Source organism: Streptomyces sp. H27-H1, from assembly GCF_026627445.1.
Classification (GTDB): domain Bacteria; phylum Actinomycetota; class Actinomycetes; order Streptomycetales; family Streptomycetaceae; genus Streptomyces.
This window is the reverse complement of sequence record NZ_JAPNLJ010000034.1, coordinates 1-57,671: the sequence shown is the minus strand read 5'-3', so window position 1 is coordinate 57,671 and position 57,671 is coordinate 1. Positions and strand designations below refer to the sequence as shown.

48 protein-coding genes and 1 tRNA gene (1 of these 49 running past the window's edge) are annotated in these 57,671 nt (G+C 72.3%); 31 read left to right on the top strand and 18 right to left on the bottom strand.

The annotated features are described in order from the left end of the window. The 14 genes from OTB20_RS29730 to OTB20_RS29665 form a co-directional block, all read left to right on the top strand. Nucleotides 1–576, top strand: partial view of a hypothetical protein gene (locus OTB20_RS29730; protein ID WP_267822161.1) — the 3' portion only. It extends 228 nt beyond the left edge of the window; 576 of the gene's 804 nt are visible here — the last part of the coding sequence; the start codon falls outside the window, past its left edge; the stop codon is at nt 574–576. A gap of 160 nt (nt 577–736) precedes the next feature. Next, the gene (locus OTB20_RS29725; RefSeq protein ID WP_267822160.1) at nt 737–1,318 is read left to right on the top strand and encodes a GNAT family N-acetyltransferase; all 582 of its coding nucleotides are present in this window, start codon (nt 737–739) and stop codon (nt 1,316–1,318) included. Nucleotides 1,319–1,714: 396 nt separating this feature from the next. After that, nucleotides 1,715–2,299 (top strand): cysteine hydrolase family protein, encoded by a 585-nt coding sequence (locus OTB20_RS29720; protein ID WP_267753611.1) that lies wholly within the window; start codon nt 1,715–1,717, stop codon nt 2,297–2,299. A 59-nt stretch (nt 2,300–2,358) separates the two neighbouring features. After that, complete coding sequence (gene hypE, locus OTB20_RS29715; protein WP_267822158.1) at nt 2,359–3,384, top strand: hydrogenase expression/formation protein HypE; 1,026 nt, start codon at nt 2,359–2,361, stop codon at nt 3,382–3,384. Between the two features lie 22 nt (nt 3,385–3,406). Continuing rightward, entirely contained in the window at nt 3,407–5,782 is a 2,376-nt protein-coding gene (hypF, locus tag OTB20_RS29710) for a carbamoyltransferase HypF (protein WP_267822157.1), read from the top strand. A 4-nt stretch (nt 5,783–5,786) separates the two neighbouring features. Then, nucleotides 5,787–7,121 carry a diaminobutyrate--2-oxoglutarate transaminase family protein gene (locus OTB20_RS29705; RefSeq protein WP_267822155.1) on the top strand — a complete coding sequence of 445 codons (1,335 nt, stop codon included), beginning with the start codon at nt 5,787–5,789 and terminating at the stop codon, nt 7,119–7,121. Nucleotides 7,122–7,209: 88 nt separating this feature from the next. Then, entirely contained in the window at nt 7,210–7,929 is a 720-nt protein-coding gene (locus OTB20_RS29700; RefSeq protein ID WP_267822153.1) for a hypothetical protein, read from the top strand. After that, nucleotides 7,916–9,286, top strand: coding sequence for an MFS transporter (locus OTB20_RS29695; protein WP_267822151.1), 1,371 nt, complete (start codon nt 7,916–7,918; stop codon nt 9,284–9,286). The genes OTB20_RS29700 and OTB20_RS29695 overlap by 14 nt, the downstream gene beginning before the upstream one ends. After that, entirely contained in the window at nt 9,279–10,604 is a 1,326-nt protein-coding gene (locus tag OTB20_RS29690; RefSeq protein ID WP_267822149.1) for an amidohydrolase, read from the top strand. Before OTB20_RS29695 ends, OTB20_RS29690 begins: the two co-directional genes overlap by 8 nt. Continuing rightward, on the top strand, nt 10,601–11,869 hold the full coding sequence (locus OTB20_RS29685; RefSeq protein ID WP_267822147.1) for an ATP-grasp domain-containing protein: 1,269 nt from the start codon (nt 10,601–10,603) through the stop codon (nt 11,867–11,869). Before OTB20_RS29690 ends, OTB20_RS29685 begins: the two co-directional genes overlap by 4 nt. A gap of 135 nt (nt 11,870–12,004) precedes the next feature. Beyond that, on the top strand, nt 12,005–14,617 hold the full coding sequence (locus OTB20_RS29680) for an ATP-grasp domain-containing protein (RefSeq protein ID WP_267822145.1): 2,613 nt from the start codon (nt 12,005–12,007) through the stop codon (nt 14,615–14,617). Further along, on the top strand, nt 14,614–15,957 hold the full coding sequence (locus tag OTB20_RS29675; protein WP_267822143.1) for an MFS transporter: 1,344 nt from the start codon (nt 14,614–14,616) through the stop codon (nt 15,955–15,957). The genes OTB20_RS29680 and OTB20_RS29675 overlap by 4 nt, the downstream gene beginning before the upstream one ends. Continuing rightward, entirely contained in the window at nt 15,954–17,180 is a 1,227-nt protein-coding gene (locus tag OTB20_RS29670; RefSeq protein ID WP_267822141.1) for a PLP-dependent aminotransferase family protein, read from the top strand. The genes OTB20_RS29675 and OTB20_RS29670 overlap by 4 nt, the downstream gene beginning before the upstream one ends. Before the next feature lie 117 nt (nt 17,181–17,297). Next, on the top strand, nt 17,298–17,672 hold the full coding sequence (locus tag OTB20_RS29665) for a nuclear transport factor 2 family protein (protein WP_267753628.1): 375 nt from the start codon (nt 17,298–17,300) through the stop codon (nt 17,670–17,672). A 95-nt stretch (nt 17,673–17,767) separates the two neighbouring features. Here OTB20_RS29665 and OTB20_RS29660 read toward each other — a convergent pair whose 3' ends face one another. Beyond that, nucleotides 17,768–18,346, bottom strand: coding sequence for a DUF937 domain-containing protein (locus OTB20_RS29660; RefSeq protein ID WP_267822139.1), 579 nt, complete (start codon nt 18,344–18,346; stop codon nt 17,768–17,770). Nucleotides 18,347–18,635: 289 nt separating this feature from the next. Here OTB20_RS29660 and OTB20_RS29655 point away from each other — a divergent pair, with 289 nt between their 5' ends. Further along, the gene (locus tag OTB20_RS29655) at nt 18,636–20,882 is read left to right on the top strand and encodes an ATP-dependent RecD-like DNA helicase (protein WP_267822137.1); all 2,247 of its coding nucleotides are present in this window, start codon (nt 18,636–18,638) and stop codon (nt 20,880–20,882) included. Nucleotides 20,883–21,064: 182 nt separating this feature from the next. Beyond that, nucleotides 21,065–22,354 carry a citrate synthase gene (locus tag OTB20_RS29650; protein ID WP_267753631.1) on the top strand — a complete coding sequence of 430 codons (1,290 nt, stop codon included), beginning with the start codon at nt 21,065–21,067 and terminating at the stop codon, nt 22,352–22,354. Nucleotides 22,355–22,631: 277 nt separating this feature from the next. Here OTB20_RS29650 and OTB20_RS29645 read toward each other — a convergent pair whose 3' ends face one another. After that, nucleotides 22,632–24,926 carry a heavy metal translocating P-type ATPase gene (locus tag OTB20_RS29645; protein WP_267822136.1) on the bottom strand — a complete coding sequence of 765 codons (2,295 nt, stop codon included), beginning with the start codon at nt 24,924–24,926 and terminating at the stop codon, nt 22,632–22,634. Nucleotides 24,927–25,061: 135 nt separating this feature from the next. Then, nucleotides 25,062–25,295 carry a heavy-metal-associated domain-containing protein gene (locus OTB20_RS29640; RefSeq protein ID WP_267753633.1) on the bottom strand — a complete coding sequence of 78 codons (234 nt, stop codon included), beginning with the start codon at nt 25,293–25,295 and terminating at the stop codon, nt 25,062–25,064. A gap of 186 nt (nt 25,296–25,481) precedes the next feature. Between OTB20_RS29640 and OTB20_RS29635 the strand changes: the two genes are divergently transcribed. After that, a complete protein-coding gene (locus OTB20_RS29635) occupies nt 25,482–26,732 on the top strand; it encodes a cation:proton antiporter (protein WP_267822211.1) in 1,251 nt (416 codons plus the stop codon). Here OTB20_RS29635 and OTB20_RS29630 read toward each other — a convergent pair. Then, nucleotides 26,710–27,429 carry a TetR/AcrR family transcriptional regulator gene (locus tag OTB20_RS29630; protein WP_267822134.1) on the bottom strand — a complete coding sequence of 240 codons (720 nt, stop codon included), beginning with the start codon at nt 27,427–27,429 and terminating at the stop codon, nt 26,710–26,712. The genes OTB20_RS29635 and OTB20_RS29630 overlap by 23 nt on opposite strands. Nucleotides 27,430–27,560: 131 nt before the next feature. On the opposite strand from OTB20_RS29630, the gene OTB20_RS29625 reads away from it, so the two are divergent. Beyond that, nucleotides 27,561–29,807, top strand: a complete 2,247-nt coding sequence (locus tag OTB20_RS29625) for an MMPL family transporter (protein ID WP_267822132.1) — start codon at nt 27,561–27,563, stop codon at nt 29,805–29,807. A 44-nt stretch (nt 29,808–29,851) separates the two neighbouring features. Here OTB20_RS29625 and OTB20_RS29620 read toward each other — a convergent pair whose 3' ends face one another. The 3 genes from OTB20_RS29620 to OTB20_RS29610 all read right to left on the bottom strand — a co-directional run bounded on the left by OTB20_RS29620 (nt 29,852) and on the right by OTB20_RS29610 (nt 32,357). After that, on the bottom strand, nt 29,852–30,052 hold the full coding sequence (locus OTB20_RS29620; protein WP_267822130.1) for a helix-turn-helix transcriptional regulator: 201 nt from the start codon (nt 30,050–30,052) through the stop codon (nt 29,852–29,854). A 332-nt stretch (nt 30,053–30,384) separates the two neighbouring features. Continuing rightward, nucleotides 30,385–31,398, bottom strand: a complete 1,014-nt coding sequence (locus tag OTB20_RS29615) for a Gfo/Idh/MocA family protein (RefSeq protein WP_267822128.1) — start codon at nt 31,396–31,398, stop codon at nt 30,385–30,387. 44 nt (nt 31,399–31,442) lie between these two features. Further along, entirely contained in the window at nt 31,443–32,357 is a 915-nt protein-coding gene (locus OTB20_RS29610) for a sugar phosphate isomerase/epimerase family protein (RefSeq protein WP_267822126.1), read from the bottom strand. Nucleotides 32,358–32,422: 65 nt separating this feature from the next. Between OTB20_RS29610 and iolC the strand changes: the two genes are divergently transcribed. The 4 genes from iolC to OTB20_RS29590 are packed head-to-tail and all read left to right on the top strand — an operon-like array spanning nt 32,423 to nt 37,722. Further along, nucleotides 32,423–33,442 (top strand): 5-dehydro-2-deoxygluconokinase, encoded by a 1,020-nt coding sequence (iolC, locus tag OTB20_RS29605; RefSeq protein ID WP_267822124.1) that lies wholly within the window; start codon nt 32,423–32,425, stop codon nt 33,440–33,442. A 7-nt stretch (nt 33,443–33,449) separates the two neighbouring features. Then, a complete protein-coding gene (iolB, locus tag OTB20_RS29600; RefSeq protein WP_267822209.1) occupies nt 33,450–34,322 on the top strand; it encodes a 5-deoxy-glucuronate isomerase in 873 nt (290 codons plus the stop codon). Continuing rightward, nucleotides 34,319–36,211 carry a 3D-(3,5/4)-trihydroxycyclohexane-1,2-dione acylhydrolase (decyclizing) gene (gene iolD, locus OTB20_RS29595; protein WP_267822121.1) on the top strand — a complete coding sequence of 631 codons (1,893 nt, stop codon included), beginning with the start codon at nt 34,319–34,321 and terminating at the stop codon, nt 36,209–36,211. Before iolB ends, iolD begins: the two co-directional genes overlap by 4 nt. A gap of 11 nt (nt 36,212–36,222) precedes the next feature. Further along, nucleotides 36,223–37,722, top strand: coding sequence for a CoA-acylating methylmalonate-semialdehyde dehydrogenase (locus OTB20_RS29590; RefSeq protein ID WP_267822119.1), 1,500 nt, complete (start codon nt 36,223–36,225; stop codon nt 37,720–37,722). A 302-nt stretch (nt 37,723–38,024) separates the two neighbouring features. On the opposite strand, the gene OTB20_RS29585 is transcribed toward OTB20_RS29590, so the two are convergent. The 5 genes from OTB20_RS29585 to OTB20_RS29565 form a co-directional block, all read right to left on the bottom strand. Beyond that, nucleotides 38,025–39,239: a hypothetical protein gene (locus tag OTB20_RS29585; RefSeq protein WP_267822118.1), complete on the bottom strand. Its 1,215-nt coding sequence runs from the start codon at nt 39,237–39,239 to the stop codon at nt 38,025–38,027. Between the two features lie 73 nt (nt 39,240–39,312). After that, entirely contained in the window at nt 39,313–40,332 is a 1,020-nt protein-coding gene (locus OTB20_RS29580) for a WxL protein peptidoglycan domain-containing protein (RefSeq protein ID WP_267822116.1), read from the bottom strand. Between the two features lie 146 nt (nt 40,333–40,478). Beyond that, a complete protein-coding gene (locus OTB20_RS29575) occupies nt 40,479–41,771 on the bottom strand; it encodes a hypothetical protein (protein ID WP_267822114.1) in 1,293 nt (430 codons plus the stop codon). A gap of 376 nt (nt 41,772–42,147) precedes the next feature. Beyond that, nucleotides 42,148–43,500 carry a S8 family peptidase gene (locus OTB20_RS29570; RefSeq protein ID WP_267822113.1) on the bottom strand — a complete coding sequence of 451 codons (1,353 nt, stop codon included), beginning with the start codon at nt 43,498–43,500 and terminating at the stop codon, nt 42,148–42,150. 181 nt (nt 43,501–43,681) lie between these two features. Continuing rightward, nucleotides 43,682–44,095, bottom strand: a complete 414-nt coding sequence (locus OTB20_RS29565) for a GNAT family N-acetyltransferase (RefSeq protein WP_267822111.1) — start codon at nt 44,093–44,095, stop codon at nt 43,682–43,684. 21 nt (nt 44,096–44,116) lie between these two features. Between OTB20_RS29565 and OTB20_RS29560 the strand changes: the two genes are divergently transcribed. Further along, entirely contained in the window at nt 44,117–44,785 is a 669-nt protein-coding gene (locus OTB20_RS29560) for a nucleoside deaminase (RefSeq protein WP_267822109.1), read from the top strand. A 20-nt stretch (nt 44,786–44,805) separates the two neighbouring features. Here the strand turns inward: OTB20_RS29560 and OTB20_RS29555 are convergent, their stop codons facing one another. Beyond that, complete coding sequence (locus tag OTB20_RS29555; protein ID WP_267822107.1) at nt 44,806–45,330, bottom strand: hypothetical protein; 525 nt, start codon at nt 45,328–45,330, stop codon at nt 44,806–44,808. A gap of 177 nt (nt 45,331–45,507) precedes the next feature. Between OTB20_RS29555 and OTB20_RS29550 the strand changes: the two genes are divergently transcribed. The 3 genes from OTB20_RS29550 (at nt 45,508) to OTB20_RS29540 (ending at nt 48,578) form a co-directional block, all read left to right on the top strand. Beyond that, complete coding sequence (locus OTB20_RS29550; protein ID WP_267822105.1) at nt 45,508–47,193, top strand: histidine kinase; 1,686 nt, start codon at nt 45,508–45,510, stop codon at nt 47,191–47,193. After that, entirely contained in the window at nt 47,186–47,908 is a 723-nt protein-coding gene (locus OTB20_RS29545; protein WP_324290432.1) for a response regulator transcription factor, read from the top strand. The genes OTB20_RS29550 and OTB20_RS29545 overlap by 8 nt, the downstream gene beginning before the upstream one ends. 220 nt (nt 47,909–48,128) lie before the next feature. Next, nucleotides 48,129–48,578: a phospholipase gene (locus OTB20_RS29540; RefSeq protein WP_420716514.1), complete on the top strand. Its 450-nt coding sequence runs from the start codon at nt 48,129–48,131 to the stop codon at nt 48,576–48,578. An 82-nt stretch (nt 48,579–48,660) separates the two neighbouring features. On the opposite strand, the gene OTB20_RS42555 is transcribed toward OTB20_RS29540, so the two are convergent. The 4 genes from OTB20_RS42555 to OTB20_RS29525 form a co-directional block, all read right to left on the bottom strand. Beyond that, entirely contained in the window at nt 48,661–49,356 is a 696-nt protein-coding gene (locus tag OTB20_RS42555; RefSeq protein WP_324290431.1) for a metallophosphoesterase, read from the bottom strand. Further along, complete coding sequence (locus OTB20_RS42550; protein WP_324290430.1) at nt 49,329–49,748, bottom strand: hypothetical protein; 420 nt, start codon at nt 49,746–49,748, stop codon at nt 49,329–49,331. Before OTB20_RS42550 ends, OTB20_RS42555 begins: the two co-directional genes overlap by 28 nt. 103 nt (nt 49,749–49,851) lie before the next feature. Further along, nucleotides 49,852–50,544 carry an MMPL family transporter gene (locus tag OTB20_RS29530; protein ID WP_267822103.1) on the bottom strand — a complete coding sequence of 231 codons (693 nt, stop codon included), beginning with the start codon at nt 50,542–50,544 and terminating at the stop codon, nt 49,852–49,854. A gap of 5 nt (nt 50,545–50,549) precedes the next feature. Next, nucleotides 50,550–51,323: a hypothetical protein gene (locus tag OTB20_RS29525; protein WP_267822101.1), complete on the bottom strand. Its 774-nt coding sequence runs from the start codon at nt 51,321–51,323 to the stop codon at nt 50,550–50,552. Nucleotides 51,324–51,369: 46 nt separating this feature from the next. Here OTB20_RS29525 and OTB20_RS29520 point away from each other — a divergent pair, with 46 nt between their 5' ends. Then, nucleotides 51,370–51,633 (top strand): hypothetical protein, encoded by a 264-nt coding sequence (locus tag OTB20_RS29520; protein ID WP_267822099.1) that lies wholly within the window; start codon nt 51,370–51,372, stop codon nt 51,631–51,633. Nucleotides 51,634–51,694: 61 nt separating this feature from the next. Here OTB20_RS29520 and OTB20_RS29515 read toward each other — a convergent pair. Next, nucleotides 51,695–51,767 (bottom strand) — tRNA-Arg (locus OTB20_RS29515). A 333-nt stretch (nt 51,768–52,100) separates the two neighbouring features. On the opposite strand from OTB20_RS29515, the gene OTB20_RS29510 reads away from it, so the two are divergent. The 4 genes from OTB20_RS29510 (at nt 52,101) to OTB20_RS29495 (ending at nt 57,511) form a co-directional block, all read left to right on the top strand. Beyond that, entirely contained in the window at nt 52,101–53,723 is a 1,623-nt protein-coding gene (locus OTB20_RS29510; RefSeq protein WP_267822097.1) for a dynamin family protein, read from the top strand. Between the two features lie 4 nt (nt 53,724–53,727). Then, entirely contained in the window at nt 53,728–55,554 is a 1,827-nt protein-coding gene (locus tag OTB20_RS29505) for a GTPase (protein ID WP_267822095.1), read from the top strand. A 137-nt stretch (nt 55,555–55,691) separates the two neighbouring features. Next, on the top strand, nt 55,692–56,099 hold the full coding sequence (locus tag OTB20_RS29500; RefSeq protein ID WP_267753680.1) for a single-stranded DNA-binding protein: 408 nt from the start codon (nt 55,692–55,694) through the stop codon (nt 56,097–56,099). A 197-nt stretch (nt 56,100–56,296) separates the two neighbouring features. After that, nucleotides 56,297–57,511 carry a thioester domain-containing protein gene (locus OTB20_RS29495; protein WP_420716513.1) on the top strand — a complete coding sequence of 405 codons (1,215 nt, stop codon included), beginning with the start codon at nt 56,297–56,299 and terminating at the stop codon, nt 57,509–57,511. Nucleotides 57,512–57,671 lie beyond the last annotated feature (160 nt).

Genomic DNA, 57,671 nt, shown 5'->3' with positions numbered 1-57,671 from the left:
AACTACTGGGCCACCCGTGACCCGCAGCTCTGCAAGGAGTGGGGGCTGTACGGCGCGGAAGAGGGCCGCCACGACCGCATGTTCGCCGGCGACCTGCACAAGGTCGGCATGACGGACGAGGAGATATACGCGATCCGTCCGACCTTCGCCACCGAGCTGCTCAACGGCTACTTCTACTACACGATGGCCACCGAGGGTCCGCTGGCCGCGATGATCAGCGGGTTCTACCTGGAGTACATCGCAGGCAAGACGCAGCCCGACTGGCTGGACATCATGGAGCAGCACGTCGGGGCCGCCAACACCAAGGGCGCCCGCGCCCACCTGGCCCTCGACGACGACGACGACCACGTCGACATGGTCTGGAACCTGATCATGCGCATCATCGACAACGAGGTCGACGAGGAGCGCTTCGTCGGGCACCTCATCAAGATCAACTCACTCTTCGTGTCCTACTTCGTCGAGGTCTACGCGGCCACGGTGCTCGGCGCCGGCGCCGACCCCTCGCTGCTGACCCAGGCCGCACCGGCCGCCGCCGTACAGACCAACCTGCAGACGAGGGCCACCGCTTCGGTCTGACCGACCGGCCCACACCTGCCGGCCACATCCTGAAAGGCCGACACTCCCGCAGTCCGGCGATCCCGGGCATTGCGTTCCAGATGTGCGGCGCCGCCCCACGGGGCAGCGCGCGCGATGTCCGGGGTCCGGCTGCTCCACCGTCTACTCACCAAGGAAGACGATGCACTATTCATGGCCTCGCGAGCTGTCCGAACAGGACATGCGCGAAATGATCGAACTGATGGACGCCGTCGCGGTCAAGGAAATGACCCTCGGCTTCTACGAACCCGTGGGACTGGAGAAGGGCCTGCCCCTGATGCGGGCCTTCGAGGCCGACCTGCGCAAGGGCGCCGTCGACCTCCTCCACGTCCGCAACGACGAAGGCCGCATCGTCGGCATGGTGACGCTCGCCCGGGCCCCGCTGCCCGCCCGGCGCCACATCGTCGAGATGCGCCGCTGCGTCGTCGCCACCGACTACCGCGGGCAGTTCCTGCTCGAAGGCTGGGCCGAGGCCCTGCGCAAGGTCGGGGAGATGGGCTGCGACGTCATCACGCTCGAGGTCCGCGACGACGGCCCCTCCGCGCTCTGGCAGCGCCTGGGCTTCCGCGAGTACGGCCGGCTGCCCGACTACGCCCGCGCCGACGGCCAGCCCGTGACCGGCTTCTACATGCACGCCCGGCTCGCCGACATCACGGCCCACTTCGAGGCCACCGGCACCTGGCTGTACGAGCTCGAGACGGACCGCGTCGCGGTCGCGAGCTGACCTCCGCACCGGCAGGCCGCACGCGCACCACGCCTGAAGCGCAACAGGCCTGAAGCGCAACAGGCCTGACGCGCACCACGCCTGACACACCACTCGCGCACCCGCACCCGCGCCTGTATCCGTACCCGCGCCCGTATCCGTACCTTCCGCGCCCCTCCTGACCGCCGCGCCGCCCGACAAGGCCGCGCCGGCCCCCGCACCGAGCACGCCGTGACCGCCCCGGGCCGATCCGCCCGCGCGCTACGGCCCTTCGCGGCCGAACCGGCCGGTGCGCACCTCTGCGCAATCCGTAATCCGTGATCCGCCGTCTCCACGGCACCCACCGCCCGCCAGGGCGCACATCGACGTGCGCCGACCGGGCTCGGGAACCACACCACTTCACCGAAGGGCACAGCCATGTCCAAGATCGCCGTCCTGACCAACGACCTGCAGTACGAACTGGTCGAGAAGAACCCGGAGCGCGTCGCCGCCGTCGAGGCCGCGACCGCCCACTTCACCGGCTTCCTCGACGAGATGCGCAGCCGCGGCCACCACATCTTCCACCTGCAGCTGGTCAACGACCCGGACGACCCGAACGCCGAGCGCTACGACGGCTACCTCCCGGTCCAGCGCGGCACCCACGGCGCCGACATCATCGAGGCCTTCCTGGCCCCCGAGGACGTCGTCATGGAGAAGAGCAAGGACTCGGGCTTCTACGAGACCGACCTGCACGAGCGACTCCAGGCCCTCGGCGTCGACACCGTGCTGATCACCGGAATGCAGACGCAGATATGCGTCCAGACCACCGCCGCCGACGCCTTCTTCCGCGGCTACAACATCTGGGTCCCGTCCGACTGCGTCGTCTCGGCCCGCCTGGACGACAAGCAGCGCGCCCTGGACTGGCTGGAGGGCTACTGCGCCACGGTGAGCGACTCCACCGAGGTCATCAAGGTCCTCGACGCCGAGGGCGGCCTGCCGCGCAAGAACATCAAGACCCCGTGACCACGCCCCACCCCACAACGGCCCCATCCCGGGCCCACTCCGGAAAGGAACGAACCGGCATGACCACGAGCGTGGATCCCACCGAATTCATCGTCCTCGACCACGGAACCGGCGCGAAACTGAGCCAGGACCTGGTCCAGCTGATCGCCGCGACCCTCGGCGACGTGTACGTCGGCATCATGGAGGACAGCGCGGTCCTCAAGATCGAGGGCGACCGCATCGCGATGACCACCGACTCCTTCGTGATCGACCCGCCGTTCTTCGGCAACGGGGACATCGGGAAGATCGCGGTCTGCGGCACCGTCAACGACCTGGCCGTGGCCGGTGCCCGGCCCAAGTACCTCACCCTCGGCATGATCCTGGAGACCGGGCTCCCCATACCCAAGCTGGTCCAGGTCCTGGAGTCGATCCGCGACACCGCCCGCGAGGCCTGCGTACAGATCGTCGGCGGGGACACCAAGGTGGTCCGCAAGGGCGAGGCCGACCAGATCTACCTGAACACCGCCGGCGTCGGGGTCTTCGAGCGCGAGCCGCTCACCATGACCGACGTACGCCCCGGCGACAAGGTGATCCTCAGCGGCCCCATCGGCAACCACACGGTGCACCTGCTCTCCATCCGCGAGGGCCTCGGCTTCGAACAGCGCGTGGACAGCGACTGCGCCCCGCTCAACGGCCTGGTCGACACGGTCCTGTCGAACGTCGAGGCCGGCGCCGTCCGCTCGATGCGCGACGTCACCCGCGGCGGACTGACGGCCGTGCTCCACGAGTACGCCCACAAGCTCGGCCGCACCATCCGCGTCACCGAGGACGACCTGCCCATCCAGCACGAGACCGCGATGGCCGCGGACATGCTCGGCATCAACCCGCTGCACTGCGCCAACGAGGGCTGCCTCGCCGTCTTCGTGGCCCCGGAGGCGGAAGCCGAGGTGCTGGCCGCCCTGCACTCCCTGCCCTACGGGAAGCACGCGGTCACCATCGGCGAGATCTCCGAGGACACCGAGGCCCTGGTGCTGCTCCGCGACAAGGACGGTCGCGAGACCCAGCTCGAGGAACTGCTCGGCGCCGAACTCCCCCGGCTCTGCTGAGAAAGGGACCGAGGAAACCGCCATGAGCACCGAGCAGACCGTCACGGAGCGGCCCGACAGCACCATCGACGAGTGGCGCATCCGCGTCACCGGCGTGGTCCAGGGCGTCGGCTACCGGCCGTTCGTCTACAAGCTGGCCCGTGAACTCGGCCTCTCCGGCTGGGTTCGCAACGACCCCGAGGGCGTGCTGGTGGAGGCGTCCGGACCGGTCGCCGCCCTGGAGGAGTTCGCGGCAGGCCTCAGCGGCCGCGCCCCCGAACTCGCCCGGGTGGACGAGGTCCGGCCGACCCGCGGACTGGACCGGGGCACCGTGCCCCCGGGCCCGTTCACCATCGTGCACAGCGAGCACACCGGAGCCAGGTCCGCGCTGCTCCCGGCGGACACCCACGTATGCGGCGACTGCCAGGCGGAACTTCGCGACCCGAAGGACCGCCGGCACCGCTACCCCTTCATCAACTGCACCAACTGCGGGCCCAGGTACTCCATCATCCAGGACCTGCCCTACGACCGTCCGATGACCACCATGGCCACCTTCACCATGTGTGCGCACTGCAAGGACGAGTACGAGGACCCGATGGACCGGCGCTACCACGCGCAGCCCAACGCGTGCCCGGAGTGCGGCCCCCAGCTGCTGCTCCAGGACCGCGAGGGCAACGCGGCCGCAGGGGACGAGGCCCTCCTGCGGGCCGCCCGGGTGCTGGCCGACGGCGGGATCGCGGCCGTCAAGAGCGTCGGCGGCTTCCACCTCGTGGTGGACGCGACGAACGCGGAGGCCGTGGCCCTGCTGCGCAGCCGCAAGCGCCGCGACTCCAAGCCGTTCGCGGTGATGGTCCGCGACCTCACCACGGCGCAGCAGCTGGTGGAGCTCTCCGAAGCGGAGATCGACGTCCTTCGCTCGCCGGCCCGGCCCATCCTGCTGGCGCGCAAGCGCGCGGGTTCCCTCCCGGAGTCCGTGGCGCCGCGCAACCCCAACCTGGGGATCATGCTGCCCTCGGCACCCCACCACCACCTGCTGCTGGACGAGCCCGGCCTCGAAGCCCTCGTCGCCACCAGCGGCAACATCTCCGGCTACCCCATCGCCTACCGCAACGAAGAGGCCCTGGAGCAGCTCTTCGAGATCGCGGACGTGATCCTCTACCACGACCGCGACATCGAGATCCGCGTCGACGACTCGGTGGTCCGCCTCTCCGACCACCCCGACCTGGACGCGCCGCTGCTCCAGTTCATCCGCCGGGCCCGCGGCTACGCCCCCTACCCGGTGGACGTGGGCCGCGAGGTGGCCCCCGTGGTCGCCCTCGGCGCCGAACTGAAGACGACCGTCGCCCTCACCAACGGCTCGCAGGTCTTCCTCAGCCAGCACATCGGCGACCTCAAGAACGACGAGACCTTCGCCGCGCACCACCGCACCGCCCGGCACCTGGCGCAGCTGTACGCGCTCAAGCCGGAGGTCACGGCGCACGACATGCACCCGCAGTTCCGCTCCACCCGGGCCGCCCTGGACGACGACGGCACCGGCCCGGCGCTTCCCACCGTGGAAGTCCAGCACCACCACGCGCACATGGCCTCCTGCATGGCGGAGAACCACGTGAGCGGCACCACCCTGGGCGTCGTCTTCGACGGCTTCGGCTACGGCGAGGACGGCACCGTCTGGGGCGGGGAGTTCCTCCTCGGGGACTTCGCCGCCTACCGCCGGGTCGGCCGGATGCGCGGGCTGCCGCTGATCGGCGGGGACCAGGCCGTACGCGAACCCATCCGCACGGGGTACGCGCTCGCCCTGGACGCCTTCGACGGGGACGGGGAACGGGCCCTGGCGGGCTTCCCCGCCCTCGCCGCCCTCGACGAGCAGCGTCGCAAGGTGTTCGCGACGATGGCCACCCGCGGGATCAACTCCCCGCCCACCTCCAGCATGGGCCGGCTCTTCGACGGGGCCGCCGCCCTCGCCGGGGTCTGCGCCAAGGCCGAGTACGAGGCCCAGGGCCCGATCGAGCTGGAAGGGCTGCTGGACCGCGACAGTGCCCAGGAGCCGCAGGCCTCGTACCGCTTCGGTGCCTACGCGGCGGACGGGCTGACCGAGGTGGACCCGCGGCCCGTGATCCGGGCCATGGCCGCCGACATCGCCGCGGGACTGCCCGTGGACCGGATCAGCCGCCGGTTCCACACGGCCGTCGTCGAGATGGTGCGCGAGCGCTGCAAGGCCCTGCGGGAGGAGACCGGGGTCAACCAGGTCGCCCTTTCCGGAGGCGTGTTCCTCAACGAGTTCCTGCTGCTCAACTGTCTGACCGGGCTGACCGCCGACGGGTTCGACACCTATGTCCACCGGCTCGTCCCGACCAATGACGGAGGAATCGCCCTCGGCCAGGTCATGGTCGCCGACGCCCGCTCACACCTGAGGAAGTGACGACGTGACCACCCTCACGCCGGACGAGATGTACACCTTCGTCGAGGCGCGCGAATCGGGCGCCCGGACCTACGCCAACGCTTTCGGCCGGCTCCTCACCGAAGGCCACGGCGCGCGGATCCGCGACGGGCACGGCCGCGAGTACCTGGACTGCCTCGCAGCGGCGGGCACCCTCGCCCTGGGGCACAACCACCCCGAAGTACTGGACAAGGTGGGGGAGTACCTCGCCTCCGGTCAGGTTCAGCAGGCACTGGACCTGACCACCCCCGCCAAGTACGAGTACCTCCAGGCGCTGTACGCACGGCTGCCGGGCACCATGGCGGACACCTTCAAGACGCAGTTCTGCGGACCGGCGGGCACCGACGCCACCGAGGCCGCCATCAAACTGTTCAAGATCGCCACCGGCCGCCGGACGGTGATCTCCTTCCACGGGGCCTACCACGGGATGACGGCGGGCGCCCTCGCCCTCACCGGCAACCTGGGCGCCAAGGAGTCCGTGCCCTCCCTCATGCCGGACGTCCACCACCTCCCCTACCCCTACGACTACCGCTGCCCCTTCGGGATCGGCGGCGAGGCGGGCATCCAGGCCGGCCTGACCTACATCGAGCGGCTGCTCACCGACCCGGAGAGCGGGATCACCAGACCGGCCGCGGTCTTCGTCGAAGCGGTCCAGGGCGAAGGCGGGGTCATCCCGGCTCCGGCCGCCTGGCTGCGCGGACTGCGGGAGATCACCGCCAGGCTGGACATCCCGCTGGTCCTGGACGAGATCCAGGCGGGCTTCGGACGCACCGGCACCATGTGGGCCTTCGAGGAGTCCGGGATCGAGCCCGACGCCGTACTGGTGTCCAAGGCGGCCGGCGGCGGCTTCCCCCTGTCGCTGCTCCTTTACCACGGCAAGTACGACGCCTGGGCTCCCGGCGCCCACGCGGGCACCTTCCGCGGCAACCAGATCGCCCTGGTCGCCGGACTCGCCGCCATGCGGGTCACGGAGTCCGAGGGGCTCATCGAAAAGGCGGCCGCCAAGGGCAAGTTGATCGCCTCCCTCCTCGGCCGGCTGGCCGCCGGCCACCCCGAGATCGGCCAGGTACGCGGCCGGGGCCTGATGTGGGGCATCGAGATCGTCAACCCCGAGGGCCCGGCCGACCACCTCGGAACCCTGCCCGCCGACGGGGCCCGCGCCAAACGCGTCAAACGCGCCTGCCTGGACCACGGGCTGCTGCTGGAGAGCGGCGGCCGGCACGGCGCCGTACTCCGGCTGCTCCCGCCACTGGTGATCACCGACGAGGAGATCCACGAGATGGCGGCGGCCCTGGAGAAAGCTCTGATCGACTGCGCCTGAGCCGGATCGGCCGGTTCGGACACGGCAGAGCAGGGATTCCGGCGCGGCACGGCGCCGCGCCGGACCCACGAACGTGAGGACACGGAACATGACCACGGGAACGAACAACAGCAGCGCTCAGTGGCGGATCGACTTCGACGCGGAGGTCGTCTTCAGCAACGGAGGCGCCCTGCAGACCCAGGGGTTCCGCCTGGACATCCCCGGCGACGACATCGCCGATGGAGAACTGGGCGAACTGCTGGTCCGCCACCTCGGACTGCTGATGGTCGGCAGTACGAAGATCACCCGCCGGGATCTGCTCCAGGAACCGCACAAGGGCTCCCGGAACACCGGCTCCGCCGGCTCGGGCCGCACCACCGCGGACCTGACCGGCCCCGCGACCCGGGCCGCCTGGCCCACGGGCCCGGGCACCGCCGCTCCGGGCCTGGCCGGCCTGGTGGACCTTCCCGTGGTCCTGCTACGCCTCCTCGGAGCCGGGCAGCCGGTCGCCGACCGGCTCGCGCTGGCGCCCTTCGACCTCACCGGACACGCCGTCGTGGTGCAGAGCGGCCGCGCGGCCGGCCCGTACCTCACCGAGGACGCCGTGGACCTGCTCGCGGAGCAGGGCGCGGTCCTCGTGGCGACCGACAGCCGCCTGGGCGACGGGCCGACGGCTGCGGCACTGGCCGCCGCAGGCCTGCCCGCCCTCACGGGCCTGACCGGCCTGGAGGCACTCCCGGCGACCGGGGTCCGGCTGCACGCCGTGCCGTTCCCGGGCCCGGACAACTCACTGATCAGGGTCTACGGAGTAACAGATGACCAGCATTGAGACCGGCCGCCAGCCGAAGGCCACGGGCCCGGCAGCCGGTGCGGTGGCGGCCACCGCCGCCGCACCGGCCCGGCGCCCCCGCAGGGAACTGGCCGCCGCCACCGTCGGATCGGTCGTCGAGGCCTACGACTGGACCATCTACGGCATCCTCGCCCCCTACTTCGCCGAGGCGCTGTTCCCCGGCACCTCGCCCACCGCCAAACTCATCGCCGCCTACCTCGGCTTCGCCCTGGGCTTCCTGGTCCGGCCCCTGGGCAGCGTGCTCATCGGCCGCCTCACCGACACCCGCGGCCGGCGCTACGGACTGACCCTCACCGTCGGCCTGATCGCCGCCGGCTCCCTCTTCCTGGCCGTCGTACCGGGCTACGCCTCCATCGGCCTGGCGGCTCCGCTCCTGGTGGTCGGGGCCCGGCTGGTGCAGGGGCTGTCGGTGGGCGCGGAGAACCCGAGCGTGGCCGCGTACGTCACCGAGACCGCGCCGGCCGGGCGCCGCTACTTCTACAGCGCCGTCTCCTACGGGGGCGTGGTGCTGGGCAGCGCGCTCTCCTTCATCGTCATGAACGTCCTGCTCGGGGTGTTCGGGGAGAGCGGAGTCGAGGACGGCGCCTGGCGCTACGGCTTCGTCTTCGGCGGCCTGCTCGGCCTGACCGCCCTGTGGATCCGGCGCGGAGCGGCCGAGAGCGGCGTGTTCACGGCCGCCGCGGGCAAGGCGGGGCAGGCTCCCGAGGCGAAGGCGGCGGACAGGAAGGCTCCGAGCCCCTGGCCGGTACTGCGGGCCCATCTCGGGCGCCTCGCCGTGGTGTTCGCCATCACCTCCGGGGCCACCACCGCCTTCTACTTCGTCACCGTCGACTTCCCCTCGTACGCCGAGAGCGCCGGAGCCGCCACCAAGGAGGAGACCTCCGCCGCACTGCTCCTCGGCATGGTGGCGCTCCTCGCGGCGATGCTCGGCGGCGGCAAGGCGGCCGACCGGTTCGGCGCCCTGCCCGTCCTGCGCCTGGGCTTCGCCGGACTCGCCCTGGGCAGCGTGCCGCTGCTGCTGGCCATGAACTCCGGACGGATCCCCGTCCCCGTGGTGACCGTGGTCCTGCTCTTCCTGCTCGGACTGCCGCTGGCGGTGAGCAACGTCTTCGCGGGGCAGCTCTTCCCCCCGGCGGTGCGCGCCGTCGCCGTGGGCCTGCCCACCGCGGCCGCGATCAGCCTGTTCGGCGGCACCTTCCCGATGCTCGCGGAACTCCTGAGGTCGGCCGGCCACAACGCCTGGCTGCCGTGGTGGCCCGCACTGACCGCCGCGGCGGCGCTGGCCGCCTCATGGGGTGTGCGCGAACACCCCGAGTCCGTAACCCCTCATGCCTGAGAAGGACGTCATCGACATGACCGCACTGCTCGAAGGACTCGACTCGCTGATGCCGGCCCTGGAGGCCGACTACCGCGAACTGCACACCCACCCCGAACTCGCCTTCCAGGAGAAGCGGACGGCGGCCCTCGTCGCCGAGCGGCTGGCCGCCCAGGGCGGCTGGGAGATCACCACCGGCGTCGGCCGCACCGGTGTCGTCGCCGTCCTGCGCCAAGGCGAGGGACCGGTGGTCATGCTGCGCGCCGACATGGACGCGCTGCCCGTCAAGGAGGCCACCGGGCTGCCCTACGCGAGCACCGAGGTCGCCGTCGACGAATCGGGCACCGAGGTCCCGGTGATGCACGCCTGCGGCCACGACCTGCACGTGGCCGCGCTGATCGGGTCCTGCGCCCTGTTCGCCCGCAACCGCGAGGCCTGGCGGGGCACCGTCGTCGCCGTCTTCCAGCCGGGGGAGGAGAGCGGCTACGGAGCCCGCGAGATGGTCGAGGACGGCCTCTTCGAGCGGTTCCCGCGCCCCGACGTCATTCTCGGCTCGCACGTGGGACCCGGTCCGGCCGGGCTCATCGCGACCCTGCCGGGAACGGTCATGGGCGCCACCGACTCCATCACCGTCAAGCTCTTCGGCCGCGGCGGCCACGGCTCCAAGCCGGAGGCGGCCGTCGACCCCGTCGTGATGGCGGCCTCGCTCGTGCTCAGGCTCCAGACCGTGGTCTCCCGCGAGATCGCCGCCCAGGAACCGGTGGTGGTCACCGTCGGCAAACTGCACGCCGGCACCACCGCCGCGGTCATACCCGACACGGCCGAGCTCGGCATCAACGTGCGCACCAGCTCCGCACCGGTCCGCGAGAAGGTCCTCGCGGCCATCGAGCGCCTCGCACGCGCCGAATCGGCCGCCGCCGGCGCGACCGCCGACCCGGAGATCACCGCCGTCTACCACCTGCCGATGACCGTCAACGACACGGCGGCCGCCGAGCGGGTGGCCGAAGCCCACCGCGAGCACTTCGGGGCCGGCCCCGTCATGACGATGGGTCCGACCACCGCCAGCGAGGACTTCGGCCTGCTCGCCACCGCCGCCCAGGTGCCCTCGGTGTACTGGTTCTACGGCGGCCTCGACCCGCAGGCCTTCGGCGAGGCCTTCGCGGCCGGCAAGCTGGAGGAGCTCCCGCAGAACCACTCGTCCACCTTCGCGCCCGTCGCCGGGCCCGCGCTGTCCGTCGGCGTCCGCACGATGGCGACGGCGGCCCTGCCCTGGCTCGCCGCCGGCTCCGCCGACACTGCCGCCGCCGGCTCCGTGGCCGAGGGGGGCGAGGCGAAATGAGCACCGGCCGACCGCACCTCATCGTCCTGCACCGCTGGCGCGACACCCACGCGCACTACGCCGACTACCTCGACCACAGCGCCGCCCACGTCACCTACGTGAGCACCGAGCTCGGCCGCGCCTCGCTGCCCCCGACCGCCGCGGCGGTCAGCACGGTGGGGTTGACCGACGACCTGCCCGCCGTCCGCGCGGCCGTCACCGGGCTCGTGGCCCGCTTCGGCGCCCCGCAACGGCTGATCGCCCTCAACGAGGGGGACCTGGACACGGCCGCGCTGATCCGCGAGGAGTTCGCGATCCCCGGCCAGCACACCGCCGAGCTGGCCGTGTTCCGCGACAAGCTGACCATGTGCCGTACGGCCCGGGCAGCCGGTCTGCCGGTGCCGGACTTCGCCCCCGCGCCCGACCCGGCCGCCGTACTCGCCTTCGGTGAGGCCCACGGCTGGCCGCTGGTCGTCAAGCCGCACCGCGGCACCGCCAGCCGGGGCGTGGTCCAGATCGACTCCGCCGCCGAACTGGCCGCCCTGACCGGGCTCACCGCCGCCCTGGCCGCCGAACCGCACCTGGTCCAGAGCTACGTGGACGGGCCGATCCTGCACATCGACGGCCTGTGGGAAGGCGATTCGCTCGGCAGCTGGACCGTCTCGCGCTACGTGGGCGGCACCTGCGCCGACTTCACACAGGGCACCTGGCTCGGATCCGTCGAGGAGGACGACCCCGCGCTGCTGGAGGCCACCGAGGCCTTCGCCGCCGCGGTCGGCCCCGCCCTCGGCGGCTCCCAGCCCTGGGTCTTCCACCTGGAGGCCTTCGTCACCCCGGCGCCCGACGGCGGCCCCGCGCTGGTCTTCCTGGAGTGCGGGGCCCGGGTGGGCGGCGGGGAGATCCCCTTCACCTGGCGCGACGTCCACGGCATCGACCTGATGGCCGCCGCCGTCGACATCCAGCTCGGCCTGGCCCCGGTCCTGCCGCCGCTCAAGACCGGCGGGGTCGGCGGCTATCTGCTGCTCCCGCTTCCGGTGCCCGCCCCCTGCCGGGTCGAAGCGGCCGCCTGGGTACGGGAACCCGCGCCCGGCCGGCTCCCGTACGCCGTCAAGCACACCCCGGTCGGCAGCACGGCCCCGGAGATCAGCGGCTACGAGCACGTCGGCACCCGCTTCCGCTTCCGCGGCGCCTCCACCCGGGAGGTCGAGGCCGCCATCACCGAGTCCGCGAACTCCTTCCGGCTGACCTGCGTACCGGTCGGCGCTCCGCCCGGCCCGAAGGGCTGACCCCGGCGCGCCGTGCGGCCCACCCCGCGGCGCGCCCCTCACCCCACACCTCTCGCCCCACCCGTCCCACCCCCCGTTCTTCGGGGCGCCACGCTCCACGCGCCCCGCATCGGAAAGGAATCCACCGTGGTCCCCATGACCTCTGAACGCCGGCGCGTCATCCTCGTAGGCAGCCGCATACAGCAGTACCGGGAGTACGCCCTGGCCTCCCTCGCCGAGCACTACGAGGTGACGCTCGTCGCGCCGGAGGCCCCCACCTGGCAGGCCCGCTACGTACAGACCCACCGCATCGCCGACACCACGGACGCGGCCAAGCTGTACGCCCCGGTCGCCGACCTGCGCGGCGAGGTCGCGAACGCCGCCGTCGTCACCTGGGACGAGTGGTCCCTGGTCGCCGTGTCCTCGGTCGCCAAGAAGCTGGGCATGCGGGCCATGGACCCGGCCGCCGCCAAGATCTGCCGCGACAAGTACGCCACCCGCCAGGCCCTGGAAGCGGCCGGCATGGCCGCCGTCCGCTACATTCCGGCCACCACCGAAGAAGAGGCCGTCGCCGCCGCCGAGACCATCGGCTTCCCCGTCGTCGTCAAGCCCCGCACCCTCGGCGGCAGCTTCGGCGTGATGATGGCCCGGGACGTGGACGGCCTGCGCCGGGCCTTCCGGCTCGCCTCCACCAGCCGGCTGCGCGGCGCCGGCACCACCGCCTCGGTCCTCATCGAGGAGTTCATCGAAGGCCCCGAACTGAGCGTGGACAGCGTCGTCGTCGACGGCCTGGCCACCCCGGTCTGCGTGGCCCGCAAGCGCCTCGGCGCCCACCCGTACTTCGAAGAGGTCGGCCACCTGGTCACCGACTGGCGCCACGAACCCTGGGCGGACGCCGTCACCCAGCTCGTCCAGGACTCGCACCGCGCGGCCGGCGTCGACTACGGAGTCACCCACACCGAACTGCGCGTCTCCGCGAACGGCCCGCGCCTGATCGAGCTCAACGGGCGCCTCGGCGGCGACCTCATCCCGCACCTGAACAAGCTCGCCACCGGCGTGGACCTGCCGCTGGCCGCCGCCCGGATCGCCTTCGAGGAAACCCCCGACACCACCCCGACCCGCGCCCTCAGCGCCGAGGTCCGCTTCCTCTACCCGGCCTACGACGGCGCCGTCGACCGCGTCGTACTGCCCAGCCCCGAGGACGTCGAGGACCTGGCCGAGGCCGTCGCCCTCGTGGAGCCCGGTGACGAGCTGCTGCTCCCGCCGCGCGGCCTGACCCCCCGCTCCGCCGCGCTCGTCGCGGTCAGCGACACCCCGGCCGGCACCCGACGCGCCCTGGACCGCGCCGAATCGCTCTCCCGCACCGAGGTCTCCGGAGTCGCCGCGCACCGGCTCGGCGCCCGCGTCGAGAACGCCGTGACCCGCCGCTACTTCGACCACGAGCGCACCGCGCGCCGGATGACCGTCTCCGGAGTCCGGGGCGTGGAGTGGTTCCGCTACGGGGCCGGCGGAGGCGAGGGACTCAACCGCCCCGTCTTCCTCAGCGAAGCCGACGTCACGGGCCTGGAGAACGACCTGAACGGCCTCTTCGAACTGCTGAAGGCGGTACCCGCCAGGCTCTTCGGCGGCGACCTGCGCGCCTTCGCCACGGCCGTCGGCATGTCCTCCACCCAGGCCGACCTGGTCCTGCGCGGCTCCGTGGACGAGCTCGCCCCGCTCTCCCGCGCCGACCTGTACCGCGAGACCGGCGGCTTCCGCGTCATGGAGCTCAACACCGGCTCCTCGCTGGGCGGCTGGCAGATGGGCGAGTTCGCCCGCGCCATGATCCAGGACGCCGAGTTCGCGGAGTTCACGGCCTCCGAGGGGTTGGTCTTCCCCGACCCGCTCGCCCGCATCACCGAGGTGCTCCGCCGTCAGGCGCCCTCCCTCGAAGGCATCGAGCGGCCGCTGCTGGCGATCACCGACTGGCCCGAGGGCTTCGAGAAGTCCAAGTGCTGGATGGAGTTCGTCGTACCGGCCTTCGAACGGCTCGGCTTCGAGGCCGTCGTCTGCCACCTGGGCGACCTCTCCTACGAGAACGGCGACGTCGTGCACGAGGGCCGCAAGGTCGACGTGGTCTACCGGATGTTCCTGCCCGGTGAAATGCCGGACGAGCCCCGCACCTACGACCTCGTCAACCCGCTGCTCGACGCCGTCGAGGCCGGCAAGGTCGAACTGTTCGCCCCGCTCGACTGCGAGCTGTACGGAAACAAGGGCAGCCTCGCGATGCTCAGCGACGAGCGCAACCGCGCCGTCTTCACCGAGGCCGAGCGCGAGCTGATCGACCGGATCCTGCCCTGGACCCGCTTCGTCCGCGACGAGAAGGTCACCTTCGGCGGCGAGAAGATCGACCTGCTGCCCTACGCCATCGCCAACAAGGACCACCTGGTCCTCAAGCCCACCCTGCTCTACGGCGGAGTCGGCGTGACCCCCGGCTGGACCACCGACCAGAAGGAGTGGGTGGCCAAGCTGCGCGAGGCCGTCGACGGACCGTTCGTCCTGCAGCACCGCCTGCTGCCGACCACCGAGCGGTTCCTCTCCGAGGACGGCGAGACCTGCGAGGACATGGCCGTGGCCTACGGAACGCTGATGGTCGACGGGCGCTACGCCGGCACCCTGGCCCGCGGCGTCACCGACCCGGCCGTGGGCATCGTCAGCATGCTGCGCGGCGCCCAGATCGGCTGCGCGTTCCACGTCGACCCCGCCGCCGAGGGAGTGGAAACGAAGTGACCGACATCGGGAACGGGGCCGCCGAGCCGCTGGAGGAGGCGACGGCCGCGAACACGGCCGCCGCCGCCGGGCCGGCCACGCTCTGGCGGGACCCGGAGTTCCTCAAGTTCTGGTCCGGGGAGGCGATCTCACAGGTCGGGGCCCAGGTCACGACCCTGGCGCTGCCGCTCACCGCGGTGCTCACCCTCGACGCCAGCTCCTCCCAGGTGGGCTTCGTCAACGCGGCCTCCTACGCCCCGTTCCTGATGGTCACCCTCCTGGTCGGCGTCTGGGTCGACCGGGTGCGGCGCAGGCCCCTGATGATCATGGCCAACATCGGTCGCGCGCTGCTGGTCAGCGCCGTGCCGCTGCTGGCCGTGCTCGACCTGCTCCGCATCGAGCACGTCTACATCGCCGCGCTGCTCGTGGGCACCCTCACGGTGGTCTTCGACGTCTCCTACCAGTCGTACTTACCGACGCTGGTCGGCAAGCAGCATCTGGTGGAGGGCAACAGCAAGCTCCAGGGCACCAGTTCACTGGCCCAGATCGGCGGACCCGGACTGGCCGGCCTGCTCATCGGCTGGGTCACCGCCCCCTACGCCCTGCTGATCAACGGGATCTCGTACCTCGTCTCCGTGCTCACGCTGCTCGCGGTGCGACGCGTCGAGCCGGAGCCGGTGCCCCAGACGGAGCGGACCGGGATCCGGACGAGCATCATCCAGGGCATCCGGATCATCTGGGACAGCGCCCACCTGCGGGCCTGCGCCCTCCAGTCCGGGCTGTACAACCTGTGCTGGATGTCGCTCCAGACGGTGTTCGTGCTCTACGCGGCCCGCACGCTCGGAATCTCGCCCGGTGGCATCGGGCTGCTGCTGGGCACCGGGGCGGTGGGTTCGCTGGCCGGCTCGATGGCCGCCCAGTGGCTCAAGCGCAGGACCGGGCTCGGCCCGGCCATCCTTGCGGCCCTGCTGCTGTGCTGCCTGGCCCCGGTGGCCATCCCGGCCGCTCCGGCGAACGGCGGGGCGTTCTCGCTGGCCCTGTTCGTCGCCGCGTTCGCCCTGATCGGCGCGGGCGGCACCATGGCCAACATCCACATCATCAGCCTGCGCCAGTCCATGACCCCGGATCACCTCCTGGGCCGGATGAACGCCGGGTACCGCTTCATCTCCTGGGGGACGCTCCCGCTCGGCGCCCTGCTGGGCGGCTGGCTCGGTGACCTCATCGGGCTCCGGGAAACGCTCTTCGTCACCGCCGCGCTCTTCCTGACCGCGGTCCTGGTCGTCCTGAAATCGCCGGTGTGGCGTCTGAAGGACTTCCCGCCCCAGATCGTCGCGCAGCCGCGGAAGGTGGACGCAAGGTGAGCCCCGTACAGCAACCCGCCGTCCCCGGCGCCATCGAGAGCCTGCTCGCCCGCCGGACCGGCTGGGGCCGCTCCGACGCCGTCAGCCGGATTCTGGCGGCCGCCGCCGCCCCCGGGGTGCTCTCGATGGCCGGCGGGATCCCGGCCCCCGACAGCTTCCCCGTGGCCCGGCTCGCCGAGGCCACCGACCGGCTGTTCGCCGGATCGGCCGTACGGGCGCTCCAGTACGCCCCCACCGACGGCATCGCCCCGATGCGCGAGGTGATCGCGGCGCGGGCCTCCGCCACCGGCGCCCCCGTCACCCCCGACCGGGTGATGGTCACCGCCGGAAGCCAGCAAGGGCTCGACCTCGTCGCCCAGACCCTCATCGACGAGGGCGACGAGGTGGCCCTGGACGACCCGAGCTACCTGGGCGCCGTACAGGTCTTCCGGCGGGCCGGCGCCCGGCTGCTGCCGGTACCCGGCGACGTCGAGGGGATGCGCACCGACGTACTGGAGCAGCGCCTCCTCGCCGGGGCGCGGCCCAAACTGGTCTACGTCGTACCGCACTTCCACAACCCCACCGGGGCCGTGCTCTCCGCGGCGCGGCGCCGCCACCTCGCCGTGCTGGCCGAGCGGTTCGGCTTCCTCGTCGTCGAGGACGATCCGTACGGGGACCTGTCCTTCGAGGGGAGCCGGCTGCCGTCCACGGACGTCCACAGCGGGCGGGTGGTCCGGCTCATGAGCCTCTCCAAGACGGTCTGCCCGGGCCTGCGGGTGGCCGGTCTGGTCGCCCCGGCGGAGCTGATCGGGGAGCTGGTCGCCGCCAAGCAGTGCGGGGACCTGCAGACCAATACCTTCGGCCAGTACCTCCTCGCCGACCTGCTGGGGGACCCGGAGTTCCTGCCGGCCCATCTCGCGGGACTGCGCGCGCTGTACGGCGGCCGGGCCCGCGACATGGAGACGCTGCTGCGCGAGCGGCTGCCCTGGCTGGACTTCGAGCGGCCGCGCGGCGGGCTCTTCTTCTGGTGCCGGCTGACCGACCCCAGGGTCGGCTCGGACGCGCTGTACGCGCACGCGCTGGCGCAGGGAGTGGCCATCGTGCCCGGTACGCCGTTCTGCATCGAGGAGGACGGCTCGCGGGTTCTGCGCCTGTCCTTCGCCTCCCTGGACGACGCGCAGCGCCAGGAAGGGGTCTCGCGGCTGGCCGAGGCCTGGGAGAAGGCCCTCGCCGACGGACCGTGACCGGGCCCGCCGCACGCAGGCATGCACGCCGATCAGTCTTCCGACTTCCGACTTCCGACTTCCGACTTCCGACTTCCGGACTTCCGTTTTCCGTCCGCACCCTTAAGGAGCAAGGCCGTGACAACGACGTCGCCCGCACCGGTGACCGCCGAATCCCTGGTGGCCCGGCTGTTCCAGGTGATCGACACCCGCTCGTGGGACCGGCTCGGCGAGGTCTTCGCGCCGGACGCCGTGTACGAACGGCCGGGCTACCCGGCGCTGGAGGGTCTCGACCGGATCCGCCGGTTCTACGAGCACGAACGGATCATCACCTCGGGGGCCCACGAGGTGAGCCAGGTGACCGGCGGCCTGGCCGCGGCCGCCTGCTGGGGGCGCTTCCAGGGCGCCGACAAGGACGGCACGGCCCTGGACGAGGCCTTCGCCGACACCTACCTCGTACGCGACGGCAGGATCGAGCGCCGCAAGACCTTCTTCTACCGCCCGGCGATATGACCGCGGGCCGGGGACGGGTCCGGGCCGCCGGGGGGCGGTCCGGACCCGTCCCGCGGGCCGCTTCGGCCGAATGGGTGAGCCGGGTGAGTCGGGTGCTACTTCTTGCCGCCGCCGAGGATCTGGCCGAGCAGGTCGCCGAGGCTGCCGCCGCCCGCCGGGGCAGCGCCGCCCGGGGCCGCGCCCGCAGCGCCCGGTACCGCTCCCGGCGACGGGATCGGGGAGTCGCCGCCGGCTGCCGTCGGGGACCCGCCCCCGCCCTTCCCGGACGCCGCGCGCTTGGCGAAGACCGCCAGCAGGACGGGGATCAGCAGCTCGATGACCCGGGCGATGGTGGGCGCCGGGATGCCGGTCTTCTTGGAGACGGCGTTGGCCACGGGCTTGCTCACCTTGGCGAGGACCCCGGCCATCATCCCGCCGCTGAGCATGCCGCCGAGGCCGCCGAGGGTGGCCACGCCTTCCAGCGGGGCCTGGGTGACCTCGGCGAAGGCCTGGCGGACCTCGTCGTCGTCATCGGCGTCGGCCTTCTGCTGGAGGTCGCCGGTCATCGCTCCGACCGTGGTCGTGACGGTGTCCCGGGCGCCGTTCGTGTCGGTGCCGAGGAGACCGGCGATCTCGGTCAGTCGGTCGTCGCCGAGTTCGTTCAGCACGTCGTCCTGGAAGGAAGGTTCGCTCATGCCTGGAACGCTACTTCTGTGGTGATTGGGCGGCACCTCGGATGACGTCCGGACCCTCCCCGAGTAATGGAAAGGTAAAGTTCCGGATCCGCGTGCAACCACCGGCAGGGGTCAGCGGTCGTACGTTGCGTCGGCACTTCCGGGGAGGGATCTGGGGGGATCGGGAAGTCCGACGAGGGAGGGGTAACCGTGAGGGGGTCCGGCCGGAAGGCCGGACCCCCTCACGGTTGGTTCCCCTTCTTTCCACAGGCCCGGGGGGCCCGTCGGACCCGGGCTGTAGCTTCGTGCCATGACGACGAACGCGCCCGTGGCGCCGGCGGTGGTCGAGGGGGTGCTGGAGCGCATCACCTACGCCAATGACGAGAGCGGGTACACGGTCGCCCGGGTGGACACCGGCCGTGGCGCGGGTGACCTGCTCACGGTCGTCGGATCCCTCCTCGGGGCCCAGCCGGGTGAATCGCTGCGCATGGAGGGCCGCTGGGGCTCCCACCCCCAGTACGGCAGGCAGTTCACCGTGGAGAACTACACGACGCTGCTGCCCGCGACCATCCAGGGCATCCGGCGCTACCTCGGCTCCGGCCTGATCAAGGGCATCGGCCCGAAGATCGCCGACCGGATCGTGGAGCACTTCGGCCTCGACACCCTCGAGGTCATCGAGGAGCAGCCGAAGCGGCTGGTCGAAGTGCCGGGCCTCGGACCCAAGCGCACCAGGCTGATCGGCGCCGCCTGGGAGGAGCAGAAGGCCATCAAGGAGGTCATGGTCTTCCTCCAGGGAGTCGGAGTCTCCACCTCCATCGCGGTGCGCATCTACAAGAAGTACGCCGACGCCTCCATCTCGGTGGTGAAGAACCAGCCCTACCGGCTCGCCGCCGACGTCTGGGGCATCGGCTTCCTCACCGCCGACCGCATCGCGCAGGCGGTCGGGATCCCGCACGACAGCCCGGAGCGGGTCAAGGCCGGCCTCCAGTACGCCCTGTCCCAGTCCACCGACCAGGGCCACTGCTTCCTGCCCCAGGAGCGGCTCATCGCCGACGGGGTCAAGCTGCTCCAGGTGGACACCGGGCTGGTCATCGACTGCCTGGCCGAGCTCGCCGCCGATCCCGAAGGGGTCGTACGGGAAGCCGTGCCGGACCCGCAGGGCGGCCCGGACCCTCTCACCGCGGTGTACCTGGTGCCCTTCCACCGGGCCGAACTGTCCCTGGCCGGGCAGGTGCGCCGGCTGCTGGACGCGGAGCAGGACCGGATGCCGGCGTTCCAGGACGTGGACTGGGACAAGGCCCTGGGCTGGCTCGCCGGGCGGACCGGAGCCAAGCTGGCCCCCGGGCAGCGGGACGCGGTCCGCCTCGCCCTCACCCGCCGGGTCGCGGTCCTCACCGGCGGGCCGGGCTGCGGGAAGTCCTTCACCGTCCGCTCGATCGTGGAACTGGCCCGGGCCAAGAAGGCCAAGGTCGTCCTCGCCGCCCCCACCGGCCGGGCGGCGAAGCGGCTGGCCGAACTCACCGGGGCCGAGGCCTCCACCGTGCACCGGCTCCTGGAACTCAAACCGGGCGGGGACGCGGCGTACGACCGGGAGCGGCCGCTCGACGCGGACCTGGTCGTCGTGGACGAGGCCTCGATGCTCGACCTGCTGCTGGCGAACAAGCTGGTCAAGGCCGTGGCACCGGGTGCACACCTGCTGCTGGTCGGGGACGTGGACCAGCTGCCCTCGGTCGGGGCGGGCGAGGTGCTGCGCGATCTGCTCGCCGAGGGCGGGCCGGTCCCCGCCGTCCGGCTGACCACCATCTTCCGGCAGGCCCAGCAGTCCGGCGTGGTCACCAACGCCCACCGGATCAACACCGGCCTGCCACCGATCACCGACGGGCTGCCCGACTTCTTCCTCTTCCCCGAGGAGGACACCGAGGAGGCCGGAAAGCTGGCCGTCGATGTCGCCGCCCGTCGTATTCCAGCCAGATTCGGCCTCGACCCGAGGCGGGACATCCAGGTCCTCGCCCCCATGCACCGAGGTCCGGCCGGCGCCGGAAACCTCAACGCGCTGCTCCAGCAGGCCATCACCCCGGCCCGGCCGAACCTGCCCGAGAAGCGGTTCGGCGGCCGCGTCTTCCGGGTCGGCGACAAGGTCACGCAGATCCGGAACAACTACGAAAAGGGCGCCAACGGCGTCTTCAACGGCACGGTCGGCGTGGTCACCGGTCTCGACCTGGAGGAACAGAAGCTGACGGTGCGCACGGACGAAGACGAGGAAGTGGCCTACGAGTTCGCGGAGCTCGACGAGCTGGCCCACGCGTACGCCGTCACCATCCACCGCTCCCAGGGGAGTGAATATCCGGCCGTGGTGATCCCGGTCACGACCGGGGCTTGGATGATGCTCCAGCGCAACTTGCTCTACACGGCCGTCACCCGGGCGAAGAAACTGGTCGTCCTGGTCGGGTCCCGCAAAGCCCTGGGTCAGGCGGTGCGTACGGTTTCCGCAGGCAGGAGGTACACGGCCGTCGCGCCCCGGCTGTCCGGCCGCATACCGGTGGGAAACATCACCTAGATGATCGATCATTTGGGGTTCCTACAAGGTTGCCGAGGGGGCAGGATGTGCACGCTGGCGGCACTCAGTGCCGTCAAAACCACCAAAGCTCGACCCCGAGTGCACTCACCTGTGCCAAATGGGGGAAGGTAGAGGCAGTCAGGGCACCTCGAAGAAGAGGCACTACGTCGGTGAGGGATGACGTGAGCGACAACTCTGTAGTACTGCGGTACGCGGACGGTGAATACACCTACCCGGTGGTCGAGAGCACCGTCGGTGACCAGGGCTTCGACATTGCGAAGCTCAGGGCTCAGACCGGGCTGGTCACCCTGGACAGCGGCTACGGAAACACCGCCGCCTATAAGTCCGCCATTACCTACCTCGACGGTGAGCAGGGCATCCTGCGCTACCGCGGATACCCGATCGAGCAGCTGGCGGAGCGCTCGACCTTCATCGAGGTCGCCTACCTGCTGATCAACGGGGAGCTGCCGACCGTCGACCAGCTCGCGTCGTTCCGCAACGAGATCACCCAGCACACGATGCTGCACGAGGACGTCAAGCGGTTCTACGACGGCTTCCCGCGCGACGCGCACCCGATGGCGATGCTGTCCTCCGTGGTCAGCGCGCTGTCGACGTTCTATCAGGACAGCCACAACCCGTTCGACGAGACTCAGCGCAATCTCTCGACGATCCGGCTGCTGGCCAAGCTCCCGACGATCGCGGCCTACGCGTACAAGAAGTCGGTCGGCCACCCGGTGGTCTACCCGCGCAACGACCTCGGCTACGTCGAGAACTTCCTGCGCATGACCTTCTCCGTGCCGGCCCAGGAGTACGACCTGGACCCGGTCGTGGTCGCCGCGCTCGACAAGCTGCTGATCCTGCACGCGGACCACGAGCAGAACTGTTCGACCTCCACCGTGCGTCTGGTCGGCTCCTCGCAGGCGAACATGTTCGCCTCGATCTCCGCCGGCATCTCGGCCCTGTGGGGCCCGCTGCACGGTGGCGCCAACCAGTCGGTTCTGGAGATGCTCGAGGGCATCAAGAACGACGGCGGCGACGTCGACGCCTTCATCCGCAAGGTGAAGAACAAGGAAGACGGCGTCCGCCTGATGGGCTTCGGGCACCGCGTCTACAAGAGCTTCGACCCCCGGGCGAAGATCATCAAGGCGGCGGCGCACGATGTCCTCTCGGCGCTCGGCAAGGACGACGAGCTGCTCGACATCGCCCTCAAGCTGGAAGAGCACGCGCTGGCCGACGAGTACTTCGTCGAGCGCAACCTCTACCCGAACGTCGACTTCTACACCGGCCTGATCTACCGGGCCATGGGCTTCCCGACCGAGATGTTCACCGTGCTCTTCGCGATCGGCCGGCTGCCCGGCTGGATCGCCCAGTGGCACGAGATGATCAAGGAGCCCGGCTCCCGCATCGGCCGCCCGCGCCAGATCTACACCGGCGAGGTCCTGCGCGACTTCGTCCCGGTCGAGGCCCGCTGACCCGGAGTCGAGTCACCGCGGTACCCGTAGAACAGGAAAAGCGCCCCGCCATCGATCCCCCCACGGGTCGAAGGTCGGGGCGCTTCCCTTACCCCGGAACGGATTCCCCCCACGGGACCCGGACCGGGTGTCTGTGTGCCGAGAAACGGTGTGTTCACCCCAACACGATTCCGGCATCGCCCCATTAGACCCACGAGGGCGCCCGATGGTTACGTTGGGGGTGCTGTGATCTGCGTCTCGTGTGAAGAGAGTGTGCGTGAGAAGTGAAGGGTGATCACTAGCGGAAGGACCGCAGCCGCAGGCTGTTGGTCACCACGAAGACGGACGAGAAGGCCATCGCGGCCCCCGCGATCATCGGGTTGAGCAGTCCGGCGGCCGCCAGCGGAAGCGCCGCGACGTTGTAGCCGAAGGCCCAGAACAAGTTTCCCTTGATGGTGGCCAGGGTCCGGCGGGAGAGCCGGATCGCGTCCGCCGCGACCCGCAAGTCGCCCCGTACGAGGGTCAGATCGCTCGCCTCGATCGCCGCGTCGGTGCCGGTGCCCATGGCCAGGCCCAGGTCGGCCTGGGCCAGGGCGGCCGCGTCGTTGACCCCGTCGCCGACCATGGCTACCGTGCGGCCCTCGGCCTGCAGCCGGCGTACGACGTCCACCTTGTCCTGCGGGAGGACCTCGGCGATGACCTCCTCGATGCCCACCGCACGGGCCACCGTCTCGGCCACGGCCTTGTTGTCTCCGGTCAGCAGCACCGGGGTCAGCCCCAGGGCCCGCAGCAGGGACACGGCCTCGGCGCTGGTCTCCTTGACGGCGTCGGCCACGGTCAGCACTCCGCGGGCCTCCCCGTCCCAGGCGACCAGCACGGCGGTCGAACCCTCGGCCTCGGCTGCGGCCTTGGCCTCGGCGAGGGCGGCGGGCAGGGCGATCGACCGGTCGGCGAGCAGCTTCTCGCGGCCCACCAGGACGGCGTGTCCGTCGACGACGCCCTGAACTCCGAGGCCGGCGAGGTTCTCGAAGCCCTCCGGGACCGGCAGGGCCCCGGCCCTGTCGGCGGCTCCCGCGGCGATGGCGCGGGCGATCGGGTGCTCGGAGGCGTGCTCCAGGGAGCCTGCGAGGCGCAGCAGTTCGGTCTCGTCCACGCCTTCGGCGGGGTGGACGCCGGCCAGGGTCATCCGGCCCGTGGTCACGGTGCCGGTCTTGTCCAGGATGACGGTGTCCACGCGGCGGGTGGACTCCAGCACCTCGGGGCCCTTGATGAGGATGCCGAGCTGGGCGCCCCGTCCGGTGCCGACCATCAGCGCGGTCGGGGTGGCCAGGCCCAGGGCGCACGGGCAGGCGATGATCAGGACGGCCACGGCGGCGGTGAAGGCGGCCGTCGGGTTGTCGGTGATCAGCAGCCAGGTGACCCAGGTGCCCAGGGCCAGAAGGAGCACGATCGGGACGAAGACGCCGGAGATCCGGTCGGCGAGGCGCTGTACCTCGGCCTTGCCGTTCTGCGCGTCCTCGACCAGCTTGGCCATCCGGGCGAGCTGGGTGTCCGAGCCGATGCGGGTGGCCTCGACGATCAGCCGGCCGGAGGTGTTGACGGTGGCGCCGGTGACGGTGTCGCCCACGGCGACCTCGACCGGGACCGACTCGCCGGTCAGCATGGCGGCGTCCACGGCGGAGCTGCCCTCGACGACCGTGCCGTCGGTGGCGATCTTCTCGCCGGGCCGGACGACGAACCGGTCGCCCACGGCGAGTGCGCTCACGGGGATGCGCACCTCGTCGCCGCCGCGCAGGACGGCAACGTCCTTGGCGCCGAGCCGCATCAGGGCCTTGAGGGCCGCGCCGGCCTTCCGCTTCGAGCGGGCCTCCAGATACCGGCCGAGCAGGATGAAGCTGACGACCCCGGCCGCCACCTCCAGGTAGATCGCCGAGGAGCCGTCGGTACGGGAGGCCGAGAGGTCGAAGCCGTGCCGCATGCCGGGCATCCCGGCGTGGCCGAAGAACAGCGCCCACAGCGACCAGGCGAAGGCGGCGCCGGTGCCCACCGACACCAGGGTGTCCATGGTGGCGGCGCCGTGCCGGGCGTTGGTCCAGGTGGCCTCGTGGAAGGGGAGGGCGCCCCAGACGACGACGGGGGCGGCGAGGGTGAGCGAGAGCCACTGCCAGTTGTCGAACTGCAGGGCCGGGACCATCGCGAGCAGGACGACGGGCAGCGAGAGCGTCACGGAGACCAGGAGGCGCTGGCGCAGTGCGGCCAGTTCGGGGTCGCGCGGGGCGGCGGAGTCCCCGGCCCCGTCAGGGTCCGGAACCGGCTCGGGCTCCGGCGGCGTGGGCTCCTCGGCGGTGTAGCCGGTCTTGACGACCGTCGCGATGAGGTCGGCTACCTGCACGTCGGAGCCGTAGGAGACCTTGGCCTTCTCGGTGGCGTAGTTCACCGAGGCGGTGACCCCGTCCATGCGGTTCAGCTTCTTCTCGATGCGCGCAGCGCAGGAGGCGCAGGTCATCCCGCCGATGGTCAGCTCGACCTCGGCCGGGGCCTCGGCGGTGCCGGCCGTCTCTATGGGTCCGTCGTGCACTGTGCTGCTGCTCATGATCCGGGCTCCAGGGGGAGGGCCGGGCCGTACGGAACCAGTATGAGCTGGCCGGTACGGCCCGGCGGGGTACTGCCGAAGCGGGTGCTGCCCGAGCGGGCGCCGCCTGCTGCCTGCTGCCGAAGAGGAGGGTGTTCAGGCCTGGCCGGCGAACTCGTAGCCGGCCTCGTCGACGGCGGCGCGTACGGCGGCCTCGTCGAGCGGGGCGGCCGAGACGACGGTGACCTCGCCGGTCGCGGCGACGGCCTTGACGGAGCTGACGCCCGCCAGGGCGGAGAGTTCGCCGGTCACCGCGCCCTCGCAGTGCCCGCAGGTCATGCCGGTCACCCGGTAGACGGTGGTGGTCTGGGTGTCCGTGTCGGCGCTCATGTCGTTCTCCTCTTCAAGGGCGTTTCCGGGCGGCCGGAAGGCGGCGGATCGCGGCCTGGTGGCGGTGGAGGGGTCCACCGTTCCTCCCGACTCATCCAGATTATACCCCTAGGGGGTATTGACGCGAGCATCTGCCGAGATCTTTTGAAGTGGACAATCCGCGTGAAACGTATGTAAATGACACGCATGGCGCACCCGGGGATCACTCTCATCCTGATCATGTCGATCGCCGTCCTCGCGCCCCTGCTCGCGTACGGGGTCTCGCGCTGGCTTCCCGTTCCCCTGGTGATCTTCGAGATCGTCCTGGGCGTCCTGGTCGGGCCCGACGTCCTCGGCTGGGCGCACTCCACCGAGGTCATCGACGTGCTCAGCGAGCTCGGCCTCGCGATGCTGATCTTCCTGGCCGGCTACGAGATCCAGTTCGCCCAGGTCAAGGGTGACACCTTGAAGCGATCGGTGTGGGCCTGGGTGGCCGCCCTCGCGCTGGGGCTGGGGCTCGGCCTGCTGCTGTCGGGGGGCGGGTTCGACAAGGGCGTCTACATCGGCACCGCCCTCACCAGTACCGCCCTCGGCACGATCCTGCCGGTCCTGCGGGACTCGGGGGACCTCCAGAGCCGGTTCGGCTCGGTGATGATGGCGATGGGCGCGGTCGGCGAGTTCGGGCCGATCATCGCGATGGCGCTGCTGCTCAGCGGGCGGGCGCCGGGGCAGTCGGCGGCCCTGCTGATCGGCTTCGCGGTGCTCACGGCCGGCGCCGTGTTCTGGGCCCTGCGGCCCAAGCCGCCCTGGTTCTCCCGGGTCATCGCCAAGACCCTGCACAGCAGCGGCCAGTTCGCGGTGCGGCTGGTGGTGCTCATCCTCGTGGCGTTCCTGGCGCTGTCCGAGGTGCTCGGCCTCGATGTGCTGCTGGGCGCCTTCGCCGCCGGGCTGATCACCCGGCTCGTACTGCACGGGGCCGCCCCGGAGAGCAGTGAGACCGTGCTCTCGAAGGTGGAGGCCATGGGCTTCGGATTCCTGGTGCCGCTGTTCTTCGTGGTCACCGGGATCGAGTTCGACCTCGACGCCCTGCTCGGCGGCGGCTGGGCGCTCTTGCTGCTGCCGCTGTTCCTGCTGCTCTTCCTCGTGGTGCGGGGGCTTCCGATGTGGCTGCTGGCCCCCCGGGACCTCGGGCGCCGGGACCGCTCGGCGCTGGTGCTGTTCGGTTCCACGGCGCTGCCGCTGGTGGTGGCGATCACCACCCTGGGCGTGCAGGACGGCAAGCTGGGGTCGGGGGAGGCGGCGGCGCTGGTCGGGGCCGGGATGGTCTCCGTCCTCGTGTTCCCGCTGGTGGGGCTGCGGTTGCGGGCGGGGTCCGGTGGCGGGGCCGAGGCCGGGGTCGGGACCGGTTCCGGTAGGGCCGGGTCCGGCGGGCGGGTCAGCGAGGAGGAGGCGTGGTGATCAGCGGGTCCAGGTAGCGGAACAGGACGGTCTTCAGCTCCGCGACGTACGCGGCCCGCTCCGCGCCCTCGCTGGCCAGGATCAGTTCGATCGAGCTCTGCACGATCGCGAGCACCATCTGTGCGACGTGGGTGATCTCGGTGGAGGGGGCGCCGGGGGTGAGACAGGTGCGCAGCAGCCCCTCGACGCGGGTCAGCATGCCGCCGTGCAACTCATCGTGTTCCTGGGCGATGCCGGGGACCCCGGAGCCGTGCATGAGCGCCCAGAAGGCCGGGTTCCGGCAGTTGAAGGCGATGACCGGATCCAGGACGGCGTCGAGCAGCTCGGGCAGCGGCCGGTCCAGGTTCTCGGGGAGGAAGGCCTGGCCGTGCGCCTCGTGGGCGCTCTGGAGCAGCTGTCCGCCCAGTTCGACGGCGATGGCCTCCTTGTTGGGGAAGAACTGGTAGAGCGTGCCCGGGGAGACGCCGGCCTCGCGGGCGATGGCGTTGGTGCTGGCCGCCGCGTAACCCGTACGGCAGAACACCCCGGCGGCAGCCGCCAGGAGCTGGGCGATCCGGCGCTCGCCACGGGCCTGGCGGCGGCGGGGGGCGGTTTCCGGGGACGCCTTCGGGGTCGGCTCCGGGGTCGGCTCCGGCGCCGGGGCTGGAGCCGATTCACCCGCTTTGTCCGCGCTCGCGGTCCGAGAGGTCTCCCGCATGTCCAATCCCTTGCTTCCCGTGGGTGATTGACAAACACGAGAGGTCGCTCGCATTCTGGAGAAACGCGAGCGACTGCTCGTGTTTGCCAGTCTAAGTGACCTGGCAATCACGGTGAAGGGGACACCGAGACATGTCCGAAGTCAAAAAACCGCCGCCGCCTGGGGAGGGCGGCCGGTGGACCGGGTTCGTCACCACACGGCCGAGGCTCTCGCTGCTGCTCGCCCTCGTGGTCACCGCCCTTGCCGTTTTCGCCGGCGGAGGCGTCGCCGACCGGCTGGGAAGCGGGGGCTGGGAGGATCCCGGCGCAAGCTCCACCTACGCCACCAAAGCGCTGGAGCGCGAATTCCCCGGCTCCCAGCCCAACCTGCTGCTGCTCGTCGACGCCGCGGACACCGCCGGGGCGGCCGGGGTGGACGACCCCGCCGTCGCCGCCGAGGCGGAGCGGCTGACGGCGCGGCTCGCCGCCGAGCAGGGCGTGATCGGCGTCGGCTCGTACTGGAGGACCGGGCTGCCCACCCTGCGCTCCGAGGACGGCAGGCAGGCCCTGATAGCCGCCCGGGTGCTCGGCGACGAGAAGACGGCCAACGCCGTCCTGGACCGGATCGTCCCGAGCTACCGGGGGGAGCACGGACCGGTCAAGGTCTCCCTCGGCGGGCCGGCCGCCGTCCAGCGCGAGGTGACCTCCACCATCCAGGAAGACCTGCTGCGCGCCGAGCTGATAGCCCTGCCCGTGACGCTCCTCCTGCTCGTCCTCGTCTTCGGCAGCGCCGTCGCGGCCCTGCTGCCCCTCGGTGTCGGCATCGTCGCCATCATCGGAACCAACGCAGTACTGCGCGGGCTCACCGAGTTCACCGACGTCTCCGTCTTCGCGCAGAACCTGACCACCGCCCTCGGGCTCGGACTGGCCCTCGACTACGCCCTGTTCATCGTGCGGAGGTTCCGCGAGGAGCTGGCCGCCGGGCGAGACCCGGTGGCGGCCGTCGGAGTCACGCTGCGCACCGCCGGGCGTACGGTCCTGTTCTCGGCCCTGACCGTGGCCGTCTCCCTGTCGGCCATGCTCTTCTTCCCGATGTACTTCCTGCGCTCCTTCGCCTACGCCGGAGTCGCGGTGGTCCTGCTCGCGGCGGCGGCCGCGCTCGTCCTGCTGCCCGCCGCGCTGGTGCTGCTGGGGGAGCGGGTCAACTCCTTCGACCTGCGCAAGCTGTGGCGCCGCGGCAGGCCGGCCCGGAGCCCCCAGGACCCGGCCGGCGGCGGGCGGGGCTGGGCCCGGCTGACCGGTCTGGTGATGCGCCGCGCCCCGGTGTTCGCCGTGGCCACCACGGCCGGCCTGCTGCTCCTCGGACTGCCCTTCCTCGGAGTGAAGTTCGGCACCGTGGACGACCGCCAGCTGCCGGCCACCGCCGAATCACACGTGGTGCAGCAGCAGATCCGCGACGGTTTCCCGGGCAGCCCCGGCGGAGCCCTGACCGTACTGACCGAGGGGGCCTCCGGCGCCGCCGACCTCGACGGCTACAAACGGCGGATCGAAGCCCTGCCGGGCGTGGCGGGGGTGGAAGGACCCGTGAGCCCGGCCGCCGGCACCGGCTACGCCTACTTCTCCGTGCTCGCCGAAGGCGAGGAAGTGGGAGAGGGGGCCCAGGACCTGGTGGGCCTGGTCAGGGCGCTGGACGCGCCCTTCGACACCTCCGTGACCGGACAGGCCGCCGTGCTCGTCGACGCCCGCAAGGCCATAGCCGAGAAACTGCCCCTGGCCCTGGCCCTGGTGGTGCTGGCCACGCTGCTCCTGGTCTTCCTGCTCACCGGGAGCCTGCTGATACCCGTCCAGGCCGTACTGCTCAACGCACTGAGCCTGACGGCGATGTTCGGGGCGGTGGTGTGGGTGTTCCAGGAGGGTCACCTGTCCGGACTGCTCTCCTTCACCTCCACCGGAGACATCGAGACCACCCTGCCGGTGCTGATGTTCTGCATCGCCTTCGGACTCTCCATGGACTACGGGGTGTTCCTCATATCCCGGATCAAGGAGGAGTACGACCGGACCGGGGACCACGAGGGCGCGGTGCGCACCGGGCTGACCCGCACGGGCGGACTGATCACCGCGGCGGCCGTGATCCTGGCGGTGGTGATGGTCGCCATCGGCAGCTCTCGGGTGACCAACACCAAGATGCTGGGCCTGGGGATCGCGCTGGCCGTGCTGATGGACGCGATGGTCGTGAGGAGCCTGCTGGTCCCGGCGGTGATGAAGCTGACCGGGAAGGCCACCTGGTGGGCGCCGGCTCCGCTGCGCAGACTGCACGAACGGTTCGGTCTGAGCGAGGGGGAGTCCGCGCCGGTGGTCGAGCGGCCCGAGCCCGATCCGGTGCCCGTCGGGAGCCGCTAGCGGACGGGGCCCGGGAGGGTCCCGTCCTTGGACCGGACGCCGTGTCAGTCCTCGCGGCGTCCGCGGTTGCCGGGCCGTCGCGCCACCCAGGCGCGGATGGTATCGGCGTACCAGTAGGGCTTGCCGCCCTCCACTTGGTCGGGTGCGGGCAGTAGCCCGTGCTTGCGGTAGGAGCGCACCGTGTCCGGCTGTACCCGGATGTGAGCGGCGATCTCCTTGTACGACCACAGCTGTCGGTCGCTCATCCTCGACACCTCCTTGTCCACGCCGCGGGGCCGGCCGGGAGGCCGTCGGGGGAGCCGGCGCGTGGACACTGTCGATCACTCAGGTTGTGCCGGGGGAACGACGCAGGGTGAGGTCAGGGGAGGGCCTGTCTCCCGGCTGTGACGGAAGACCCGCGTAATGCGGACATGTGTGACACACCGGCGACCCCCGTGACACACACGGCACACAGGGCGCACGGGTCGCAGGGGGCGACCGGGGGCGACCGGGGGCGATCAGGGGCGACCGGGGGCGATCAGGGGTGTTCCGGGTTGGGCGACCGGGGGCGTCGGAGGGCCGGGGCGGGCCGGCCGGATCAGCGGTAGAGGGCCGGGCGTTGCGCCAGTTCCACCTGGGTCCGTACGCCGCTGCGAGCCGCGATGAGGCCCGCAGCGGAGACGGCCGCCGCCGCGTAGCCGTCCCACGCGTCGGGACCGTCCACCCGGCCCAGCGCGGCCGCGGCGACCCAGCGGCGGAGCTGGCGGTCGTAGGCGTCGGCGAACCGCACCGTGAAGTCCTGGTCGATCTCCCCGCCCCACCGGCCCGCCGACTGGACGACCATCGCGTGGCCGTCGCCGATGCGGGCGGTGCCGGACTCACCGACCGCCTCGCACTGCACCTGGTAGCCGAAGCCGCAGTTGACGAAGATCTCGACATCGACGACGGCCCCTCCCGAGGTCTCCATGAGGACGAGCCGGGGATCGCGCAGCCCCTCGCGGGCGGCCGAGGCCGGCGTCGGGGAGAGGACCGTCACGGCGGTGATCTCCTGGCCCAGCAGCCAGCGGGCCGCGTCCACCTCGTGCACCACCGAATCGCTGATCAGCATGTCGCTGGTGAAGAAGGACGGCGAGGAGGCGTTGCGGTGCCGGCAGTGCAGGAACAGCGGCCGCCCGATGCCGCCCGCGTCGAGCAGTTCCTTGAGCCGCGTGTACTCGGCGTCGTAGCGCCGCATGAAGCCGACCTGGACGAGCCGGCGTCCCAGCCGCGCCTCCGCTTCCATGATCCGCAGGGCGCCCGCCGGATCGGGGGTCAGCGGCTTCTCGCAGAGCACGGGCACCTGCCGTTCCAGCGCGTGCAGGATCGCCTCCTCATGGGCGGGCCCGGGCGAGGCGATCAGTACGGCGTCCACCCCGGGCGCCGCTATCGCGGCCGCCGGATCGGTGTGCGCGCTCGCCCCGTCCAGCCCGGCCGCGACCTCCTTGACCCGGTCCCCGTCCGGGTCGGCCACGGCCACCACCCGGGCCCCGCCGACCGTCCGGCCGATCCGGCGTACGTGGTCGGTGCCCATCTTCCCGGTACCGATGACGGCGATGCCGAGCGTGCTGGTCATGTTCTGTTTCCTCCGTGAGGGTTCGTACGGCCGGGGGATCCGGTTCAGCGGGCGCCGCAGGAGCGCAGGTGGGCGCGGGTGCGGCGGGCGATCGGCAGCGGCCGTTCGGGTGGGCACGGGTACATGTCCTGCTCCACGATGGCGAACAGGTCCACGCCGATCCGCTCGGCGGCCGCCAGTACCGGTTCCAGCGCGGGTACCCCCGCGGGCGGTTCGCACATCACCCCGCGGGCCACGGCCGGCCCGAAGGGCACCTGGTCCCGGACGACTTCGGCGAGGATCCGCGGATCGACCTGCTTGAGGTGGAGGTAGCCGATCCGCTCGGCGAAGGTCTCGATGGCCTGGACGCTGTCGCCGCCGCAGTACGCGTAGTGCCCGGTGTCCAGGCAGAGGGAGACCAGCGCGGGATCGGTGGCGTCGAGGAAGCGGGCCACGTTCTCCGGGGTGTCGACATGGGTGTCCGCGTGCGGGTGGACGACGATCCGCAGCCCGTACTCCTCCCGCACCCGACGCCCCAGCCGCTCGGTCTGCGAGGTCAGTTCGCGCCAGCCCTCCGGGGTCAGGGTGCGGTCCTCCAGCACCTCGCCGGTCTTGTCGTCCCGCCAGAACGACGGGATCACGACGAGGTGCGCCGCGCCCATGGCCCGGGTGAGCTCCGCGATGCGCGACACGTGCTTCCAGGTGTCCTCCCACACGGCGGGCCCGTGATGGAGTCCGGTGAAGACGGTTCCCGCGGAGACCCGCAAGCCCCGCGCCCCGACCTCGGCGGCGAGCCGGACCGGATCGGTGGGGAGATAGCCGTAGGGGCCCAGCTCGATCCACTCGTACCCCGCTTCGGCGACCTCGTCGAGGAACCGCTCCCACGGGGTCTGCCGGGGATCGTCGGGAAACCAGACCCCCCAGGAGTCCGGAGCCGAACCGACGCGGATACGGGTCAACGCGGGCGATGAGGACGTCATACGGCCACCTTAGGGTGCGAGGCTCTTGGGTACGGGAGCACTCGTTCGGGAGGATTGGTGTGGTGATGGCTGCGGATCCGTTGGCGTTCGACCTGATCACGATGGGGCGGATCGGGGTGGATCTCTACCCCTTGAAGACGGGTGTACCGCTCGGCGAAGCGGATGCCTTCGGGAAGTTCCTGGGCGGTTCCCCGACCAACGTCGCGGTCGCGGCGGCCCGGCTGGGACGGCGGACGGCGGTGATCACCCGGACCGGCGCCGACCCCTTCGGCGCGTATCTCCGGGCACAACTGCGCGGGTTCGGGGTGGACGACCGGTGGGCCGGGGAAGTGGCGGCCTATCCGACGCCGGTGACCTTCTGCGAGATCTTCCCGCCGGACGATTTCCCGCTGTACTTCTACCGCTACCCGAAGGCGCCCGACCTGGAGATCGGCGCGGACGAGCTCGATCTCGACGCGGTGCGGGCGGCGCGGGTGTTCTGGATGACCGGCACGGGGCTCAGCGCGGAGCCGAGCCGTACGGCGACACTGGCCGCGCTGGAGGCCCGGTCGAAGTCCGGGATCACGGTCTTCGACCTGGACTGGCGCCCGATGCTGTGGCCCGCCGGGGACGGGTCCGCGAAACCAGGGGAGCCGGAAGGGCCAGAGGCGCCAGGGGGGCCCGCGGAGCCCGGGGAGTGGTACCGGCGGGCGCTGTCGCTGGCCACGGTGGCCGTGGGCAACGCCGAGGAGTGCGCGATCGCCACCGGCGAGACCGAGCCGTACGCGGCCGCGCGTGCCCTGCTCGGCGCCGGCGTGGAACTGGCGGTGGTCAAGCGGGGCCCCGCCGGGGTACTGGCGGTCCACCGCGACGGGACGGTGGCGGAGCTCCCGCCGGTGCCGGTGGAGGTCGTCAACGGCCTGGGCGCCGGGGACGCCTTCGGCGGGGCCCTCTGCCACGGGCTGCTCGCCGGATGGGAGTTGGGACGGGTGATCCGCTACGCGAACGCGGCCGGGGCGATCGTGGCCTCGCGGCTGGCTTGTTCGACGGCGATGCCGTTCGCGGCGGAAGTGGAGGAGGTGCTCGATCGTGCCGGTGGTGTCTGAGTGGGCGATGGACTGGACGAGGCTGCTCGTGCTCGGCCTCGAACCGGGGGAGGTGTACGCACACCCGTGCGGGGAGTCGGAGTGGATCGTGCTCCCGCTCTCGGGCGCGTGCGAGGTCCGCTGCGCGGAGCCGTTCCCCGCCCCGCCCCTTCCCGAAACCGGGGGCACAGCCCCCAGCCCCCGCTCCCCCGGGAGCGGACCGCAGGTCTTCCGACTGCGGGGGCGGGCCGGGGTGTTCGACGGTCCGACCGACTTCGCCTACCTTCCCCGGGACGGCCACGCCGAGGTCACCTCCCCCGCCGGCGGCCGCTTCGCGCTGGTCGGCGCCCGGTGCGAGCAGCGTTTCCCTGCCCGGTACGGGGCCGCCGCCGAGGTGCCCGTAGAGCTCCGCGGAGCCGGACAGTGCTCCCGCCAGGTCAACAACTTCGCCGCCGCCGACGCCTTCGCCTGCGACCGGCTCATCGCCGTGGAGGTGCTCACGCCCGGCGGAAACTGGTCCTCCTACCCGCCCCACAAGCACGACGAGCACCACCCCGGAGTGGAGTCCCGGCTGGAGGAGATCTACTACTACGAGATCGCCCCGCACGGGAACACGCCCGGCCTCGGCTACCAGCGTGTCAGCCCCTCCCCGGCGGGGAAGACCGACATCCTCACCGAAGTGAGGACCGGCGACGCGGTTCTCATCCCGGACGGCTGGCACGGCCCCTCCATCGCCGCGCCCGGCCACGACATGTACTACCTCAACGTCATGGCGGGACCCGGCGGGACCCGGGAGTGGCTCATCCGGGACCACCCCGACCACGGGTGGATCCGCTCCACCTGGACCGGCCGGGACATCGACCCCCGGCTGCCCTTCCCCCGAGCGGAGGACCCCGCATGACACAGACCGGTACCGGGACCGTCCGGCTCACCGTCGCGCAGGCCCTCGTCCGCTTCCTCTCCCGCCAGTACACCGAGCGCGACGGCCACCGCCACCGGCTGATCGCCGCCACCTGGGGGATCTTCGGGCACGGGAACGTCGCCGGGATCGGCCAGGCCCTGCTGGAGAGCGGCCGGGAGGAGATGCCGTTCCTGCAGGGCAGGAACGAGCAGGCCATGGTGCACGCCGCCGTCGGGTACGCGCGGCAGAGCGGGCGGCTGTCCGCGCACGCCGTCACCACCTCCATCGGTCCGGGCGCGACCAACCTCGTCACCGGGGCCGCCCTCGCCACCATCAACCGGATCCCCGTGCTCCTGCTGCCCGGGGACGCCTTCGCGACCCGTCCCGCCGACCCCGTGCTCCAGCAGCTGGAGCCCCCCCATGCGGGTGATGTCTCCGTCAACGACACGCTGCGCCCCGTCTCCCGGTACTTCGACCGGATCACCCGCCCCGAGGCCCTGATCCCCGCCGCCCTGCAGGCCGTACGGGTCCTCACCGACCCCGTGAGCACCGGGGCCGTCACCCTCGCGCTGCCGCAGGACGTACAGGCCGAGGCGTACGACTGGCCGCAGGAGTTCTTCGCCGAGCGGGTCTGGGGCGTACGCCGGCCCCGGCCCGACCGGACCGAGCTGGCGGCCGCCGCCCGGGCCGTACGGGACTCCGCGCGGCCGCTGATCATCGCCGGCGGCGGGATCCGGCACAGCGGGGCGGGGGCGGCGCTGGCGGAGCTCGCGCAGGCCACCGGCATCCCGGTGGCCGTCACCCAGGCGGGCAAGGGGGCCCTGCCGTGGGACCACCCCGCCGACGTGGGCGGGATCGGGCACACCGGCACGGCCACCGCCGACGCGCTGGCCCGCGAGGCCGACCTGGTGATCGCCGCCGGCACCCGGCTCACCGATTTCACCACCGCCTCCGCGACGCTGTTCCAGCACCCCGGCGTGCGGTTCCTCGGGCTCAACCTCGACCCGTACGACGCACACAAACTCGCCGCCCGCCCGCTGGTCTGCGATGCGCGGGAGGGCCTTGAAGAACTTGCGGCCGAGGTCGCCGGTTACCGGGTGGACCCCGCGTACGAGGCGGCGTACAAAGAAGGGAAGAGGGCGTGGGAGCGGCTGGTCGACCGGGCCTACGCCGCTCCCGACGAGGACGCCGTCCCGACGCAGGCACAGGTGCTGGGCCTGCTGGACGGCCTCGTCGACGGTGACGACATCCTGATCAATGCCGCCGGCTCGCTCCCCGGGGACCTGCACAAGCTGTGGCGGGCCCGCTCCGCCGACCAGTACCACGTCGAGTACGGCTACTCCTGCATGGGCTACGAGATCCCCGCCGCGATCGGCACCGCGCTGGCGGCGCCCGGCCGGCCGGTGTGGGCGCTCGTCGGCGACGGGACGTACCTGATGAACCCGACCGAGATCGTCACCGCCGTGCAGGAGGGGATCCCGGTCAAGGTGGTGATCCTCGACAACCACGGATACGCCTCGATCGGCGGCCTCTCGGACGCGGTGGGCGCCGAGGGGTTCGCCACCGCGTACCGCTTCCGGGCGGCGGACGGTTCGTACAGCGGTGCGCCCCTCCCCGTGGACCTGGCGGCCAACGCGGCCTCTCTCGGGATGGCCGTAATCCGCGCCCGCACCATCGGTGACCTGCGCAAAGCCCTCGCCCAGGCGCGGGCGTCGATGCGTCCCACATGTGTCTACGCACAGACCCGAACACCCGACACTGTGTCGGGCCCGCCCCCGGCACAGGCATGGTGGGATGTTCCTGTGGCCGAGACCGCGACCCGTGCGGAAGCGGCCCGAGCCCGCGAAGAGTACGACCGGCAAGCCGCGCAGCGACGTCGCCATCTTTGAAGGAGTCAGGCATGAAGACCGTCAACCACTGGATCGGTGGCAAGACCGTCGAGGGCGCGTCGGGCAACTACGGCCCGGTCACCGACCCGGCCACCGGCGAGGTCACCACGCAGGTGGCCCTCGCGTCCGCCGACGAGGTCGACTCGGCCGTAGCGGTCGCCAAGGAGGCGTTCCTGACCTGGGGGCAGTCCTCCCTGGCCGCCCGCACCAAGGTGCTGTTCGCCTACCGCGCCCTGCTGGACGCCAACCGCGACGCCATCGCCGACCTGATCGTCGCCGAGCACGGCAAGGTGCACTCCGACGCGCTGGGCGAGGTCGCCCGCGGCATGGAGATCGTCGAGCTGGCCTGCGGGATCACCGTGCAGCTCAAGGGCGAGCTGTCCACCTCGGTGTCCAGCCGCGTGGACGTCTCCTCGATCCGCCAGCCGATCGGCGTGGTCGCGGGCATCACCCCGTTCAACTTCCCGGCGATGGTGCCGATGTGGATGTTCCCGCTGGCCGTGGCCTGCGGCAACACCTTCATCCTCAAGCCGAGCGAGAAGGACCCCTCGGCCTCCACGCTGCTGGCGCAGCTGGCGAGCGAGGCCGGTCTGCCGGCGGGCGTGCTGAACGTGGTCCACGGTGACAAGGTCGCCGTCGACGCCCTGCTCGCGCACCCCGGCATCGCGGCCGTCTCCTTCGTCGGCTCGACCCCGATCGCCCGCCACATCCACACCACCGCCTCCGCCAACGGCAAGCGCGTGCAGGCCCTGGGCGGCGCCAAGAACCACATGCTGGTGCTGCCCGACGCCGACCTGGACGCCGCCGCCGACGCCGCGGTCTCGGCCGCCTACGGCTCGGCCGGCGAGCGCTGCATGGCCATCTCGGCCGTCGTCGCCGTCGGCGCCATCGGCGACACCCTCGTAGAGAAGATCCGCGAGCGCGCCGAGAAGATCAAGATCGGCCCCGGCAACGACCCGCTCTCCGAGATGGGCCCGCTGATCACCGCCGCCCACCGCGACAAGGTCGCCTCGTACGTGACGGGCGCGGCCGCACAGGGCGCCGACGTGGTCCTGGACGGCACCGGCTACACGGTGGAGGGCAACGAGAACGGCCACTGGATCGGCCTCTCGCTGCTGGACAACGTCAAGACCGACTCCGACGCCTACCGCGACGAGATCTTCGGCCCGGTGCTGTGCGTGCTGCGCGCCGAGACCTACGAGGAGGGCGTGGCGCTCATCAACGCCTCGCCGTTCGGCAACGGCACCGCCATCTTCACCCGCGACGGCGGCGCCGCCCGCCGCTTCCAGCTGGAGATCGAGGCGGGCATGGTCGGCGTCAACGTGCCGATCCCCGTGCCGGTGGGCTACCACTCCTTCGGTGGCTGGAAGGACTCGCTCTTCGGCGACCACCACGTCTACGGCAACGACGGCATCCACTTCTACACCCGGGGCAAGGTCGTCACGACCCGCTGGCCCGACCCGTCGGACGCCCCGGGCGGCGTGGACCTCGGGTTCCCCCGGAACCACTGACCCCAGTCGCCGGCCGGCGCGCACCCAGCCGGTCGCACGCCTCGTAGGACCGCTCGCCCCCCGCAACCCTCACCGCGGGGGGCGAGCTCCGTTTCCGCCCCGGGTGCGGGCCGGCTAGTGCTGTGAGCGGAAAGGTTCACCGCGTCGCGGCGCCCGGCACGGCACCTCTCCCCCAGCTACCGCTGGGAGGCGCCCCCTGCTTTGTCGGACCACGCCGGTACGTCCAGTACGGGTCGTGGTCCTCCGCCTTGCGATGCACCACACCAGACACCGCGACCCGGCAAACCTTCCCGGCCACAGCACTAGAGCAGCGACCAGACGTCCTCCGGAGCCGTCTGCGACCAGACGGGGTCGCCGTGCCCGTAGCCCGCAAGGACGGTGAAGCGGACCCGCCGGTTGCCGCCCGCCCGGATCAGCCGGGCGCCCCGCGCGTGGTCGCCGCGCCCCAGCTCGGTGTTGATCCAGAGCACTTCTGCGGAGATCCGCGCCCAGTCGATCGCGTACGTCTTCTCGTCGCCCGCCCAGACCGCGGCCAGGTCCCGGGTGAGGGCGGCCGGGATCAGCCCGCTGCCCAGGGCCGAGGCCGCCGCGTGCCAGGTGGTGAGCGGGGTGTGGGTGAGGCTGAAGCGGTCCTGGTCCGGTGTGGCCCCGAAGGTGTAGGAACCCGCGCTGTGGCCCTGGGTGTAGATCCAGTTCGCCGGGCCGGGCATCAGCGAGGTGCGGACCAGCATGTAGTGGGCGAGCCCGGCGTTGGTGAAGCGGAGCCCCGGGTCCGGGGGCCAGGGCGCGGGGGAGGGGGCCGCCGGGTCGGTGACGGCCCGGGCGAGGATCGCCGCCAGGCCCGGGTCCGTCGCACGCGTGCCCCGTGCGAGCTGGGCCTCGTACGCGTCCCGGGTCTGGGCCGCCCGTACGGCCAGGTCGCCGGAGTAGGGGCCGGTCGCGTCCAGGGCCACCACCCGGGTCAGCCGGGGCGAGTCGTCGTGCGAGGCCGCGTCCAGGGCGAGGAGGGCCCCGGCGGAGTGGCCGAGGTACTGGTACGGCAGCCCGAGAGCCCCGTCCAGCGCCTCCACGACCGCGGCCAGGTCCCGGCGGTGCGCGGCGAGACCCCAGTCCGGGCCGACGTCGGCCGCCGTCGCGGCGTCCTCGCGCGGGGAGACGCCGACGACGAGCAGGCCGTCGCGGCGCAGCCGGTGGGCGAGGTTCCGGGAGGCCGGGGTGAAGAAGTCGGAGCAGAAGTTCAGTCCGCCGCCCGGCAGGAGGTACACGATCCCGCGCGGGGCCCGCCGGGTGTCCGCGATCACGTCCACCGTGACCGGGGCCGGACCGCCGTCGTCGAGCGGGAGCGTCAGCCGGATCCAGCCGTCCCCGGGAACGTACACCGCGGTACCGGCGCCCAGCGTCCGCTCGACGAGGGCCAGCAGCCCGATCCCCGCGGCGGCGGGGTCCGCCGCCCGGCCTGCGGGGACGCTTTCGTGCGCCGGCCGGCCGGGCTCCTCTTCGCCGTGCTGTCGTGCCATGCGTGGTGCCTCCAGGCGCCTGCCCCTGCCAGGCGATGGCCGAATGCCGCCGCCTGGGGGACACCTTTACCGATCAGCACGCTTCAGCCAAGTCCGTCGCCGGTTCCGGCTGTTCGGAGGATGCGTGGCGGCGCCGGCGCAGCACCCGGGCGGCGATGGCGGCTCCGGCCAGCACCAGGAGGACGCCGAGCGCGGGCCACGGCACGGCGAGGAACTCCGTAGCGGAAGAGGAGGAGAGGCCGGGGTAGGCCGAGGCGGAGGCGGTGATGTCGACGTCGACCCAGTCCGACTGGGGTGCGTCCGCCCAGTCCTCGGTCAGCTCGATCCGCTGGCCGGGCAGCAGGACGAGCCGCAGCTCGCGGGCCGGCCGGTCCAGCACCCGGCGGCCGAACAGCCCCTCGGCGGAGACCTTCACCTTCGGCTCGACGACCACGTTGCCCCGGTTGACCAGGGAGTACGTGATCTTGGCGCGGGCGTCCTTGACCCAGGGCAGCAGCGGAGCCGCCCGGCTGACCTTCACGTCCTCCACGCTCAGCCCCGGGGTCACCGGCCCCGGAACCCGGAAGTACAGCCGGGCTCCGACCTGGCGCTTCACCCCGACCTGGACCTTGCCCTCCTGCTGGATGCCCTCCACGGCGGTGTTGAGGGCGACGATCCCGCCCACGTGGTCACCGGGCGTCGCGTCCGCCGGGACCTTCACGGAGAACGGGAAGTCCTTGCGGCCCTTGGGCGGCACGGTGACGGTGGCCCTGGTCTCGGGCGGCAGAGCCACCCACGTGCCGAGGTCCTTGGGCTTCGTCTCGACCGGCAGCAGCGCGAAGCCGCCGCCCACCGGGGTGTTGACGGCGTCCGTGGCGAATATCTGGAACGTCAGCTCCTTGTCGGAGGAGTTCACGATCGTGGCGCTGTCGCTGATGGTGGTGCCGGCCTCGCCCTGGTGGAAGAAGTACGCGCGGTCGGTCATCGCCGCACCGGCTGCGGGCGTCGGGAAGACGCCCCAGGTGCCGTTGTCCGCGGCCGTCGCGGGGAGGGCCGGGAGCAGCAGGGCGGTGAGGCCGAGGAGCAGGCCGAGGAGGAGGGTGCGGGTGCGCATGGGCGGTTCTCCAGTCGGGCCGGACGGGGAAGGGGGAGCGCCGGGGGTGCCGGGGAGGCGGGGAGCGGGGGCTGAGGAAGGGTGGTGCGCGGAAGGGTGGTGCGCGGAAGGGTGGTGCGCGGAAGGGTGGAGCGGGGTCGTACGGGTCAGGCGATCGAGAAGGTGACGACCGACTGGTAGGTGTCCGCGAACATGAACGGCGGGAGCTGGATCATTCCGGCTCCGCCGACCTCGAACTCGCCACCGGTCAGGTTGTCCCCGCCCGCGGCCGCCGAGGCGACCTTCATCGGGACGTCGGAGATCGCACCGGGCGCACCGGCGGTGCAGGGGCTCGGGCTGTCCGGGTTGGTCACCTTGCAGGTCGGCTGGATGCCGATCTGCGCCGTGGCCATGGAGTGGCCGGTGACCGAGTTCAGGAACGGCGTCCGGGTCGCCGAGACGTCCCAGCCGAGGGTCCCCCCGCGGAAGTCCTGGACGGCCATGGCGGTGAACTGGCCCACGACCGACTGGGACTTGCCGTTGATGGTGACCGAGCCGAAGCTGACGGCGGGGTTGCCCGCCTGCGGGCCGATGGCCAGCGGGCCGGGCAGGACCTCTACGTCGACCGGGTTCTGCACACCCGGCTGCTGAGCGATGAAGACGTAGTCCTTGTACGGGAGGATCGAACCGTCGATCCGGATCTTGTCGGCAGGCAGGTTCACGGTGATGTTGCAGGTCGCGACGCCGGCCGCGGTGGCCGTGCCGCTACCGGTCTCGCCCGTGGCCGTGCCGTTCTTGAGCGCGGAGCAGGTGACCGCGCCCGCCGGGAAGTTGGCGCCCGTGACGACGACCTCCTGGCCCGCCTCGCCGCTGTTGGGCGACAGCTTGGTGGTGATCGGGTCCTTCGGCAGGGCCTCCACGGCCACCGAGCCGAGCGAGGCGCTCGGGCGCGGGTTCGGGGTGCAGGTGGTGGTGAAGACCGAGCCCATGAGGCTCGCGTCCGTCACCGACAGGTCCAGGGCCACCGTGACCGTGGTGCCCTCGCTGCCGTCCGGGATCTTGATGGTGCCGGAGAAGGCCTTCGGGTCGAGTGCCTGCCCGGCCACCACGTCGACCGTCTCGGGCGGGCTGACCACCGTCTGGACGGAGGACCCGACCTTCAGGCTGATCTTGGAGACGTTCGTGGTCGTCACCGAGAAACCGGGGATGACCGGGCTCGCACCCGGGTCGATGGTGATCGGGACCACGTCGCCGGCCTTGGCGCCGTCGGGCAGGGTGATGGTGAAGTTCTGGTTGCCCGAACCACCTGCCTGGGGCGGAGGGGCAACGCAGTCCATCGGGACGGGCGTCGTCTTGGTCGCGGCCTGTGCGGTGCCCGACAGGCCCACCACGGCGCCCGTCAGGGCCAGGGACAGAGCGCCCGCCCCGGCCAGAACTCTTCGTCGAAACGTTGTACTCACTGGGTCGCGACTCCTTCGTCATACGAACCCTCCCCCCACCCGCTGTGTGGGGGAGGTCGAGCCGGTGCGGTGGCCGACATTGACGCGTCGCGGTGATGAGAAGTCAATGACTTGCTTTCGCCCGAAGCACACAGAAATTGATGTGCCATCAGGCCGGGTGGTGCGCGGGGGTGGATACCTGCCGGCCGGTGGGCAGGGCGGGTGGGGCGGGTGGGGTTCGCAGGCGGTTCGCAGGCGGTCCCGGCCCCCGGTCCGACCTGGGCTTCTGCGGGAACTCGCCGGGGGCGGGAGCGGGGGGCGGGCCGGGCAGGCGCCGGGGTTCGGCAGCCGCCCGCAGGGGCCGGGGAGGCGCTGCGGGCGGAGGGCCCCGTACGGGCTACTTGTCGGCCGGCACGTGCAGCAGCAGGTTCGGTGTCCCGGCCGGCAGGGCGGTGATCCGGTCCCGAACGGAGTCCCGTACGAGAGTTCCGGCCACCTGTGCGGGCGTCTTGCGGGGGCCGCCGGCCGCCAGTCCGCGCGCCAGCACCAGCGCGGCGGCGCCCGCCGCGTGCGGGGCCGCCATCGAGGTGCCGGAGGCGCGGGCGGCGGCCGTGGCGGAGCCCTTCCAGGCCGAGGTGACGCCCACGCCGGGAGCGGAGAGGTCCACGCAGGCACCGTAGTTGGAGAAGGAAGCACGCCGGTCCTGCGCGTCCGTCGCGCCCACGGTGAGGGCCTGCGGGACGCCGGCGGGGGAGCCGGTGCAGGCGTTCTCGGCGGAGTTGCCCGCGGCCACGGCGAAGGTGATCCCGGACGCGACCGCCCGCGCGACCGCCCGGTTCAGGGCGAAGCTGTGGCCGCCGCCCAGGCTCATGTTCGCCACGGCCGGGGTGGCGGGCGACTTGAGGGCGTCCTTCACCATCCACTCGATACCGCCCGTGATGGCCGACAAGCTCGCGTCACCGCGGCAGTCCGCCACCTTCACGGCGACGAGCGAAACACCCTTGGCCACCCCGTACGTGGCTCCGCCGACGGTCCCCGCGACGTGCGTGCCGTGGCCGTTGCAGTCCGTGGCGCCCTCCATGAACACCGCGTTGGCGCCCCAGCGGGCCCGGCCGCCGAACTCCTGGTGCAGGGTGTTGATCCCGGTGTCCACGATGTACGCGGTGACCCCCTCGGCCTTGGCCGGGTACGTGTACGAGCCGTCGAGCGGCAGCTCGCTCTGGTCGAGCCGGTCCAGGGACCAGGGCGCGGGAGCCTGCACCAGGGGCGCGGCGGCGGCCTCGTCGAGGGGGGTGTCGCCGGCCGGGGAGCGGGCTGCCTCTGTGTCGTCGACGGGGGTGCCCCCGACCGGGGAGCCGTCGGCTCCGGTGCCGCCGACGGCGATGTCGTCGCCCGTCGCGTGGCCGGCCGGCGGGTCGCTGATCCGGAAGACCGCATCGGGCTCCACGGACGCCACCCGGGGATCGGCGGCGAGTTCGGCGGCGCGGGCGGCGGTGGTGCGTACGGCGAAACCGCTCAGGGCGGTGTCGTAGACGGCCCCGACCCGGTCACCGGCGGCCTCGGCCTCGGCGGCGAGGGCGCGGGTGGCGGCGTGCGCGGAGGCGCGGGTGACGGCGTCCTTGAGGACGACGACGTAGGGGGCGGTGGGGGCGTCGGCGGTGGCGGCTGCGGCGTGGGCGGCGTACGGCGGCAGGGCGGTGGCCGCCGCCAGCAGGGCGGCGGCCGGGATCAGCGCGGTGAATGCGGTCATATGGCCGATGCTTCGCGAGGCCCGGGCCGACCGCGCGGAGGGTGCGCCGACTGGCCCCACGACACGCCGCCCCGGGGGGCAGCGGGCGCGCCCACGCTCCGCGTCGACTCCCTCCTCCGCCATGCGATGCACGGCGCCGTACCGGATCCCGCGACGGGCCACAGCCTTCCCGGACACAGCGCTAAGGAGCGAGGGGCCAGCCGAGCATCCTGAAGACGCCCTCGTCGCGGGCGCCGGCTGCTCCGTACGTGGACAGCGCGGCCTCGTTGTCGGTGTCGACGCCCACCCACATGCCGTAGCAGCCGCGTGACTCGGCCTCGGCGGCGAGCGCCTCGGTCAGGGCGCGGCCGATGCCGCGCCGCCGGTGGGCCACGTCCACGGAGAGCTCGTAGAGGCACATCTCGGTGCCCTTGTCGGGGTGGATCATCTCGATGCCGGAGACCATGCCCGCCGGTACCCCGTCCACGTAGGCGATGAGCATGAGGTGTCCCGGCGCGGCGAGGAAGCGCTGCGACCAGTCCGTACGGGCGGGACCGTCGAAGAGGCCTTCCGCGGCTTGGAGTTCGGCCGGGGTGCGGGCGGGGCGGATGTCCATGGCGGTGACGATAATGGCCGGATGGGAAACAGGCAGCAGGGTTTCGACGAGGCGTGGCATGCTGCGCCGGAGCCGGTGCGCAGGGCGCTCGCCCTCGCCTACGAGGCGCTCGCGGCCGGAGGCCTCGCGGTCGGCGCGGTCCTGACGGACGCCACCGGGAAGCCGGTCGCCGAAGGACGCAACGAGGCCTACGAGGAAGGCCCGGGCACCGGGCCGCTGCGCGGAACGCCGCTCGCCCACGCCGAGATGAACGCGCTGGGAGCCGCCCGCACGGGCTGGAACCTGGGCACGGCGACGCTGTGGAGCACCCAGGAGCCGTGCTCGATGTGTACGGCGGCAGCCGAGTTCACCGGCGTCGGGCGGGTGCGGTATCTGGCCCCGGACCCATGGGCCCTGTCGAGCGGCCACGGAACCGGCTCCGACCCCTACCCCGCCGCGGACCCCGGCGGGCCGCACTGGCTGCTGGCGGCCAACGCCATGTTCCTGCGGAGCGTGGCCGCGGCCTCGGACGGCCCCGGGGAGCCGCGGATCCTGACACACCACCGGGCCGTCGAACCGGAGACCACCGCCTTCCACGACAGCCTGCCGGCGGGCCTGCCAACGGCCACCGGGCCCGAGGACTGGCTGCGCCCCCACTGGACCAGGCTCACGGAACTCTCGGTGGCCCGCGAACTGCGCACCGGCCGCTGACACCCCCCGGGCGGACCGGGTCAGGGAGTGGTGGCCGACACCTGCCGGACCAGCGTGCCGTCCTGCGAACTCACCTCGGGGGACGGGGTGCCGTCGGTCCAGGCGAAGACCTCTTTGCCGCGCACCGTGACCTGGTACCGGTAGGCGCCACGGCACTCGGGCCGCTCCTCGGACCCGGTGCCGGCCGGCCACCACTTGGCCTCCAGAGCCGTCCCCATGCGCTTGCTCGGCGTGCCCGCCGAGCATTGCGGGCCGTCCAGCGGGGTCGCGCCCAGGGTGAACCGCAGCAGCCGCGCCCCACCGTCGGTGCGCGCCTTTATTCGCACATCGGTCGCGTCCTTGGGCACCCAGTCCGGCAGCACCCACGTCGGCTCCCCGCGCGTCGAAGCGTCGGCGGCCGTCGCGAAGCGCATGCCCTTCTCCTTGAACACCCGGTCGTTGATCGTGTCGGTCAGGGGGTTGGTCGGCAGGTTGGGCAGGGCGATGGCAGCGGTGGCGAGGACTCCCACGGTGGCGGCGGCGATGACGAGAGGACGGCGGTTCATGTCCATGAGTATTCGCGGCGGCGGCCGTAGTCCGCGTCCCTCCCTGGGACCAACCGGATCTCTGCCTGAAGAGTGACATCGACTCATACCTGAGTACTGGCTCTGCCCTTCGACAGAGGCCCGGATCCCTCGCGAGGCGTATGACCGGACCCCGTCCGGCCTCGGATAATCATCGATATGTCTGCCATGGGCCGCTCGCTGCTCCGGGCCGCCGCCGAGGCCTTCGGCGGGGGTCTGCTCGTCATGCTGGCGTTCGGGCTCATCAGCCAGATCGGCGCCGCCCTGCCCGCCTACGCCAAGGTGGGGCTGACGCTCGTCGCACTGGCCCTGTTCGTCGTACGCCGCCGCCACCCGGAGGCGGCGCTGCTCGGCATGGGAGCCCTGCTCGGGGTGATGTCCTGCTTCGGCGTCCTGATGGCCGTGACCGCCTACACGGTCTCCCGGCAGCTGGCCGGGGCGGGCCGCCGGGCCGCCGTCCTGTTCGGGGCCGGCTCGCTCACCGTGCTCACGGCCGCCGCCTCGGCGTACCGCGAGGGCTTCGGCACTTGGCAGTACGGGCTCACCCTCGGCATGGTGCTCGCCGCTGTCGCCGTCCTCGTACCCGGGCTGCTCGGGGCCTCCGCCGGACAACAGCAGCGGCTCCTCGCCGCCCTGCGCGAGCGGACCGCCGCGGCCGAGGAGAACCGCAGGCTCGCCGAGAGCGAGTCCCGCATCCACGAGCGCTCCCGCATCGCCGCCGAGATGCACGACCTGGTCGGACACCGCCTCAGCCTCATCTCCCTGCACGCGGGCGGACTGGAAATGGCCCTGCGCGGTCCGGCCGGCGAAGGCTCCGACGAGCTGCGCGAGAGCGCCGCGCAGGTACGGCAGGCAACCCGCGACGCCATGCACGAGCTGCGCGAGGCGCTCGGGGTGCTGGGGCCGCTGTCCCGGGACACCGGGACCGACGCGCTCACCGATGCCACCGGGACCCGCGCCGACATCGAGGCGCTGGTCGCCGAGTCCCGGGCCGGCGGTGTCCCCGTCGACTTCGAGTGGACCGGGCCCGGCACGCAGGACCGGGAGGCGCGGGTGCGGCGGGCGGTGCACCGCGTCGTGCGCGAGGCGCTGACCAACGTGCACCGGTACGCCGCCGGGGCGCCCGTCGGGGTGCGGGTCGCGCACACCGCCGACTCCGTCACGGTCGCCGTGGTCAACGGGCCCCCGGTGCGACCCCTCGGCGCGGGCCCCGACGACGCGGCCGGGGCCGGCACCGGGCGGGGCCTGAGCGGGCTGCGCGAGCGCGTCGCCCTGCTCGGCGGAGACCTCGCGGCCGGGCCGGACCCCGCCGGCGGCTTCACCGTGCGGGCCCGGCTGCCCGCCGTCCCCCCGACGGCGGCGCAGACCGACGCCGCACGCGCGAAGCCCCGTACGCCGGGCCCCGCGGGCTCCGCCGCCCGGCGGCTGAGGCGGGCCCCGCTGCTGATCCCGCTCGCCCAGGCGGCCTCGGGACTGCTCGGCCTGGCCGGCATCGGAGCCACCCTGATGTACGGCCTGCAGCTCGTCGGCAACGCCCGGCCGCTGGACTACGTCCCACCGAGACAGCCGGAACTCGGGATGACGCGGCAACAGGCCGAAGCCTCCGGGGTCTTCGACGAGAAGATGGCCCGCGCCGCGGCCGCCGGGCGGGAACCACCGCGCCCCGCGGGCGCCACCGAGTGCGTCTACCCGTACAGCCGCGCCCCCGTGGGCCGGGACCGCCTGGAGCTCACCCGCTACTGTTTCCGCGGGGACGTTCTCCTCCAAATCACCCCGTTAGAGGTGCCCGTGGTGCCCACCGACCCGCCCAGCCCGCCCACCCCCTCCGGGAGCACACATGAATGACCCGCAGGCGCCGGACGGGCCCGGCGCCGCCACCACCGGCGGCATCGTGAGGGTGCTGCTCGCCGACGACGAGCAGATGATCCGGGCCGGCGTGCGGATGATCCTCAAGCACGCCGGCGGCATCGAGGTGGTCGCCGAAGCCGCCAACGGGGCCGAGGCCGTGGACCTCGCCGAGGAGCACCACCCGGACGTGGTCCTCCTCGACATCCGGATGCCCGTACTCGACGGTCTCGCCGCGATCGGCCCGCTCACCGCACTGGACCCGGCGCCGCAGGTCGTCGTGCTCACCACCTTCGGCGACGACGACAACGTGCTGCGCGCCCTCGCGGCCGGAGCCACCGGGTTCCTGCTGAAGGACGAGGGCCCCGACGAACTGATCAGCGCCGTACGGTCCGCCGCGAGCGGCGACGCCGTCCTGTCGCCGGGCGTCACCGGCACCGTCATCCGCCGGATGCTGCAGGGCGGCGGGGCCGAGCCGCGCGTCGCCGCACCGGCGGGTCCCGACGCGCGGATCGCCGCACTCACCGAGCGGGAGCGGGAGGTACTCGCCCTGCTCGGCACGGGCCTCGCCAACCTGGAGATCGCCCGCCGGCTCGGCATCGGCATCGGCACGGTCAAGACGCACGTCGGCTCCATCCTGGAGAAGACCGGCAGCGCGGGGCGGGTCCAGGCAGCCCTCCTCGCCCACCAGACCGGGCTCGCCGCCGACGTGTGACCCTGCCCGAAGGGATCTGTCCCTGGCGAAGGGGCCGGGCCAGGAAGGGAGATGGGGAGAGGGCTCCCGAGCGCGGCGCCCCGACACCGTTGGCGGGGGACCTCGTTAGAGGTGCGTGCGCCGCAGCCCCGCTCCCGCCCCGACTCCGACCGCCGCTTCGGCCCCGGCCCCGACTCCGGCTACCGCCCGGTCCCGGGCCCGGTTCCGGTTCCAGTTCCGGGTGTCCGCTCTGGCCTCCGGCGCGGTGGCGGTCGTACTCGCCTTCGCGCCGCCCGCGTCCGCGGCCCTGCGGGCCCCCGCGGTCCCGCAGGACAAGCCGCAGGTGTTGAGCGGCTGGACGCAGCCGGGCCCTGCCAGTCAGGACGCCTGGGCCGCGGCGCGCGGGAAACAGGGCGAGTGGGGTGCGTACGGCTTCGACTGGTCCACGGACTACTGCACCACGTCTCCGGACAACCCCTTCGGCTTCCCCTTCCGGACGGCCTGCGCCCGGCACGACTTCGGCTACCGCAACTACAAGACGGCGGGGGAGTTCCAGGCGGTCAAGCCCCGGCTGGACGAGATGTTCCACTCCGACCTGAAGCGGGTCTGCGCACGCTACGCGGGCGCCCGCAAGGCCTCCTGCGAAGGCACCGCGTGGACCTACTACCAGGCCGTCAAGGCCTTCGAGTAGCCCCGAGCCGCCACGGCCCGGACCCGCAGCACCAGGCGGTCGGGGGCAGCGGTATCCCCGGGGCCGGTCCTGGGGCACGGTGCTACGAGGGCTGCGGGGAACGCAGTTCCAGCAGGGTGATGTCCGCCGGGGCGCCGACCCGAACCGGCGGGCCGAGGAAGCCCGCCCCGTTCGTCACGTACACCTGGGTGTCGTCCACCTTGCCGAGCCCGGAGTTGACCGGATTGGCCAGCTCGGTGATCGCGGTCAGCGGGAACATCTGCCCGCCGTGCGTGTGTCCGGACAGCTGGAGGTCCACCCCGTGCCGGGCGGCCTCGTCGGCGAACACCGGCTGGTGGGCGAGGAGCACGACGGGACGCGACAGGTCCCGCCCGCCCAGGGCCTTCCCGAGGTCGGGCCCCCGGCCGTACTCCTCCCCCGCGAGGTCCTCGACCCCGGCCAGGTCGAGGTAGGCCCCGTTGTGCCGGATCTCCACGCGTTCGTTCACCAGAGGGCGGACGCCGACGTTGCGCAGTTCGCCCAGCCAGTCCTCGACCCCGTCGTAGAGGTACTCGTGGTTCCCGGTGACGAAGAAGCTGCCGTACCGCGAGTCGAGCCCCTTCAGCGGCCGGGCCGCAGGCCCCAGCTGGGACGCCGTTCCGTCGGCGAGATCGCCGACGATCGTCACCAGGTGGATGTCGCTGACGACGGCGATCCGCAGACCGGCCAGGCGCGGGTTCACCTTGGAGAGGGTGACCGGGACCCGCTTGGTCAGCGGATCCCCGAGCGCCGAGGACATGCCGTAGCCCACGGTGCCCAGGGCGGTGGCCCCGGCCAGGGTGCGGTGCCCACCGCCCGGCCGAGGAAGAGCCGGCGGCCGACCAGGCGGCCCCCGGCCTCCGCCGGGGCGGGCGCCGTCGGCTCCGGCGCCCCGGGCTCGGCGGCCGGTGCCGACGCCGCCGGCACCGGAGTCGCATCCGTCTGCTGCTCGGCGCGCCGCCACGTGCGCAGCGCGAGCGCCTGCGGCAGTTCGAGTAACACGAGCGTCGGCAGCAGGTAGAGCAGCACTCCGATCAGGGTGTAGCCGGGCCACGCCAGGAACCGGCCACCACCTCCGTCCGAGGGATCGAACAGCGGGGTGAGGATCCGGGTCCCGGGAGCGAGCAGCGCCGACAGGACCACCCCCCCCACGTGGCCAGTCGCCGCACGGACGTCCCCGGTCCGGTCGTGTCACGGACCAGGCGGATCCACAGGTAGTAGTGGACGCCGGCGGAGCCCACCAGCATGAGCGCCGTCACTCCGAATCCCAGCATGTCTCTCTCCCCAGGGCCGGATGGATCAGGCGCGGTCGGCGGGAACGCCGACCCCTGCCCTGTCGGGCTGCCCGGAGGCAGAGGCAGAGGCAGAGGCAGCGGCAGAGGGTGCGGCCGGAGCCGACGACTCGGAGATGCCGAACCGGTCGTGGAACGCGCGCAGGGGCGCCCGGGGCCCACCAGTTGGCCTTGCCGGCGAGCCGCATGGAGACCGGTACGAGGACCGCACGGATCAGCGTGGCGTCGACCAGGATGACCACGACCATGCCGATGCCGAGCGTCTTGAGGAAGACGATCTCGGACGAGGCGTACGTGGCGACGGAGGCCGTGAGGATGACCGCCGCCGAGGTGATCAGCGGGCCGCTGCGCTCCAGGCCGGCGGCCACCGCGCCCGTGTTGTCGCCGGTGAGGTCGTACTCCTCCATGATCCGGGACAGCATGAAGACCTCGTAGTCCATGAAGAGGCCGAAGGCCACGCAGAACATCAGGATCGGGATGCTGGGCTCGATCGAGCCGCTCGGGGTGAAGCCGAACAGGTCGGCCAGGTTGCCCTCCTGGAAGATCCAGACAAGGACGCCGAACGTCACGCCCATGCTCAGGGCGTTCAGGAGCATGGCCTTCGCCGGGAGGAGCAGGCTGCCGGTCATCAGGAACAGGACGAGGAACGTGGTCACCAGGATCAGCCCGAAGACCAGCGGCAGCCAGTCGACCGGCTCGGCGCGGAACTCGCTCGGCTCGGCGCGGGGTAGCCGCCGACCTTCACAGAGCCCGGCTCGGCGCCCTTGGCGGCGACGGAGCGGATCTCGGAGTGGGCCCGGTCGATGTCCTGGGCGACGGTGCGGTGCGTGGCGACCATCGAGTACCAGGTGCTGCGCTCGCCCGCGAACCGCCGGGAGGAGTCACCGGGTTCGGCGATCTTTTGGCCCTTCGCGTACGAACCGGTGAGGGCGTCGACCTGGTGGATGCCGGAGACTTGGGACAGCGCGGTGGCCGCCGTGGCCCCGATCGAGGACCGGTTGGCGTCGGTCCCGGCCTGGTCGGTACGCAGGACCTTGCTCCCGCTCATTTCCTCAGCGGCGAAGTTGTCGAGGATCTGCTGCTGGACCACCCGGCTGGACACGTCACGGGGCAGCACCTGCGCACCCGGCACGCCGAAGGTGAGACCCAGTACAGGCGAGGCCGGCCCCAGCAGCAGCACCACCAGCGCCGGGATTCCGTACAGCAGCGGCCGGCGCATCATGCGCAGCGCGGTGTGGTGCCACCAGCCCTGCTCGGGGCGGGTGTTCTCGTTCTTGCGGGCGGCCTTGTGGCCGAGGCGGGCCAGCGAGGCGGGCAGGACGAGCGCGGCTTCAAGGGGGGCGACGGACCTACGTTGCGACTGCGGTTCCGTCTTCTCGGACCGCTGCAGACCAATCGTGGGACGAAGGCGCTGGAGCTGGGGCCGCCGAAGCAACGGGCCCTGCTGACGGTGCTGTTGCTCAGACCGGGGCTGGAAACCGGTGTCGAGCAGCGGAGTCTTCCTGGAGTGGTCGTCCGGCGGCTATCGGATGGACATCGGCCACTCCGAAGTCGATCTGTACGAGTACGAACGGCTGGCGGCGGCCGGCATCGCCGCCGCGCGCAAGGGCGAGATCCTGCGGGCGGTCGGGCTGCTGGAAGAAGCGCGCGTGATGTCCAGCGCCGCGGCCCGTTCGGCTGACCGTCCGACACCCCGGACCTCCAAGGGTCCGGGGCTTACGTCGCCGCTACGTCGCCGCCGCTAAAATCCCCTGACCTGCACGAAAGCCCTCCGCGGGGGAGGGCTTCGGGGTCGGGCGTGAAGTGTGCCCCCGGCAGGACTCGAACCTGCGGCCAAGTGCTTAGAAGGCACCTGCTCTATCCACTGAGCTACGGGGGCCGGAAGGTGGCTGTGGTGGCCTGGAGCCCCTGGGTGGGGGTGGGGCTGTGGTCCGCGCCGGGGTCAAGGATAGGGCTCCGGTTGCCTTGTCCCGGTTGCTTCACCGGCGTGCCACGATGTGGAGGTTCGGTGAAGCGGTCCCGATAATCGCAGGCAGGTGCGATTCGCGCACCGCTTTTGCGCCGTGGCGCCCTGGGTGTTGTGCACTCGTTATGCCTGCGCCCCACTCGTCCGCTCTGTCCGGGATGCGCTACTGGAGTAGCGCTCGGCGCGCAGAGGACGTATAAGCTTCAAAAATGCTCCTAAATTGGGCATTCTTCGCATGTGGTGACCTTGGATGTTCGGCCTCAGCTGCTCGATGCCCTGTCCGCTCTGCGCGACCGGGTCGCGTCCGTGCGTCTGCCGCTGCCCCTGCCCGGAGCCCCCCGCGCCCGCCAAACCAGAGCCGAGCTGCTCGCGCAGCTCGACGACTATCTCGTACCCCGGCTGAAGGCGCCGGACGCGCCGCTGCTCGCCGTCGTCGGCGGGTCCACCGGAGCCGGTAAGTCCACCCTCGTCAACTCCCTCGTGGGGCGCCAAGTGAGTGAAGCCGGGGTACTCCGGCCCACGACGCGCACCCCCGTCCTCGTCTGCCATCCGGATGACCACCACTGGTTCGCCGGGATGCGGGTGCTGCCCGACCTGATGCGGGTCTGGGATCCCCAGGACGACGAGGACAGCCCCACGCCCGCCCGGAAGCCCCCCCACCGGCAGGCCGGCAAGCACTCGCACGCGCAAGCCGCCCGCGAAGTACGGATCGAGACCGTCTCCACCCTGCCCCGCGGCCTCGCCATCCTCGACGCCCCCGACATCGACTCCCTCGTGGTCGACAACCGGACGCTCGCCGCCGAACTCATCTGTGCCGCGGACGTCTGGGTGATGGTCACCACCGCCTCGCGGTACGCCGACGCCGTCCCCTGGCACCTCCTGCGCACCGCCAAGCAGTACAAAGCCACCCTCGTCACCGTCCTCGACCGGGTCCCGCACCAGGTGCTCGCCGAGGTCTCCAGGCAGTACGGGGCCCTGCTCACACGGGCCGGACTGGGCGAGGTGCCCCGGTTCACCGTCCCCGAACTGCCCGAATCGACCGGCGGGGGCGGGCTGCTGCCCGCCAGCGCCGTGGCCCCCCTGTTCGCCTGGCTCGCCCACCACGCCCAGGACCCGGCCGCCCGCCAGTACGCCGTCGGGCGCACCGCGCTCGGCGCACTCGACTCCCTCTCCCGGCGGATGCCGGAGCTCGCATCGGCCGTCGCGGCCCAGCACGCCGCCGCCGTACGGCTGACCTTCGCCGTCGAGGACGCCTACAAGCGGGAGGGCAAGCGGGTCCGGGGCCGCCTGGACCAGGGCGCCGTACTCGCCGGGGACGCACTGACCCGCTGGCGCGGCTACCCGCTCGACACCAGCGCCGACGAACTGCTCGACTCCCTCGCGGACTCCCTCGCGGCCCTGCTCCAGTGCGCCGTCGCCGCCGCCGACGAACGCATCGCGGATGCCTGGCGGCGCGAGCCCGCCGCCGGAGCCGTGGCCCTGCCCGCCCCCGACCGCGAAGCGGCGGAACGTATCGGCATGGCCGTACGGCGCTGGCGGCGCGTGCTGGAGGAACTCGCCGAGGAAGAGGTAGCGCGGCTCGACAAGCAGCCCGCACCCGACCCCGACGGGGTCGCCGCCCTGCTGGTCGCGGCCCTCCTCGGCGGCAAACGGGCCCGGCCCGCCGGGGAGAAGCTCGCCGAACGGATCGGAGTGCAGGCCGCCGTGCGCCTGCGCGACCGGGGCGGCGAGCTCGTCGCCGAACACCTCGACCAGGTGCTGCGCGCCGAACGCGACCGCCGCCTCGCCCCGATCGAAGCACTTGAAGTGAGCCCCGAACCCCAGGCCGAGCTGATCGCCGCGCTGTCCGTACTGCAGAAGGAGAGGTGACGCGGTGACCGCCCTGACCGACCGCACCGACGACCGCTGGGACGACGGACTGATCGCCCGCTCGCGACCCCGGACCAGCGAGGACGACTGGCCCGCCGGCGGTGACGAAGAGGGCGACGAAGCACTGGTACGGGCGGTTTCCGGCGCCGGAAGCGACGGCGGCAGGGCCCCCGCGCCCCCGCTCAGCCCCGAGGCGCAGGCCCTGCGCGTCCGCCTCGAAGCGATGCGCCAGCTCATCGGACTGTCCCGGACGCGGATCCTCGACGGAAAGTCCCTCGCCGAAGCCGGACGGGTGCTGGACGAGGCGGCCGCGCGCCGCGGACTGTCGGCGCAGCACACGGTCGTCGCCATCGCCGGAGCCACCGGAAGCGGCAAGTCCACCCTCTTCAACTCGCTCGCCGGAGTGCAGATCTCCGAGACCGGGCTGCGCAGGCCGACGACCGCCGCACCCATCGCGTGCAGCTGGTCCGACGGCGCCGCGGGACTGCTCGACCGGCTGGAGATCCCGGGCCGGCTGCGCCGCCGCCCCCGCGAAACCTCGGAAGCCGAGGCACTGCGCGGCATGGTCCTCGTCGACCTGCCCGACCTGGACTCGGCGGTCGCGGCCCACCGCGACCACGTGGACCGGGTGCTGGCACTGGTCGACGCCGTGGTGTGGGTGGTGGACCCGGAGAAGTATGCGGACGCCGTCCTGCACGAGCGCTACCTGCGGCCGCTGGCCGGGCACGCCGAGGTGACCTTCGTCGTGCTGAACCAGGTGGACAGGCTGCCCGGAGAAGCCGCCGACCTCGTACTGGACGACCTTCGCCGGCTCCTCGACGACGACGGGATCGCGCTCGGCGAACACGGCGAGCCCGGGGCCACCGTCATCGGGATTTCCGCTCTTACGGGTGAAGGCGTCGGGGAACTGCGCGAGATGCTCGGACAGTTCACCCAGGAGAAGGGCGCCGCGACCCGCCGCATCTCCGCCGATGTGGACAAGGCCGCGGCCCGCCTGCGGCCGCTCTACGTGGCCGACGGCCACGCCGGGCCGGAGATCGGGGAGACCGCGCGCGCCGAGTTCGAGGACCGGCTCGCCGAAGCGGTCGGAGCGTTCGCGGCCGGGCTCGCCGCCGAGCGGGCCTGGCGGCGCAATGCCGGAAAGGCCTGCGGCACGCCGTGGCTGCGCCTCTGGCGGTGGTACGAGAGCCGGCGCGCCCCCCGCTCACTGGCCGGGCTCGCCGCCCTGGCGGCGATCGGACGTTCCCAAACAGCCTTCGAGCCGCCCGTCGAGGAAGAGGTGACGGCCCGCCAGCGGGTGGAGCAGGCCGTGCGCACCGTCGCAAACGAGGCGGTCCTCGGCCTGCCCGACCCCTGGGCGCAGGCCGTACGGGAGACCGCGGTCCGCGGCGCCGAAGGGCTCCCCCAGGCGCTCGACGAGATCGCGGTGACCCTCGGGTCGGCGGTCGCGGTGCCCAGCGTCCGGCCGCCGCGGCCCTCGTGGTGGCCGGCGGCGGTGCTGGCGCAGGCGGCCATGACCCTGCTCCAGATCTTCGGCGGCCTGTGGCTGGCCGGGCAGATCGTCGGGGTACTGCCGCCGAACCTGATGCCGCCGGTCCTGCTGATGGTGGCCGGCATCATCGGCGGACCACTGGTGGAGTGGGCCTGTTCGATCGGGGCCCGGGGCCCCGCGCGGCGCTACGGGCAGGACGCGGAGCGGCGGCTGCGGCAGGCCGCGGCCGGCTGCGGGCGGGCCCGGGTGCTGGAGCCGGTGGCGGCGGAGCTGCTGCGCTACCGGGAGGTGCGCGAGCAGTACGCGACGGTGGCGAAGTTGTCCACAACCCGTCAGTAGTCCACAGGCTCCGGCGGGTTCCGGCGGTCCGGGCCAGCATGTTCCTACCCCGTGCGGATGGTCCGGACGGGTACGGAACGCGGGTCGGGGCGGCGCGTGGTCGAGCGCGCCTTCCGGGCCCCGGAAGGACGGCCGGGATGAACGACACCCAGGTGACACTGGTGGGCTACGTGGCCACGCAGATCGACTACAAGGACACGGCGAGCGGCCCGGCGGCCCGGTTCCGATTCGCGGTGACCCCGAGGTACTACGACCGGAAGAAGGAGACCTGGGCGGACGCGCCCACGAGCTTCTACACGGTATGGGCCCGGCGCGGACTCGCCGTGAACCTCGCAGGCTCCGTTTCCGTCGGCGAACCGCTGGTGGTGCACGGAAAGCTGCGGGTGCGCGAGGATCCGCCCGACGGGGAGGGCAACCGGTGGTTCTCGGCCAACATCGACGCGACCGCCATCGGGCACGACCTGAACCGAGGCACGGCCGCGTTCCGGCGGGTCGTCAGGACGGACGTGCCGCTGATGGGCCCTCAGAAGGCGGCGGTGGTCTGAGTGTTCGAGGAGGCTAGGATTCCCCGGTACTCACGGGCACCTGGGCCTTCGGCCCGAAGGGGAAGACTGTGTCGATTGCCGTTCCCGCATCCTCCGCTCCTGCCGCCGCTCCCGGCCCCGCTCCTGCCGGTGCCGTTGTCGGCGCTCCGGTCGGCGTTGCCGCTGCCGCTGCCGCCCAGGCCTGCGGCGCACCCTCGCTGCGCACCAAGTCCGCCGCGGCCGTACGGGGCTCCGCGCGGCGTCCGATCGCGGTGGCCCTGCTCGCCGCCGCGCTGGCCGGAGCCCCGGGCGCGGTGGCGGCCGCCGACACCGGCCCGGGCACACCCCGGACACCGGAGGGCGCGAGCGCCGTCCTGGACGGGCTGAAGACCTACGGCCAGGCCGTCCTGCGCGGCAAGGACGGAACCGTACGGCAGATCCCGGCCGGGCTGTACGAGATGCGGGTCGACGGCGGCGGCATGCTCCAGACGTACGGAGTCGGCGTCTCGGGCAACGCGCAGCCCCAGGCCCGGTACGCGGAGATCGGGTGGAACGGCACCCCGCTCGCCGGAAACGGCGAGGCGAGCCGGATCCGCTGGGTCCTGGAGCACTCCTACCCCCAGCTGAACGATCTGGCCGGGCTCGCCAAGGCGGCCGGAGCCGCCGCGCTCACCGCGCAGAGCGCGGCGGCCGGGACGCAGGTGGCCATCTGGCGGCTGGCCGAGGGAGTGCGGGTGGAGGCCGTCGACCCGGAGGCGGAGAAGCTGGCCGACTACCTCCAGCGGGCGGCGCGACGGCTGCCGGAACCGCCGCCCTCGCTCGCGGTGGATCCCGGCGAGGTATCGGGGCCGCTGGGTACCCGGATCGGACCGGTCACCGTGCGGACAGGTGCGCAGAGCGTGAGCGTGACCCCGGACGCGGCGGCCGTGGCCATGGGGGTGCGCGTGGTCGACGCCCAGGGTCTGCCGGTCACCTCCGCCGTCAACGGCGGCAAGCTGTACTTCGAGGTGCCGGCGGGGACGCCGGACGGCGCCGCCGCGGTCACCCTGCGCGGTTCGACCCGCGTACCGGTCGGCCGGGTCTTCACCAGCGGGATCCCGGCGCAGGTCCACATCGTGGCCGGCTCCAGCCAGTCCTCCACCGTGGCCACGGCGACGGCGAAGTGGCCGCAGCTCCCCGATGCCCAGCCGGTCGACGCCGCTGCACCGGGCACGGAGGTCACGACGCTGGGCGCGCGATCGGGCGCCGCCCCGGCAGCGGATCCGGACACCTCGGACGAGCGGCTGGCCGCCAGCGGCAGCTCCGCAGCCACCCCGGTGATCGCCTCCCTGGCGGTGGGCCTGGTCGTCCTGGGCGGCCTGGTCGTCCTGCTCCTCCGCAAGCGCCCCCTGGAAGACGGCCCCGACCCGGAACGCGGACCGACCCCGGAGTAGGAACCCGAGCCGAGGCCGGCCGGGACGAGGGGCCGCCCCCCGGATCGAGCCCGGCCGCCACCCGACCTGTCCGGAGCCCTGCCGGGGCCCCGGACACGAGCCGGGCTCCGGCCCTGGCCCCGGCTCCGGATCTCCCTCCGCCGGACCCCCCCGGCCACCC

What these genes read in the sequence shown, in the direction of transcription:
- OTB20_RS29725 (WP_267822160.1), top strand. Translation starts at nt 737, where the DNA reads ATGCACTATTCATGGCCTCGCGAGCTGTCCGAACAGGACATGCGCGAA.
- OTB20_RS29720 (WP_267753611.1), top strand. Translation starts at nt 1,715, where the DNA reads ATGTCCAAGATCGCCGTCCTGACCAACGACCTGCAGTACGAACTGGTC.
- hypE (WP_267822158.1), top strand. Translation starts at nt 2,359, where the DNA reads ATGACCACGAGCGTGGATCCCACCGAATTCATCGTCCTCGACCACGGA.
- hypF (WP_267822157.1), top strand. Translation starts at nt 3,407, where the DNA reads ATGAGCACCGAGCAGACCGTCACGGAGCGGCCCGACAGCACCATCGAC.
- OTB20_RS29700 (WP_267822153.1), top strand. Translation starts at nt 7,210, where the DNA reads ATGACCACGGGAACGAACAACAGCAGCGCTCAGTGGCGGATCGACTTC.
- OTB20_RS29695 (WP_267822151.1), top strand. Translation starts at nt 7,916, where the DNA reads ATGACCAGCATTGAGACCGGCCGCCAGCCGAAGGCCACGGGCCCGGCA.
- OTB20_RS29690 (WP_267822149.1), top strand. Translation starts at nt 9,279, where the DNA reads ATGCCTGAGAAGGACGTCATCGACATGACCGCACTGCTCGAAGGACTC.
- OTB20_RS29685 (WP_267822147.1), top strand. Translation starts at nt 10,601, where the DNA reads ATGAGCACCGGCCGACCGCACCTCATCGTCCTGCACCGCTGGCGCGAC.
- OTB20_RS29680 (WP_267822145.1), top strand. Translation starts at nt 12,005, where the DNA reads ATGACCTCTGAACGCCGGCGCGTCATCCTCGTAGGCAGCCGCATACAG.
- OTB20_RS29660 (WP_267822139.1), bottom strand. Translation starts at nt 18,346, where the DNA reads ATGAGCGAACCTTCCTTCCAGGACGACGTGCTGAACGAACTCGGCGAC.
- OTB20_RS29655 (WP_267822137.1), top strand. Translation starts at nt 18,636, where the DNA reads ATGACGACGAACGCGCCCGTGGCGCCGGCGGTGGTCGAGGGGGTGCTG.
- OTB20_RS29645 (WP_267822136.1), bottom strand. Translation starts at nt 24,926, where the DNA reads ATGAGCAGCAGCACAGTGCACGACGGACCCATAGAGACGGCCGGCACC.
- OTB20_RS29640 (WP_267753633.1), bottom strand. Translation starts at nt 25,295, where the DNA reads ATGAGCGCCGACACGGACACCCAGACCACCACCGTCTACCGGGTGACC.
- OTB20_RS29635 (WP_267822211.1), top strand. Translation starts at nt 25,482, where the DNA reads ATGGCGCACCCGGGGATCACTCTCATCCTGATCATGTCGATCGCCGTC.
- OTB20_RS29630 (WP_267822134.1), bottom strand. Translation starts at nt 27,429, where the DNA reads ATGCGGGAGACCTCTCGGACCGCGAGCGCGGACAAAGCGGGTGAATCG.
- OTB20_RS29625 (WP_267822132.1), top strand. Translation starts at nt 27,561, where the DNA reads ATGTCCGAAGTCAAAAAACCGCCGCCGCCTGGGGAGGGCGGCCGGTGG.
- OTB20_RS29620 (WP_267822130.1), bottom strand. Translation starts at nt 30,052, where the DNA reads ATGAGCGACCGACAGCTGTGGTCGTACAAGGAGATCGCCGCTCACATC.
- OTB20_RS29615 (WP_267822128.1), bottom strand. Translation starts at nt 31,398, where the DNA reads ATGACCAGCACGCTCGGCATCGCCGTCATCGGTACCGGGAAGATGGGC.
- OTB20_RS29610 (WP_267822126.1), bottom strand. Translation starts at nt 32,357, where the DNA reads ATGACGTCCTCATCGCCCGCGTTGACCCGTATCCGCGTCGGTTCGGCT.
- iolC (WP_267822124.1), top strand. Translation starts at nt 32,423, where the DNA reads ATGGCTGCGGATCCGTTGGCGTTCGACCTGATCACGATGGGGCGGATC.
- iolB (WP_267822209.1), top strand. Translation starts at nt 33,450, where the DNA reads ATGGACTGGACGAGGCTGCTCGTGCTCGGCCTCGAACCGGGGGAGGTG.
- iolD (WP_267822121.1), top strand. Translation starts at nt 34,319, where the DNA reads ATGACACAGACCGGTACCGGGACCGTCCGGCTCACCGTCGCGCAGGCC.
- OTB20_RS29590 (WP_267822119.1), top strand. Translation starts at nt 36,223, where the DNA reads ATGAAGACCGTCAACCACTGGATCGGTGGCAAGACCGTCGAGGGCGCG.
- OTB20_RS29585 (WP_267822118.1), bottom strand. Translation starts at nt 39,239, where the DNA reads ATGGCACGACAGCACGGCGAAGAGGAGCCCGGCCGGCCGGCGCACGAA.
- OTB20_RS29580 (WP_267822116.1), bottom strand. Translation starts at nt 40,332, where the DNA reads ATGCGCACCCGCACCCTCCTCCTCGGCCTGCTCCTCGGCCTCACCGCC.
- OTB20_RS29570 (WP_267822113.1), bottom strand. Translation starts at nt 43,500, where the DNA reads ATGACCGCATTCACCGCGCTGATCCCGGCCGCCGCCCTGCTGGCGGCG.
- OTB20_RS29565 (WP_267822111.1), bottom strand. Translation starts at nt 44,095, where the DNA reads ATGGACATCCGCCCCGCCCGCACCCCGGCCGAACTCCAAGCCGCGGAA.
- OTB20_RS29560 (WP_267822109.1), top strand. Translation starts at nt 44,117, where the DNA reads ATGGGAAACAGGCAGCAGGGTTTCGACGAGGCGTGGCATGCTGCGCCG.
- OTB20_RS29555 (WP_267822107.1), bottom strand. Translation starts at nt 45,330, where the DNA reads ATGAACCGCCGTCCTCTCGTCATCGCCGCCGCCACCGTGGGAGTCCTC.
- OTB20_RS29550 (WP_267822105.1), top strand. Translation starts at nt 45,508, where the DNA reads ATGTCTGCCATGGGCCGCTCGCTGCTCCGGGCCGCCGCCGAGGCCTTC.
- OTB20_RS29545 (WP_324290432.1), top strand. Translation starts at nt 47,186, where the DNA reads ATGAATGACCCGCAGGCGCCGGACGGGCCCGGCGCCGCCACCACCGGC.
- OTB20_RS42555 (WP_324290431.1), bottom strand. Translation starts at nt 49,356, where the DNA reads ATGTCCTCGGCGCTCGGGGATCCGCTGACCAAGCGGGTCCCGGTCACC.
- OTB20_RS29500 (WP_267753680.1), top strand. Translation starts at nt 55,692, where the DNA reads ATGAACGACACCCAGGTGACACTGGTGGGCTACGTGGCCACGCAGATC.